The 50,046-nt window shown below is 44.0% G+C and carries 51 protein-coding genes, 1 tRNA gene and 1 riboswitch; of the genes, 22 read left to right on the top strand and 30 right to left on the bottom strand.

Annotation, left to right across the window (positions count from 1 at the left end; genetic code table 11):
* Positions 1–113: 113 nt before the first annotated feature.
* The 4 genes from crtI to O3A65_06875 all read left to right on the top strand — a co-directional run bounded on the left by crtI (position 114) and on the right by O3A65_06875 (position 4,872).
* The gene (gene crtI / locus O3A65_06890; protein ID MDA1332191.1) at positions 114–1,601 is read left to right on the top strand and encodes a phytoene desaturase family protein; all 1,488 of its coding nucleotides are present in this window, start codon (positions 114–116) and stop codon (positions 1,599–1,601) included.
* Complete coding sequence (locus O3A65_06885) at positions 1,598–3,685, top strand: squalene/phytoene synthase family protein (GenBank protein MDA1332190.1); 2,088 nt, start codon at positions 1,598–1,600, stop codon at positions 3,683–3,685. The genes crtI and O3A65_06885 overlap by 4 nt, the downstream gene beginning before the upstream one ends.
* 5 nt (positions 3,686–3,690) lie before the next feature.
* Positions 3,691–4,554: a Brp/Blh family beta-carotene 15,15'-dioxygenase gene (locus O3A65_06880; protein MDA1332189.1), complete on the top strand. Its 864-nt coding sequence runs from the start codon at positions 3,691–3,693 to the stop codon at positions 4,552–4,554.
* A gap of 81 nt (positions 4,555–4,635) precedes the next feature.
* Positions 4,636–4,872, top strand: a complete 237-nt coding sequence (locus O3A65_06875) for a hypothetical protein (protein ID MDA1332188.1) — start codon at positions 4,636–4,638, stop codon at positions 4,870–4,872.
* A 15-nt stretch (positions 4,873–4,887) separates the two neighbouring features.
* Here O3A65_06875 and O3A65_06870 read toward each other — a convergent pair whose 3' ends face one another.
* The 6 genes from O3A65_06870 to O3A65_06845 form a co-directional block, all read right to left on the bottom strand.
* Entirely contained in the window at positions 4,888–5,724 is an 837-nt protein-coding gene (locus O3A65_06870; GenBank protein MDA1332187.1) for a lysophospholipid acyltransferase family protein, read from the bottom strand.
* A gap of 108 nt (positions 5,725–5,832) precedes the next feature.
* Entirely contained in the window at positions 5,833–6,210 is a 378-nt protein-coding gene (locus O3A65_06865; protein ID MDA1332186.1) for a copper-binding protein, read from the bottom strand.
* 15 nt (positions 6,211–6,225) lie between these two features.
* On the bottom strand, positions 6,226–7,644 hold the full coding sequence (locus tag O3A65_06860; protein MDA1332185.1) for a copper oxidase: 1,419 nt from the start codon (positions 7,642–7,644) through the stop codon (positions 6,226–6,228).
* Positions 7,645–7,670: 26 nt separating this feature from the next.
* Positions 7,671–9,053: a TolC family protein gene (locus tag O3A65_06855; protein MDA1332184.1), complete on the bottom strand. Its 1,383-nt coding sequence runs from the start codon at positions 9,051–9,053 to the stop codon at positions 7,671–7,673.
* A gap of 13 nt (positions 9,054–9,066) precedes the next feature.
* Positions 9,067–9,384, bottom strand: coding sequence for a hypothetical protein (locus tag O3A65_06850; GenBank protein ID MDA1332183.1), 318 nt, complete (start codon positions 9,382–9,384; stop codon positions 9,067–9,069).
* Positions 9,385–9,450: 66 nt separating this feature from the next.
* Entirely contained in the window at positions 9,451–9,717 is a 267-nt protein-coding gene (locus O3A65_06845) for a metal-sensitive transcriptional regulator (protein MDA1332182.1), read from the bottom strand.
* 327 nt (positions 9,718–10,044) lie between these two features.
* On the opposite strand from O3A65_06845, the gene O3A65_06840 reads away from it, so the two are divergent.
* The 3 genes from O3A65_06840 (at position 10,045) to O3A65_06830 (ending at position 12,894) form a co-directional block, all read left to right on the top strand.
* The gene (locus O3A65_06840; protein ID MDA1332181.1) at positions 10,045–11,316 is read left to right on the top strand and encodes an aminotransferase class I/II-fold pyridoxal phosphate-dependent enzyme; all 1,272 of its coding nucleotides are present in this window, start codon (positions 10,045–10,047) and stop codon (positions 11,314–11,316) included.
* Between the two features lie 123 nt (positions 11,317–11,439).
* Positions 11,440–11,504, top strand: a riboswitch (SAM riboswitch).
* 2 nt (positions 11,505–11,506) lie between these two features.
* On the top strand, positions 11,507–11,767 hold the full coding sequence (locus O3A65_06835) for a hypothetical protein (GenBank protein MDA1332180.1): 261 nt from the start codon (positions 11,507–11,509) through the stop codon (positions 11,765–11,767).
* Complete coding sequence (locus O3A65_06830) at positions 11,764–12,894, top strand: fatty acid desaturase (GenBank protein MDA1332179.1); 1,131 nt, start codon at positions 11,764–11,766, stop codon at positions 12,892–12,894. Before O3A65_06835 ends, O3A65_06830 begins: the two co-directional genes overlap by 4 nt.
* A 469-nt stretch (positions 12,895–13,363) precedes the next feature.
* Here the strand turns inward: O3A65_06830 and O3A65_06825 are convergent, their stop codons facing one another.
* On the bottom strand, positions 13,364–14,089 hold the full coding sequence (locus O3A65_06825) for an aldolase (protein MDA1332178.1): 726 nt from the start codon (positions 14,087–14,089) through the stop codon (positions 13,364–13,366).
* A 209-nt stretch (positions 14,090–14,298) separates the two neighbouring features.
* On the opposite strand from O3A65_06825, the gene O3A65_06820 reads away from it, so the two are divergent.
* From O3A65_06820 to bfr (O3A65_06810), 3 genes are all read left to right on the top strand, one after another.
* Positions 14,299–16,161: a PhoX family phosphatase gene (locus O3A65_06820; protein ID MDA1332177.1), complete on the top strand. Its 1,863-nt coding sequence runs from the start codon at positions 14,299–14,301 to the stop codon at positions 16,159–16,161.
* Between the two features lie 287 nt (positions 16,162–16,448).
* On the top strand, positions 16,449–16,940 hold the full coding sequence (gene bfr / locus O3A65_06815; protein ID MDA1332176.1) for a bacterioferritin: 492 nt from the start codon (positions 16,449–16,451) through the stop codon (positions 16,938–16,940).
* On the top strand, positions 16,937–17,413 hold the full coding sequence (gene bfr, locus O3A65_06810; protein MDA1332175.1) for a bacterioferritin: 477 nt from the start codon (positions 16,937–16,939) through the stop codon (positions 17,411–17,413). Before bfr (O3A65_06815) ends, bfr (O3A65_06810) begins: the two co-directional genes overlap by 4 nt.
* Positions 17,414–17,449: 36 nt before the next feature.
* Here bfr (O3A65_06810) and O3A65_06805 read toward each other — a convergent pair whose 3' ends face one another.
* Together O3A65_06805 and O3A65_06800 are read right to left on the bottom strand one after the other, a co-directional pair.
* Positions 17,450–18,391: a PDR/VanB family oxidoreductase gene (locus O3A65_06805; protein ID MDA1332174.1), complete on the bottom strand. Its 942-nt coding sequence runs from the start codon at positions 18,389–18,391 to the stop codon at positions 17,450–17,452.
* 10 nt (positions 18,392–18,401) lie between these two features.
* On the bottom strand, positions 18,402–18,911 hold the full coding sequence (locus O3A65_06800) for an MOSC domain-containing protein (GenBank protein MDA1332173.1): 510 nt from the start codon (positions 18,909–18,911) through the stop codon (positions 18,402–18,404).
* Between the two features lie 133 nt (positions 18,912–19,044).
* Between O3A65_06800 and O3A65_06795 the strand changes: the two genes are divergently transcribed.
* From O3A65_06795 to O3A65_06760, 8 genes are all read left to right on the top strand, one after another.
* Complete coding sequence (locus O3A65_06795; protein MDA1332172.1) at positions 19,045–19,500, top strand: hypothetical protein; 456 nt, start codon at positions 19,045–19,047, stop codon at positions 19,498–19,500.
* Between the two features lie 227 nt (positions 19,501–19,727).
* Positions 19,728–20,255, top strand: a complete 528-nt coding sequence (locus O3A65_06790; protein ID MDA1332171.1) for a GNAT family N-acetyltransferase — start codon at positions 19,728–19,730, stop codon at positions 20,253–20,255.
* A 177-nt stretch (positions 20,256–20,432) separates the two neighbouring features.
* Positions 20,433–21,044, top strand: a complete 612-nt coding sequence (locus tag O3A65_06785; protein ID MDA1332170.1) for a heme-binding protein — start codon at positions 20,433–20,435, stop codon at positions 21,042–21,044.
* 88 nt (positions 21,045–21,132) lie between these two features.
* A complete protein-coding gene (locus O3A65_06780; protein ID MDA1332169.1) occupies positions 21,133–21,510 on the top strand; it encodes an NIPSNAP family containing protein in 378 nt (125 codons plus the stop codon).
* A gap of 475 nt (positions 21,511–21,985) precedes the next feature.
* Positions 21,986–22,318: a ribosome-associated translation inhibitor RaiA gene (raiA, locus tag O3A65_06775; protein MDA1332168.1), complete on the top strand. Its 333-nt coding sequence runs from the start codon at positions 21,986–21,988 to the stop codon at positions 22,316–22,318.
* 176 nt (positions 22,319–22,494) lie between these two features.
* Positions 22,495–23,499, top strand: coding sequence for an aldo/keto reductase (locus O3A65_06770; protein MDA1332167.1), 1,005 nt, complete (start codon positions 22,495–22,497; stop codon positions 23,497–23,499).
* A 20-nt stretch (positions 23,500–23,519) separates the two neighbouring features.
* A complete protein-coding gene (locus O3A65_06765) occupies positions 23,520–24,374 on the top strand; it encodes a sulfurtransferase (protein ID MDA1332166.1) in 855 nt (284 codons plus the stop codon).
* A 48-nt stretch (positions 24,375–24,422) separates the two neighbouring features.
* Positions 24,423–25,325, top strand: a complete 903-nt coding sequence (locus O3A65_06760) for an NAD(P)-dependent oxidoreductase (GenBank protein ID MDA1332165.1) — start codon at positions 24,423–24,425, stop codon at positions 25,323–25,325.
* Here O3A65_06760 and O3A65_06755 read toward each other — a convergent pair.
* From O3A65_06755 to O3A65_06715, 9 genes are all read right to left on the bottom strand, one after another.
* Positions 25,314–26,051 carry a lysophospholipid acyltransferase family protein gene (locus O3A65_06755; protein MDA1332164.1) on the bottom strand — a complete coding sequence of 246 codons (738 nt, stop codon included), beginning with the start codon at positions 26,049–26,051 and terminating at the stop codon, positions 25,314–25,316. The genes O3A65_06760 and O3A65_06755 overlap by 12 nt on opposite strands.
* Before the next feature lie 85 nt (positions 26,052–26,136).
* Positions 26,137–27,867 (bottom strand): thiosulfohydrolase SoxB, encoded by a 1,731-nt coding sequence (gene soxB, locus O3A65_06750; GenBank protein MDA1332163.1) that lies wholly within the window; start codon positions 27,865–27,867, stop codon positions 26,137–26,139.
* A 20-nt stretch (positions 27,868–27,887) separates the two neighbouring features.
* On the bottom strand, positions 27,888–28,508 hold the full coding sequence (gene soxX, locus O3A65_06745) for a sulfur oxidation c-type cytochrome SoxX (protein MDA1332162.1): 621 nt from the start codon (positions 28,506–28,508) through the stop codon (positions 27,888–27,890).
* Positions 28,509–28,517: 9 nt separating this feature from the next.
* Positions 28,518–29,324 (bottom strand): sulfur oxidation c-type cytochrome SoxA, encoded by an 807-nt coding sequence (gene soxA / locus O3A65_06740; GenBank protein ID MDA1332161.1) that lies wholly within the window; start codon positions 29,322–29,324, stop codon positions 28,518–28,520.
* Positions 29,325–29,557: 233 nt separating this feature from the next.
* Positions 29,558–29,722, bottom strand: a complete 165-nt coding sequence (locus tag O3A65_06735; GenBank protein MDA1332160.1) for a hypothetical protein — start codon at positions 29,720–29,722, stop codon at positions 29,558–29,560.
* A 145-nt stretch (positions 29,723–29,867) separates the two neighbouring features.
* On the bottom strand, positions 29,868–30,989 hold the full coding sequence (locus O3A65_06730; GenBank protein MDA1332159.1) for a CaiB/BaiF CoA-transferase family protein: 1,122 nt from the start codon (positions 30,987–30,989) through the stop codon (positions 29,868–29,870).
* Between the two features lie 96 nt (positions 30,990–31,085).
* A complete protein-coding gene (gene speE, locus O3A65_06725) occupies positions 31,086–32,039 on the bottom strand; it encodes a polyamine aminopropyltransferase (GenBank protein ID MDA1332158.1) in 954 nt (317 codons plus the stop codon).
* Between the two features lie 27 nt (positions 32,040–32,066).
* Positions 32,067–32,573, bottom strand: a complete 507-nt coding sequence (speD, locus tag O3A65_06720) for an adenosylmethionine decarboxylase (GenBank protein ID MDA1332157.1) — start codon at positions 32,571–32,573, stop codon at positions 32,067–32,069.
* A 353-nt stretch (positions 32,574–32,926) separates the two neighbouring features.
* Positions 32,927–33,706 (bottom strand): SDR family oxidoreductase, encoded by a 780-nt coding sequence (locus O3A65_06715; protein MDA1332156.1) that lies wholly within the window; start codon positions 33,704–33,706, stop codon positions 32,927–32,929.
* A gap of 129 nt (positions 33,707–33,835) precedes the next feature.
* Here O3A65_06715 and O3A65_06710 point away from each other — a divergent pair, with 129 nt between their 5' ends.
* Positions 33,836–34,582 carry a VacJ family lipoprotein gene (locus O3A65_06710; GenBank protein MDA1332155.1) on the top strand — a complete coding sequence of 249 codons (747 nt, stop codon included), beginning with the start codon at positions 33,836–33,838 and terminating at the stop codon, positions 34,580–34,582.
* A gap of 94 nt (positions 34,583–34,676) precedes the next feature.
* On the opposite strand, the gene O3A65_06705 is transcribed toward O3A65_06710, so the two are convergent.
* Complete coding sequence (locus tag O3A65_06705; protein ID MDA1332154.1) at positions 34,677–36,050, bottom strand: DEAD/DEAH box helicase; 1,374 nt, start codon at positions 36,048–36,050, stop codon at positions 34,677–34,679.
* A gap of 136 nt (positions 36,051–36,186) precedes the next feature.
* Between O3A65_06705 and O3A65_06700 the strand changes: the two genes are divergently transcribed.
* Positions 36,187–36,262 (top strand) — tRNA-Arg (locus tag O3A65_06700).
* A gap of 210 nt (positions 36,263–36,472) precedes the next feature.
* Here the strand turns inward: O3A65_06700 and bioD are convergent.
* Genes bioD through bioA form a run of 3 tightly spaced genes read right to left on the bottom strand, consistent with a single transcriptional unit; the run spans position 36,473 to position 39,675 of the window.
* The gene (bioD, locus tag O3A65_06695) at positions 36,473–37,150 is read right to left on the bottom strand and encodes a dethiobiotin synthase (GenBank protein MDA1332153.1); all 678 of its coding nucleotides are present in this window, start codon (positions 37,148–37,150) and stop codon (positions 36,473–36,475) included.
* A gap of 3 nt (positions 37,151–37,153) precedes the next feature.
* A complete protein-coding gene (locus O3A65_06690; protein ID MDA1332152.1) occupies positions 37,154–38,374 on the bottom strand; it encodes an 8-amino-7-oxononanoate synthase in 1,221 nt (406 codons plus the stop codon).
* On the bottom strand, positions 38,368–39,675 hold the full coding sequence (gene bioA, locus O3A65_06685; protein MDA1332151.1) for an adenosylmethionine--8-amino-7-oxononanoate transaminase: 1,308 nt from the start codon (positions 39,673–39,675) through the stop codon (positions 38,368–38,370). The genes O3A65_06690 and bioA overlap by 7 nt, the downstream gene beginning before the upstream one ends.
* Positions 39,676–39,915: 240 nt before the next feature.
* On the opposite strand from bioA, the gene O3A65_06680 reads away from it, so the two are divergent.
* A complete protein-coding gene (locus O3A65_06680; protein ID MDA1332150.1) occupies positions 39,916–40,860 on the top strand; it encodes a tetratricopeptide repeat protein in 945 nt (314 codons plus the stop codon).
* 16 nt (positions 40,861–40,876) lie between these two features.
* Here O3A65_06680 and O3A65_06675 read toward each other — a convergent pair whose 3' ends face one another.
* The 6 genes from O3A65_06675 to O3A65_06650 form a co-directional block, all read right to left on the bottom strand.
* The gene (locus O3A65_06675; GenBank protein ID MDA1332149.1) at positions 40,877–41,488 is read right to left on the bottom strand and encodes a carbonic anhydrase; all 612 of its coding nucleotides are present in this window, start codon (positions 41,486–41,488) and stop codon (positions 40,877–40,879) included.
* 122 nt (positions 41,489–41,610) lie between these two features.
* Complete coding sequence (locus O3A65_06670) at positions 41,611–43,515, bottom strand: ATP-binding cassette domain-containing protein (protein ID MDA1332148.1); 1,905 nt, start codon at positions 43,513–43,515, stop codon at positions 41,611–41,613.
* Between the two features lie 55 nt (positions 43,516–43,570).
* Positions 43,571–44,053, bottom strand: coding sequence for a copper chaperone PCu(A)C (locus O3A65_06665; GenBank protein ID MDA1332147.1), 483 nt, complete (start codon positions 44,051–44,053; stop codon positions 43,571–43,573).
* Positions 44,054–44,219: 166 nt separating this feature from the next.
* The gene (locus O3A65_06660; protein ID MDA1332146.1) at positions 44,220–44,483 is read right to left on the bottom strand and encodes a hypothetical protein; all 264 of its coding nucleotides are present in this window, start codon (positions 44,481–44,483) and stop codon (positions 44,220–44,222) included.
* A 176-nt stretch (positions 44,484–44,659) separates the two neighbouring features.
* Complete coding sequence (locus O3A65_06655; GenBank protein ID MDA1332145.1) at positions 44,660–45,871, bottom strand: DEAD/DEAH box helicase; 1,212 nt, start codon at positions 45,869–45,871, stop codon at positions 44,660–44,662.
* A gap of 123 nt (positions 45,872–45,994) precedes the next feature.
* On the bottom strand, positions 45,995–46,150 hold the full coding sequence (locus tag O3A65_06650; GenBank protein MDA1332144.1) for a hypothetical protein: 156 nt from the start codon (positions 46,148–46,150) through the stop codon (positions 45,995–45,997).
* A gap of 519 nt (positions 46,151–46,669) precedes the next feature.
* Between O3A65_06650 and O3A65_06645 the strand changes: the two genes are divergently transcribed.
* The gene (locus O3A65_06645; GenBank protein ID MDA1332143.1) at positions 46,670–48,022 is read left to right on the top strand and encodes a hypothetical protein; all 1,353 of its coding nucleotides are present in this window, start codon (positions 46,670–46,672) and stop codon (positions 48,020–48,022) included.
* A 475-nt stretch (positions 48,023–48,497) separates the two neighbouring features.
* On the opposite strand, the gene O3A65_06640 is transcribed toward O3A65_06645, so the two are convergent.
* Both O3A65_06640 and O3A65_06635 read right to left on the bottom strand, forming a co-directional pair.
* Positions 48,498–49,556, bottom strand: coding sequence for a cyclase family protein (locus O3A65_06640; GenBank protein MDA1332142.1), 1,059 nt, complete (start codon positions 49,554–49,556; stop codon positions 48,498–48,500).
* 78 nt (positions 49,557–49,634) lie between these two features.
* On the bottom strand, positions 49,635–50,046 hold a 412-nt coding region (locus tag O3A65_06635), incomplete at its 5' end, for a tetratricopeptide repeat protein (protein MDA1332141.1).

Raw genomic sequence — 50,046 nt, 5'->3', positions numbered from 1 at the left:
AGGATAACTAGCTTTAACACTTTTAGATTCCTAGCCTCAAGGTCGAGCCTCTTATTAAAAAAATATTTAATAAGCACCACTGAAGATAAAAGAGTTAATTTGGAAGATTTAAATTGAAACATGCCATCGTTATCGGCGCAGGATTTGGTGGAATTGCAAGCGCCTTAAGACTTCGCGCAAAGAATTATGAAGTTACCTTAATCGAGCGATGCGAACAACTGGGTGGCAGAGCCCAATTTTTCGAAAGAAATGGCTTCCGGCATGACGCAGGCCCAACTGTTATTACTGCCCCTTTCCTATTCGAAGAGCTATTTGCTCTTTTCAATGAAAAATTCGCTGATCACGTTACGCTTGTCCTCCTAAAACCTTGGTATCGATTTGTCTTTGCCGATGGTGATCATTTTGATTATGGTGGTACGCTTGAAGAAACTTTAAGCGAAATTAATCGGATTGAACCTACTGATTGTGATGGCTATCTAAAATTATTAGCACACTCTAAGCGAATTTTCAATGTGGGTTTTGTTGAGCTAGCTACGGAGCCCTTCGATCGTCTTTGGACCATGATCAAGCAGATCCCTAGACTCATCGACCTGCAGTGCTACAAGACGGTTTGGCAATTAGTTAGCCAATATTTAAAAAATGACAAACTCCGTCAGGCATTTTCTATACAACCACTCTTGGTGGGTGGCAACCCTTTTGATACCACCAGCATTTACGGCTTGATTCATTACCTAGAAAGAGAATATGGCGTTTTTTTTGCAATGGGTGGAACGCACGCCATTACCCAAGCATTAGAGCAACTGATGCGACGTAATGGTATTCATATTGTTTTAGGTCAGACTGTAAAGTCGCTCGTCATTGAGACGGATGCGGCAACCGGAGTTCTGCTTGAGAACGGAAATACGCTGATGGCTGACGTAGTAGTATCAGATACCGACCCCGTCCACTTATATACCAAAATGATTAAGCCCAGTAAGCTGCATTTTTTGGCTCGCTTAAAGATTAAAAAAGCCAAACTCTCAATGGGTCTTTTTGTACTGTATTTTGGTACCACGAAAACCTATCCAGATATTGCACATCATACGATTTGGTTAGGTGAGCGTTATCAAGAATTACTAAAGGACATTTTTGATCGAAAGATCCTAACAGAGGACTTTTCATTGTATTTGCATCGTCCTACTGCCACCGATCCTAGCTTTGCCCCTAAAGGATGTGACAGTTTTTATGTTTTATGTCCAGTACCTAATCTATTGGGTGGGCAAGATTGGTCAATTGAAGGCCCTAACTTACGAGATCGTATCGTTACTGCACTTGAGAAAACGATCATGCCTAATCTTTCTCAAACCATTACAGATGATTTTTATATGACACCTGAGGACTTTAAAGAAAATTACTTAAGCTCTCAAGGATCTGGATTTTCGATCTCCCCACTATTTACTCAGTCAGCGTGGTTCCGCTTTCATAACAAGGCTGAAGGTATTAAGAATCTCTTTTTAGTTGGTGCCGGGAGTCATCCCGGGGCTGGTCTACCCGGCGTCATCTCGTCGGCTAAATTGATCGATAAATTGATTCCGAGCGTCGGAGAGGTCAAACTTTTTTGAAATTAACCACTCCTCATTCAGTTGCTCATCAACTACTGCAAAATAAGGGTAAAAGCTTTTATTGGGCGAGTCATTTTTTAGGGAAAAAATATCGTCACAGAGCAATGCGACTCTATGGTTTTTGCAGATATCTTGATGACATGGTCGATGAAGAGGGTCAAGTAGATTCGGGCAAACAAAATATTATGGAGGCGCGTCAAGCGCTATTACAGGGATCTACAGATCAAGCCAGCTTGAGCAGTGGCATTGAATTAATCCAGCAATGTCATATCCCGCAAGAGGTTGTTTTTGATCTAATTGCAGGAATTGAGTCAGATACTGAACTCGTTAGGATAGTGAATGAGCCTGATTTGCTTCATTACTGTTATCAGGTAGCCGGCACGGTTGGACTGATGATGTGCTACGCCTTAGATGTTCAAGACCAGAATGCGAAGCCCTATGCGATTGATTTGGGGATAGCAATGCAACTCACTAATATCTGCAGAGATATCAAGGCGGATGCTTTGGTGAATCGTCAATATATTCCCAATAGCTTAATCGGGAACATTGAAGTAGCTCACCTAATTGCCCCCAATGAAGAACAAGCAACAGTTTTACGGCTTGCAGTTGCTAGTCTTTTAAAGTTGGCGGATCACTATTATCAAAGTGGAGAAAAGGGGCTGTTCTATTTACCACTGCGGGCGAGGATCTCCATTCTCATTGCAGCTCGTATTTATCACGATATTGGCAATCAGCTGGCATCAGAAGACTATGCCTATTGGGATCGACGCATGGTTGTTTCTACTCCAAGAAAAATTGTTATTACCTGCTTAACGATAGTGACGGCATGCTTTAACCCCCATTTTTGGTTTCGCCCAAAAAATCATGATGTAGCGCTACAGAAACCATTGCATCCTCACACGTATGTTGGGCTTTCTAAAATGAACCATATTGTCACCGATGTCATTGTGATTGGCGCAGGCTGCGCAGGATTAAGTCTTGGCTTCAATCTAGCCGAGATGGGTGAAGATGCTCCTAAAACCATTTTTCTTGAACAACGGACTGAGTACCATAATGATCGAACTTGGTGCTTCTGGGGACATCCAAAAACGCCGTTCATGGAGTTGGTTCAAAATCGCTGGTCAAAAGTGCAAGTTAAAGATTCTCAGCAGCGGAGTGCGCTCATTGAGTGTGAAGCCTCCCCTTATCAACTGTTAATTGCCAGTGACTTCTACCAACACACCCTAGAGACGATTGAGAAAAATAATAAGCTACAGCTACGTAAGGGCATCAAACTGACCAATGAACCATTCCAGTTGGATAATGGCTGGTTAGTTCAAACAGATGCTGGAAGTTTTATAAGCAAAATAATTATTGATACACGTCCTCTTCCGATGGATACGATGGGAGATATCACACTCTGGCAATCCTTCGTAGGCTATGAGATTGAATGTAACAATCCCTTATTTGATCCAAATACAGCCCACCTGATGGACTTTTGTGAGGCAAACAATGATTTTGTTGGCTTTACTTATGTTTTGCCCTTTTCAACAACAAAAGCATTAATTGAATTTACCAGCTTTGGAAGTCAAGCCTATTCCAAAGACGATCTTTTAGAAAGATTAAATAAAACAGTTTCGGAGTATGTAGGGGAAAGTCCATTTTCAATTATTAGGACAGAATCGGGTCTCATACCAATGGGATTGGGTGCTAGACATCCAAAGCACAGCAGTGCGATTCCGAAAAGTTATGCACAGGTTGGTGTAACAGCAGGTTCAGCTAGGCCGGCTACTGGTTATACATTTCAACGGATCCAAACTTGGGCGCAAGAGTGCGCAAAAGAACTTCGTAGAACAGGTCTACCAGTCGCGCAACCTACCGACCCCTTTCTAATATCAAAAATGGATAATATCTTTTTAAATGTGCTGCGAAATAATCCCGCGATGGGATCGTCGCTATTTATGGATATGTTTTCTAAGGTAAGCCATCCAAGACTGATTCGTTTTCTATCTGATCACGGCGGTATATTAGATTACCTTGCAGTAGTCACTGCTTTGCCACCGCTCCCTTTCTTAAAGGAAGTCTTTCGTTTTCCAAAGAGATGAAGTCGATGAATCAGATTAAAGCCCAAGGTATCTGCTTTAGCATACTGGCGCTAATAGTTGTCACTATAAGTATTTTTTGGCAACCCACTGACAACCTCACTTATTTAATGATCCCAGCAATCGTTATTCTTTTTCTAGGAGTACCTCATGGTGCCTTGGATCCTATTTTCGCCAAGAAATTACTATCTGTAAACACCTGGCAATCCTGGTCCTACTTTGTCTTACTGTATGGCCTGTTAGGTTTGGCGATGATCATTTTTTGGGTGCTCTCTCCCCTACTATTTATAGTATCATTTTTGTGCCTTTCAGTCTTCCATTTCTCAAGAGATTTAGAAAATACTGCTCCGAGAATAACTAAGCTTTTGTATGGTGGCACTGTCATTGTCTTACCAACACTTCTCCACTATGACGTGATGGTCAATTTATTTACATTAATCTTAAATCAGGACGATGGATTGCTTGTTGTGAATTTTTTACACCTCATTGCATTACCTTATTTAATTCTTTTAATTTTGAGCATTGCGTTTGAAAGCTATAGAAACACTTTTCAAGCAATTGAATTACTCGCTGTCAGTTTATTAGCGATTTTTGCTCAACCCTTAATCAGTTTTACCCTATTTTTCTGTGGGATGCATAGCATCAGACATATTTTACGAACCCAATCTTATTCGAAACTCAGTTGGAAGAAGATTTTGTTCACATCATTGTTACCAATGCTAGGGGTTGTTTTAATCTTTCTGCTGAGTTGGATCTATTTACCAGATTCACTCAATTACACACGTATCTTGCAACTGACATTTGTGGGTCTAGCCTGCCTGACAGTGCCTCATATGCTATTGGTAGACAGAGTGATACATCCTAATCATTAGAAAAAATAATCGCCACCACATAGTAATAGAACTCAAAAAAATCAAACCGGCGACGATACCGTAGGTCAACTAACCCGTTACATGGGATGGATTGAAAAACAAAAAAAAGATTCAGATGTGCGTGGAATTATTGTTGCCGGCCAATTCGATAAAAAATTATCTTACGCCATGGCAATGGTTCCAAATATCGAGGTTTTCTTATATGAGGTTAATTTCACACTTAAAGAACATAATGAGGGAAGAAGCACTAGGCGGTGCAGCTCGTTATGCCGGGCGGGCAGATCTACCGATTTAATTTTTTTGATTAAAAAAATTTAGATTGGTAATTCAGTATCATACTCGGCTTTCCTGGCGTGGTTGTTTGAAGCGGCCGTAACCCCAGAGGTATTGCGCAGGACACTGGCGGATCAAACGCTCCATGGCCTGGTTAAGTTGCAGCACAGCCTGCGCTACGTGGGGATCAAGTGCATGCCCCAAAGGCTCCAAATGAATGCAGTAGCCTTGACCTCGAGACAAACGCTCGCCCCATACAAGCACCACCTCCGCCTGGGTTTGTATAGCGAGTCGTACGCCTAAGGTCATGGTGTAGGCGTCGCGCGCCCACATTTGCGACCAGATGCCCATGCCCTCGGGCGGAACCTGATCGGGTAACAATCCCACAGCTTGGCCGCAACGCAGTGCTTTGAGCAACTGGCGCACACCGTGCATGTTGGTGGGCACAGCCCGCAGGTATGGCCGCGCGCGCGCATAGCTTAAGAATGCCCGTAACCAGGCTTGACGCGCTGGTCGGTAGAGCACAGTGATTGGGCCATGATCTTGGCCAAAATGCGCACCTAAGGCGGGCGCAGTGATTTCATAACAACCCAGATGCGGCGTGAAGAACAAGACGCCCTTGCCTTTTGCGAAGGCGGCTGTTGTGTGTTGCAAGCCATCCCAAGTGACGGGCATAGATGCGCCAAACCAAACCCGAAAAGACTCCAGGATTTGACAACCCGCAGCACCCACCGCGCCGCGTACCTGAGTCCAGCGATAACCAGCTTGAGCCGATTGGGTTTTGAAATGACGACGGTAGGTGGGCGAGAAACCCCACACCAGCCAGCCCAGAACGGCTCCCACACGCTGCATCCAGGGCAGCGGCAGAAAAGCCAAAAAACGAAAAAGTCGGGTCATCTATATCGCGAAAAACCGCATCAACTAAGTCAACCTTCGCAGGTACCAAATGCAAAAGCTAGTGGACAAAAATAGGGCCCTATCAATAAATCAGTAAGTAGCCAAATCTTAATGATGATCCTCAATCATATCTTTAATTATGTACTCGCCACCAATATTCTCTACATGAAAAAGAACATGATCCCCTTCCTTTAGGTTTTGCATCAATGAGGAATCTTCCACAGTAAACACCATTGTCATCGGTGGCATATCTATATTCGGAATTTCTCCATGCCGTAATGTTATCTTGCTAACCTCTTTACTTAGACTCAAGACAACTCCATGCGCCATAGAACAGGAACTATCATCAGCACATGATGAAGAGTTTTGTTGATGGTTCACTTCATCATGTTCCATATGGGCGCCTTCATGGTGACCTGCGTTCGTGGCGCTTAGAAAAGATGATAAAAATATTGCTAGTAAAAATTTAATATTTGTTTTATACATTTGCTTGTTACCTTATTAAGAATGATTATGCTTCCGAGGCTTTCTTACTTTAACTTCAAGAGAATCCCGACCGTCTTTAATCACTGACATCAAAGACTGTCCGGGTTCGCTTCGGCGAACCGCATCCTCCTCCAATTTATTAATGGAAACAGCTTGGGTATCCTTGGGCTGCTGGTACCAACCAGGATCAGAATAATCGTTAGGAAGCTGATCTTCCCTAACTTTTAAAACGCTGAACATACCTCCCATCTCTAAAGAACCATATGGTCCCGGTCCAGTCATCATTGGAATTGTATTATCAGGAAGTGGCATCTCCATTTCACTCATGTCCCCCATGCCGCGCTCACCCATCACCATATAGTCGGGAATTAAATCACTAATTTTCTCGGCTACACCTCGGTGATCGATACCAATCATTGTCGGGACCTCGTGTCCCATGGCGTTCATCGTATGATGGCTTTTGTGACAATGGAGGGCCCAATCGCCTGGCTCATTTGCAACAAACTCTATCTGTCGCATCTGACCAACAGCGATATCCGTTGTCACCTCAGGCCATCGAGAACCCTTTGGGGTTGCGCCACCGTCAGTTCCCGTAACCTCAAATTCATGCCCATGCAAATGTATCGGATGATTGGTCATCGTTAAATTTCCAATCCTTATACGTACTCGGTCGTTTAATCGAACATTCAATGAATCTATCCCCGGAAATACTCTGCTATTCCACGTCCATATATTGAAATCCGTCATTGTCATAACTCTTGGGGTATAACTCCCAGGCTCAATATCGTACGCATTTAGCAAAAAACAAAAATCACGATCGACTGAAGTAATTAATGGGTTAGTCTGTTTCGGGTGGGTTACCCAGGATCCCATCATTCCCATTGCCATCTGCGTCATCTCATCCGAATGCGGATGATACATAAAGGTACCTGGTCGCTTTGCCATAAACTCGTATACGAAAGTTTTTCCAGGTTCAATAGCCTTTTGAGTTAAACCACTAACACCATCCATCCCGTTTGGAAGTCTCTGTCCGTGCCAATGCACACTGGTTCGCTCTGGTAAGCGATTCGTAACGAACAGCCTAACTCGATCTCCCTCCACTACCTCAATTGTCGGTCCAGGACTCTGTCCGTTGTAACCCCAAAGATGTGCCTTAAACCCCGGGGCTAATTCCCTGACGACTGGCTCTGCCACGAGATGAAACTCTTTTATCCCCTCGTTTAGCCGCCAAGGCAAAGTCCAACCGTTTAGTGTAACTACGGGATTATATTTACCCTCATGCTGATCTGATGAAGAGTTTGTTTCCGCGTCATCCTTACTTGTAATTTCTGGTAACCCAGCCAGAGCGTGCTTGGAAACGGGACTAAAAGCAACCGCACTCGCTAGTAAGATCCCGCTAGCCGATGTTAAAAGTCTGCGCCTGCTGTTGTCCATTCTCAATGTCCTCTTTTATGCTTGGTTTAGACGTTTTTTATTTTGAAACTTCTTGCAGTCATTAGGTTTCCAATCATGGCGGAATCCAAAACTACATGTGAAATCCAAAATTGTTTTTTACTATCTATTGCACCAATGACCGCAGATATTTGCTCTCTGGAGTCCACTAGAAGTTCAAAAACTCCAATAATCATTCCGTTGTATCGCAGCAAGTTTTCCTCAGAAATTATTTTCCGAAGTGGAACAATTTCGTCCCGATAATGCCGTGCAATTTCATACGATACCAAGTATGTTTGGTATGAATTCTTTAGTTCATTAGCCGCGTGTTGAATCACATACTCGTATCGATAGCTTGCGGATCGAATACGCTGAGTCATCATTTCACGTTTTTGCCCACCCCAATCGAATAGGGGCAAAGCGATCTCCAACTCAAAGCCATCTGAAGAGCCTCGATCACCATCAAATTCAGTCTTATCTACTAATGACATTTCGACATCTGTAAAACTATCAATCGTTTGCAGGCCGTACGCTTCACCCAGAACCAACAATTCATTCTTCGCTACTCTGACATCGATACGATCATGATTAATTGCCTGTTCAAGAGCATCAACCGATATAGTTGTATTTGGTAGGTCGGGCAAACGCTCAGGGAGCTTAAAATTTTTCCGCTGCTCACTGTCTAAACTCAACATTGAACCAAGGTTTTCTTTTAACGTAACAGCCTCATGTTTAGCAAGAGCAAACTTGGTCGCCATATTCGAATAGTGCGCGTGCTCACGAGCGCGCTCTAATTTATTAAAATTGCCCGTAAGCTCCATGCGTCCAGCTAACTCGGCACTGGCCTGAGCACTATCCAATGCTTTTTTCGCATACTCAAGTGCCTCCTTAGCTGCGACGGCCTCCACCCAAGCTATTTTTACTTGCGCAAGATAGTCGAGAACGGAGGAGACCATGCGGATACGAACTAGGTCCACTTGCAAATCAGCAATCGCCGTTCTTTTAGGAAGGGTCAGTAATTCGAACAGTCCCAGCGTTAATACTCTCGTAAGCTCTAATTCACCGGGAGATGAGATTCTCTCAAACGAAAATCTAGGATTAGAGATACGCCCGTTATGTTTGGCACCAGCGATGTCCGACAGCATTGCTGTTACTATCATCTTTAATTCGACACTGTTCAAAAGCGCTATCTTTTGTACCTCAGTCAATCCAATCGGAGCCTCAAGAGTCGCATTCACTAATGTTTCGTTACGATCTTGTATGATTGGATCGATGGAGAACGAAGCGCCAACCACAGAATAACTAACTAGACTGTCGTCAAGGTATTTTAAGTTCTCAGAGACTCCCGTTGTCGAACAGCTACTACAAAACATTAAAAACGCAACGCTCAGTGTTATAAATTTAAACTCCATAATTATTTTCGCTTCACTTACTCCGACCTTCTGAGGTCTGATATCGGTAAATATCGCGCGCGTACGCCTTCCATCCTCCGATGGTAAGGACCAGCTCATTGACCGAGAGCCAGGAGCTTAGTTGTTGAGATTCGTAGGCTCGATAGTTACCAAAAAATTGCACCTGGTCGTCGTCGCTCGTTAATACGAGATCAACCGCTTCGGATATCAATTGAGCGCTTGCTTCGCTATTCGTATGGATTGGCTGCGCATTAACACTAGAAGGAGCGACAACCAAAGAGATGGTAAAGCTAAGTATTACGCCAGAAAATATTAGTGTTGAATTTAACATTTATAACCTTAGAGACCTTGGCACTCCAACAACGTATTTTTTCAAATATAGATGGCCCATCGTTTATCAATCGTAACGCTTTAGTAGAGCTGTGATCTCTTCTATTTTTGAGGTTTGTTCGTCTTCGCCGCGATGCGCGGCTTCACGAAGACATGACCTCATATGCGTTTCTAGGACCGTCATCTCTATGGACTTCAACGCACTTCGAGCTGCGCGAATTTGAGTCATGATGTCTACACAGTATTGCTCCTCGACAATCATGCGCTTCACGCCTTCAATCTGGCCTAATACTCGATTTACATTTCCCAAACTTTTCTTATGTGAAGGATGCATAGACTTATCCTAAATAATACATAGATATATACCCTACCTGGGTATATGCACCACGTCAAGCAACATAACTAGGACATGTTGCGTATAGCGACCTTCGTAAGTAGTGGTCCAGCGCCTTTACTGTCTACTTTAGAGAGTAAAACAACATTTCATCAATAATTTCATGCTGTCCTTAGGCATAAAGATGATTCTATTTGTCCAAAAAAGCATATAGTTAGCTAATTTTTTACTTTTTTAGTTATATACTAAGATCAAAAAAATAGTAGTTTAGTCAATAGGTTACTAATAAAGTCGATTTTTCTTACCTTTCTCTAATAAGGAAACCTAATGAAACTAGAGACCTTGGCCGTTCATGCGGGCTACAAACCTGACCCCATAACCAAAGCGGTTGTGCCACCCATTTATCAAACGGTTGCTTACGAATTTGACAATGCTCAGCACGGTGCCGATTTATTCGATTTAAAAGTCGTAGGTAATATCTACACCCGCATAATGAACCCTACTCAGTCGGTTCTCGAAGAGCGGGTTGCCGCCCTTGAAGGGGGCATTGCAGCTCTGGCGGTCGCCTCAGGTCAGTCTGCTGTCACGTATGCCATCCAAACCATCGCTGAAGCAGGCGACAACATTGTCTCATCGAGCGCCTTGTATGGGGGAACCTACAACCTATTCGCTCATACGTTTCCGCAATTTGGAATTACAACTCGTTTTGCAGACTATCGTGATCCAGCAAGTTTCGAGTCACTCATAGACGACAAAACTAAAGCTATTTTTGTAGAATCCGTAGGGAATCCACAAGGTAACATTACCGACATTGAAGCCATAGCAACCATCGCACACAAGCATGGCGTTCCGTTGATTGTCGATAACACTGTCCCAAGTCCATACCTTTGGCGCCCGATAGAATATGGAGCAGACATCGTCATACAGTCACTCACCAAGTACCTGGGTGGTCATGGTAATAGTTTAGGAGGCGCCATCATAGATTCAGGTAAGTTTCCATGGGCTCAACATAAAGCTCGGTTCAAACGATTAAATGAACCCGACGTGAGTTACCACGGCGTGGTCTACACCGAAGCATTGGGAGCTGCAGCGTTCATCGGGCGGGCGCGAGTTGTGCCGCTGCGCAATACCGGCGCGGCTATCTCTCCTTTCAATGCATTTCTGATCTTACAAGGTATCCAGACACTTGCGCTACGTATGGATAGAATTTGCGATAACACGCTGGCTGTCGCACAACATCTTCAGATAAATAACAAAGTAGAGTGGGTCAATTATGCAGGATTGAGCGACCATCCTGACCACGCATTAGCCAAAAAGTATATGAATGGAAAAGCATCGGGACTGCTTACATTTGGACTGAAAGGCGGTCGCGAAGCTGGCGCCAAATTCCTCGATGCACTGAATTTGTTCACGCGCCTTGTGAATATCGGAGACGTTCGCTCTCTAGCTACGCATCCGGCATCAACTACCCACCGTCAGCTGTCACCAGAAGAGTTAGTCAAATCAGGAGTCACCGAGGAGACTGTACGCTTATGCGTTGGCATTGAACACATTGACGACTTGAAAGAAGATTTGAATCAGGCCTTGGGCGCAGCGTAACTGGATTACCCCCACACCCATTGTCAGCCTGAAACTCTATCAAGGCAATGCGCATTATAAATCCTGCTAAAGTGAAAAGCCTTTTGGCCACCGCTTTAGCCGGTGGTTTTTTTATCTTTTTAAAATTAAACCAGGCATTTAACTAAATTGTGCGCCTGACATATGTCGAAGCACTAAAAAAGGAGGAAAGATGAAACAATCTACTTTTCTAGCACTACTGCCAGTATCTTTGTGGACTTCCCTAATAGCTTTTGCCTTGTATTCATTTGATGCACATTTGCATTACCGTGAATTAACATGGGCTATTCTTATCGGATTAGTTTTAATAATCACACACATGGTCAATATGACTATATATTTTAAGGTTAGAGGCAACAAACCTTACTCGTGGGATAAATATAAAAAACGTCATGATTCTTTGGAAGAATTTTCGAGAAGGAAAAAAATATGAAAAAACTATTTGTAAATACGCGTTATCTAATTGTTCCAGCAATGTCTGTTGTTACAATCTTTGGTTTGTTAAGTGGAGGAAACTATGTCTGGACTGGTGTGATTCTTTTTGGATTATGTGCAGTAATAGATACTGCTACTAAAAATATACATCTAAGAGCAGACTTTGATGAAAATGGAAATTCCTATGGAATTAAATTTTTTCAATACGGTGTAATGTATTTGATGTTGATTGTGTTTATAGCTTTACAATTAGCATTAGCGTGGAAAATATATCAATATGTAAATGCTACTCCGTTTAATATTGTTAGTGCTTATGGATTAACTATTCAAAATGGAATAACGACTACTAACTTAATTGGTGCATTAATTTCTGCTGGTTTATGGGCGGGAATTGGTATCATTTACGGACATGAACTTTCTCATAATAAAAAAGAAGGTTTTTTTATATCAAGACTAATTATGTCTTTGAGTGGCGCCTCGCATTTTACATACGCGCACGTATACCAGCATCATTTAGATCTAGCTCATGAAGATGATCCTGCAACAGCACCGCGTGGAAGAAATGTTTATATGCACACTTGGTTATCACATGCTGGGCAAAGTAAATTTTCTTTTGAACTTGAGAAATCAAGGCTTAAACGACAAGGAAAATCCTTCCTAAGTTTAGACAATAAATGGATCTTAGGCTATCTTTATAGCCTACCTTCTGTAATTCTATTTGTGTGGGCTGGAGGTTTGTTTGTTGGTCTTCTTGCGCTCTTTACTCTTTGGCTTATAGCTAATTTTGAACTAGAGGCCTTAAATTATATGGGGCACTACGGTTTGATTAGAGAGAAAGGAAAGCCTGTTGAATATAGACACTCTTGGGATAATGACTCAGTATTTACCGATTGGTTTTTTATCGCTATTGGTCGTCAAGCTGATCACCATGTTAGAGGTGAAACTTACTTTTGGGAATTAGATGATGTTAAAGGACCTAACTATGGCATAGGTTATTTCTCATTATTTTTAATAACTTTAATTCCACCTCTCTTCAGAAGTTATATAAAAAAGCATCTTGATAATTGGGATTCAAAATATGCAACTGAAGACGAAAGAAATATTGCTAAGCAATATGGTTACTAAATATAAATCATGGGGCTCTTTTGCGGGCCCCAAGGTTAACAATCTTGATGTTTAATATATTTAAAAAAAAAATCTAAAATTTAATGTAAGGCTTGAGCCGAGCAATAAAGAAATAGTTTTAAAAGCAGGTGAGAACTTGCTTACCGTAGCTTTAGCTCAAGGGATAAAATGGCCACATAAATGTAGAGTGGGAAGTTGCGGAACGTGTAAATGCAAAATTTTAGAGGGAGAAGTAAAACCAGAAATAGATTTTGTCAATGTGCTTAGCCTAGAACAAATCGAGTCTGGTTATGTGTTAGCCTGCAAAAGCTCAGTTAAAACAGATTTGAAAATTTTAATTGATTTAAAATAAATATTGATAAGAAAGTTTCATTAATAATACACCTAGAGTTTTAATCCTTATGAGATGTAGGGATGGCCCTACATCTTTTCCCGTTCTCAATTCGCTAGATTGAGTCTCATATAATAGTTATAGGACTCTTTTTAGCGCCTTGAAGAAGAGTTCGGATTGCAACCGTTCCCCCAAGGTTGCATCGCAAACGTTTTGCGCCAAATCTGGATCAACACCAATCAAAGGCTGCCCTGTTGAACGCGCCAAAACCTCAAGTTCACATGCTCGCTCAAGGTAATACAAGTCATCATAGGCATAGTCCATACGACCACCACAGACTACCACGCCATGGTTCCCTAAAAATACAACATCAGCACCCTTCATAGCACGGGCGATTCTCTCTCCTTCCGACACATCAAGGGCTAGACCATTGTACAGATCGTCAGCCACAACACGACCATGAAATCTCATTGCGGTTTGGGACAAAGTTGTGTCTAATACCCGATTTTTCGTTAAAGACAACGCTGTTGCATGTGGCATGTGTGTATGTAACACACAGGCTTTTTTGCAGATCCGATGAATAGCAGAGTGAATAAACATAGCGGTAGCCTCTACGGGATGCTTGCCAGCTAATAAGTCACCCTCTGTATTAATCAAAACAATATCATCAGGAAAAACCTCTTGCCACAGAAGTCCCCTAGGGTTTAGTAGAAATCGACCTGACTGATCAGGCAGTTCTAGACTGAAATGATTACACACACCCTCGGCTAAGCCATGTTTAGAAGCGGCACGCAAAGCCGCCGCTAGATCCTCCCTCAATTGCGTAATTGCAGGCGAATGATATGCTTCGTTATGATCAGTCATCTCCACTGAAAATCTCCCTTCTACCCGTGTCAGAATTGTTAGTGTATTTTTACTTCTGGTAACGATACTACGCCACTGATTTGATATAAAGCTTACCGGTGAACTAAGAATAACTACCTACAGTCTATCAACAAATTACCTAGTGCAATACAGCATTATTCATATTATGTTTAGATCTATGCTTAAATAATGCAGCAGACAATGGCCCCATGACTAAACCAATCACCACGTTGGACAATTGCGCTAAGTTTACTGCCCGCAACCAAACTCGAGAAACTGCGTTCGATGAGATCCTTTCAAGGCGGGGCTTTCTCAAGAGCACCGTAAATTTTGGAGCCTCTGCTTTCGTTTTAGCTGCTGGCCTACCCACTGGATCGGCGCTGGCCTCCACTCGTTCGGGTCTAACCTTTAAGCCTGTCAAGGCAAACAGCGACGACAGTATTACAATCCCTGAGGGCTTTAATGCGCAAGTTGTTGTCCGGTGGGCTGACCCACTTTATTCAGATACTCCTGAATTCGATCATGTAACCCTTGGGTCAGCCGCGACTCAGGCGCTAGCAGTTGGAGACAATAACGACGGAATGGACACCTTTACGGTTGATGGACGAACCGTACTCGTTTTAAACAATGAATTTACAAATATCCAAATAATGTTTGGTAATCGTTTGGGTCAATCACCCGAAACAGATGACGACGTGAACAAGGGAAAAGCCGCGCACGGTTTAACAGTTATCGAGTTAAAAGAAACCAGTGAAGGTTGGCACATTGTAAAAGATAGCCCGCTCAATCGACGCATTACCCCGAATACAGAATGTTTAGCAGTCGGTCCTGCTGCGGGTAGTGACCTACTTAAAACCGCTAGAGATCCATCCGGCAGGAGAATTCTAGGTACTTTTAACAATTGCGGTAACGGAAAAACCCCTTGGGGTACCTATTTATCCTGTGAGGAAAACGTTAACGGGTATTTTTCATCAAGTTTAGGAGAAAATTTCTCTCAAAGCATTCAAGAAGAACGTTATGGCATTGCCCAACAAGGGGAGGATTGGGGGTACAAGTGGGCTCAAACAGATGCTCGATTCGATGTGTCTACCGAACCGCACGAACCAAATAGGCACGGATGGGTCGTCGAAATCGATCCATCTGGACAACACGCGCCGAAAAAACTTACGGCCCTGGGTCGATTTAAGCATGAGAATGCTGAATTAATTATTGCGCCAAATGGCCACGTCGTGGTGTACCTCGGCGACGATGAGCGAGGCGAGTTTCTCTACAAATTTGTAAGTCGAGATCGATATCACCCTAACAGAGACAACACTGAGTTACTGCATGAAGGCGAACTATTTGCAGCCAAATTTCATGATGACGGAACGGGCGAATGGATATCCCTAAAACAAGCCGGTATGCAAGATGATGAGTCGCTGATCTTTGCAAGGCTAGCAGCTTCCAAAGTGGGGGCGACCACGATGGACCGTCCGGAGTGGGTCGCTGTCAACCCTTTTAAAACTGAAGCCTATGTATCACTGACAAATAACAAGTATCGCGGTGAGAAAACGTCCCAACCGCTTAATATGGCTAACCCTCGAAAAAAAAATCCTTATGGCCATATTCTGAGGTGGGCACCGCACAACGAAGATCATGCAGCGCGCACATTCACGTGGGATATTTTTGTATTAGCAGGAAACCCCACCGAACATGCAAACCTTTTAGGTGGGTCATCAAACGTCAATGCTGATAACATGTTCAATAGTCCCGATGGACTCCGATTCGATTCAAAAGGCAACCTTTGGATACAAACCGATGGGGACGACTCCAACAAAAAAGACTTTGCAGGCATGGGTAACAACCAGATGCTCATGGGAAACCCAGAGACTGGAGAAATTCATCGGTTTTTAGTAGGTCCAAGAGAATGTGAAATCTCCGGTCTCACTTGGAGCTCAGACCATAAAACCATGTTTGTTGGCATACAACATCCCGGACAAAAAGGCGGCAGTCATTGGCCTGAGGGCGGCAATGCGATACCTCGATCGGCGATCATAGCCATTAAGCGAGACGATGGCGGCATAATGGGTTAGTTGACCTCAGTCAAAACACCTCACAACCAACTATTTAGAAGTTTTGTAATGCTTTTCTGGCTATTAAACTTGATTCCTAGCGTGTCAAATTGTAATAGTAATGAGAATGATTTTCGTTTTAACATTTCAAAAATGGGCATGGCATAATCCGCACGTCACAAATATCCGATACCCCGCAGATCGAACGCGCTGAAGCAGAGAATAGTAAAACAAGTTTCTAGAAAAATCATGATGAGCATTTCATCCACACTAATTATCCAATACATTTTCAATCAAAGGAAATCTCTATGAAAGGTAACGTTGAAGTCTTAACCGTACTAAATCAACTGCTCGCAGGGGAGCTGATGGCGGCAGATCAATATCTACTGCACGGCGAGATGTACGCAGATATGGGGCTTCGAAAACTAGCGGAACACTCGTTACACGAATCAGAACACGAACGTCAACACGCTCGAGACATCGTACAACGCATTCTCTTTCTAGAAGGCACCGCAGACGTTGCCACTCGTCATGACATGACAACGGGTACAAACGTGCCGGAAATGTTGAAAAATGATCTTGCGATTGAGTACCAAGTGGTTGGCACTTTAAAAGCAGCAGTTGTTCTATGTGAGCAAAAACAGGATTTCGTCACGCGTGACTTACTTGTGCAGCAAATTGAGGATACAGAAATGGATCACGCTTACTTCCTTGAAAAACAGTTAAGACTCATCAAACTGATTGGTCTTGAAAACTATCTCCAAAGCCAAATGAATGGGCAAGAGGGAGGTGCCGTATGAAAGGCTCAGAAAAAATCATTCAAAATCTTAATACCGTGCTTAAAAATGAGCTCACGGCGATAAATCAATATTTCTTGCATGCAAAAATGTTTAAGAATTGGGGGTTAGAGCGACTGAACGAATCAGAATACAAAAATTCTATTCGTGTAATGAAGGAAGCCGACAAAATCATCGAACGAATACTCTTCCTAGAGGGGCTACCTAACTTACAGGCTCTTGGTTCACTATCTATTGGCGAAAATGTAACGGAATGCCTTAAGTCTGACCTACAGTTCGAATCCACAATACAACGACCCACTCTTATCATAGGCATCAGTGCGGCAGAAGCTCACCAAGACTTTGTGACGCGGGATTTATTGGAATCTCTGTTGTCTAGCGCAGAATCGTCCATTGATGGATACGAGACACAATTATCTTTAATCAGCGATATGGGCATTGCTAATTACACCCAAGCTCAAATCGAAGAGGATTAATTCTCGCTAAAAGTACTTGCTGCCTTTTTCCACAACTTACAAATCAAGTGTTACGGAGACGCGTGCCCTTGAGACACAAGGCATCATACGATTTCGGCGAGCAGCAGGACTCAGCACAGAATCTCGATGAATCACTTCGCCCGATATATAGCCACATTCACAGGTGCCACAAACACCTTGCCGACAGGACGAGGGGATAATGTGGCCAGCCATTCTTAAAATATCAAGTACCGAATGATTTTCAGGAACCCGCAAGGTTTTCCCAGTGCTTGATATGATGACGTCAAACGGCTCAGGCTTATGATCCTGATTCGCACCAACTTTAAAAACTTCGAAATGTATTTGTTCTTGATTCCATTCTGAGGTCAACTCTTTCACTTCAGCCATCAAACGTTCAGGGCCACAGCAATAAATATGAAGATCACGTGACAAGCCACCAATCAAGGCCATCAAATCCAACCTTTGGCTTTTAGGGCCAAAGGAAATATATGTACTCAACAAAGGTCCACAAAACTGTTTCAGCTCCCGTTCTATGTTGGATTGATGCCGCCGAGAGCAAAAATGTAATCCGTGTAACAAATTTTTCTGAGCTAACGCGCGTCCCATCGAAATAAGCGGTGTTACACCTACCCCTCCAGCAATCAAGACACTCCGCCGATCAACCAGGGCAAAGTTATTACGTGGGGCCGAGACGTGCGCTTCAAATCCCTCAATAAAATGCTCATGAATCCAGGACGATCCACCGCGCCCGTCTTTTTCTCGCTTTACGGTAATCGCATACCGTGACAGGTCTTGGGGATTACTCGTCAACGAATACTGTCGAATCTTACCGTTACCGAGACGAAGGTCGACATGAGCACCAGGAGACCATGCTGGCAACTGAGGTTTCAGTGGATGTCCTAACCAAATACGAACCAAGTCGTCATCAAGATGATCACGTCGCTCGACGGTCAGTTTCATGATGATACGTGCACTCATCAACGCGGTACTAACGATGAGGTTTATTTGTGACTTCGTTTAAGGGAACGATCTCGTCTCCAGGACGAATAATGCCCCCCCTCTCGATCCAACAATTAAGACCCGACCGGTTATAAAGAGGTAAAAAAACCGGGCGCTCCAATAGCTGCTCAAGATATCGACAGGGAAAATTCAGTCGCCCACCAGACAGAATACACTCGCCGATCCTAAATTGGTAACCGACAAGATGGTTTAGCGGTACACCCTCTACAGTCAAATTTCTGCGATGCTCAAACGGCTCAATTTTGATGGAAGAACCCTGTAAGGGTGGATCATCTCGAACCAATCCATCCAACGCTTCTCGCTCGATCAAGGTAACCTCACGACAGTCAGGCTCCGGCGAATAAGTGCCTCTCCCAAGGTAGTAACGGTCTCCGACAATGCCCCTACCGGCGACAAGATGAGCCTCCGCCAACTCCACCATCTCATAGCTCGCTTCTGGCGCAATATGAATACTCAACAATTTACCTGTCCAACCCATGATTTCTCCAAGAAAGAAAAGCTTGATATTACTGTACTTATGCTGTTGGAGATTATACGATCGCGACACATCCAGCGCTTTACTACAAAAACGGTGGCGAAGCACTCCCATTAACCATCTCAAGTTCTCAAATATGAAGAAAATTCTTGCCTGCTTTACTCTTTGCATTGCCTCCACTACAGCCTACGCGCATCCTCAAGATGGCATGTCGCCAGAAGACTTGATGCTTTATTACGTTAAAGTATTTAATGAAGAAAATATGCCTGCCTTGGAAGAGATCTATCACTTTCCACACGCGAAAATTATCAACGGAAAACTTACTCTCTTTGACAACAAAGACATACCCGTGATTGATTATGTAGGCTTAAAAAAAACAGGGTGGAAATTTTCAAAAATTAATTACATCAAAGTCCTTTCTGAGAGTGAAAACTCTGCATTAGTTGAAATGAACTTTTCACGTTATGACAAAGACGAAAAAGAATTCCTGCGTTCGACTGGTTTTTATGTTCTCACCAAAAACATGGGTTATTGGCAGATACTGAGCTTAAACAGCATTGGTAATATTGCTGGGACTGGCATTAACAGATAGTACAACCGTCCGGGGGTGGGTCCGCCAATTAACCAAGTGTCTTGTTAAACGACACCACGGTTAAGCCTCAGCACGGTGAACATACAAGTCATGCAGAGTCGCAAACCGTGCTGACCCTAGTAATTCTATGCACCTGATCATGTAGTTTTGGTTGAGCCGATTTGTTTGCCTGTGGGATAGTAATATATTAAGTTCAAAATTAGATTTTCATTTGTTTAAGCCTCAATATGTCAGCAAAATTTTTAGATCTCCAGCCCATATTAAAAGGTGACTCAATTTATCTACGCCCTCTTCGAATCGATGATGCTGAAAGCCTGTATGAAGTCGCAAGTGACCCCTTAATTTGGGAACAGCACCCTAGCCCATTGCGTTATAAACGAGAGGTTTTTGATAAAGAAATTTTTGATACAGGACTCGCATCCAAATCTACTCTGGTAGTAGTCGATTCAAAAACGAAAACGATTATTGGATCTTCACGATATTACGATGTTGATATAAATAGTCTTGAGGTTGCGATAGGTTTTACCTTTTTAGAACGATCGCATTGGGGTGGAATTGTCAACGCGGAGATGAAAGACCTAATGCTCAGTCATGCATTTAATTGGGCAAAGCGTATTTGGTTTCATGTTGGCATTAACAACATACGATCTCAAAAGGCCATGGAAAAAAGCGGTGCGAATTTGTCACATAGAGCCCCAAGACCTTTGAATGGAATTCCAGTCATTCATTGTTATTACTTCATTGATGCTAGGTGATGTTGCTTTGCCTGCGAATATGTTGAACTATATGGCCTTCAGCAACTTTAAGCAAACTAGCACTTGTAAATTCTCCGGTTAAAGGCATGACCATTATGGTAACTTGGCTATTACTCATCCTCTTTGGGCTCAAAATCGCCTCACGTTAAAATGAACCGTAAATGGAGAAATATCACTATGGGGCTACTACTCACGATTGTTATTGCTGCTGTATTGGTTGGCCCCGTCATGAGTAATGTTGAGCACCCAAACTACCTCGTGATACAAAAGCATGCTTCCATCGAATTGAGAAGATATGATCCACGAATCGTTGCCCAAGTTATCGTCACCGGATCAAGGGAGGAATCCATAAGGACAGGATTTCGACAGCTTGCGGATTACATCTTCGGTAGTAATACCGTTACTCAGTCAACAGAAAAAGAGACATCGGAGTCAACGTCGATCACTCAAAAAATCGCGATGACTGCGCCGGTGGAACAGGTTGTTAAAGAGAATCAATGGGTCATTAGCTTTAATATGCCTACTGAATACTCACTTGAGACTCTACCGAAACCAAACAACCCTGAAGTAACTATCACGATCAAACCCGTACAAAGCGTTATTGCAATTAAGTTTTCAGGATCAAATTCAAAAAAAAATATACAGATTCATGAAGAAAAACTTAAAACCTATGCACACCAAAATGATCTAGCAATAAAGGGAAACCCCATCTACGCCTTTTATAACCCGCCTTGGACGCTTCCCATTCTGAGACGAAATGAGGTAATGTTTGAAATAGATAGTGATTAAAAAAATCAGAATGAAAAGCACACACAAAGATGTTAACCAAAACATTCAAGAACTCTGGTAAAAAAATAAAATTAGTTAAGAAGAATAAATGAAACCGTTTTTTGAGCTACGTATTTATCAAATCAATCCTGGAAAAACAGATGAATGGGTTCAATTTATCGAAGACACGATCTTCCCCTTTCAGGCTGGCAAAGGCATGTTGATTACGGGCAGTTTTGTTATGGACAGTACTGATGAATTTTCTATGGTCAATAACGAACGCTTGATGACATCGACACCTAAAGGAAGCACGTATGTCTGGATTAGACGTTTCGAAAGTACCGCACAAAAAAAAGAACTTTATAAAGCAGTCTACGAGAGCGAAGAATGGACCAGCCATATCGCACCGATAGTATTCAAGCTCATTGATAGAAACTCAATCATCGTACACAACCTAAGATCTACTCCGCTATCCCTAATGAGATGAGGAGAGCCAATCAGTTCAAAACATCTGCGCAAATGATAAAACACCGACAGGCCTCAGTTTTGCTCTTGATTCGGCCCTGTCTAGTCTAAACTGCAAACTTACATCAGCCAACGACTTACCACTCCGTGAAAGTCATCCTAGAAGAAGTTCCGTGGGGACATTTGTCTGCTTTGGACATTAGCAGCAAAAAAATCGCATAGAAAAATGATGCCGATCAGCCTTCTTCTCAACCCAACGGTAATTTCCAGCAGAAAACCAGAGCTTATGTCCTTAATGTTGAATTAGGTATTGACACCTTTTCCCTAATGGAGTTTACTGAACTTGAGTCTTATATAAAGACCTGCTGTACAAAAAAGCTAGGTATTGTTGCCCAGTAAGGGGCTAATCGTTTCATTCGGTGACGATAGTAAAGAGCTTTGTTTTAGGGCCTTGATTTACCGTCTTCGGTGGAACCCTTCACCAAGGAGGCCTTTCAATGAACTTAAGCATTTCAGCTCACCTCATTTCTGTTACCCCAGGCATAGAGTCTCACATTCGAAATAAAATGAGCCGGGTCGAACGACACTTTGATCATCCGATGGACATCGACATTATGCTGACCGTCTCAAAGCACGAGCATAAAGCCGGGGCAAAGTTACATTTCCACGGCAAAGATCTATTTTGCGAATCTATTGAACTGGATCTATATAAGGCGATCGATGACTTAGCGGCCAAAACCGATAGAAAAATCCTAAAAATTAAAGATAGAATGACCCAACATTCAACCAAATCCATTAGAAAACTACAAATGACGGTAGAGCCCATTTAGAAGACCTTCCGTCATACCAATAGCCATGAGGTGCCTAGAATTTATAACTTCTGGCACCTCTTGAGCTGCAAGAAAATACCCCAGAACAAATCGTTCAAATACAGACCTATATAATTAATGAAACGTTACCTTAAAATAGGTGCGTTCAATCATCAATTTTTTATTTAGGAGCGCCAATGAAAATTCGTCAACTCGGCATGCATGGGCCACACGTCTCCGCCATTGGTGTGGGCGCCATGTCATTTTCTGACTTTTATGGATTGGCGAAAGATGAAGACTCACATGAAATTTTGAGTACGGCACTTGATCTTGACATCAATCATATCGATACATCTAACGTTTATGGCAATGGCAGATCGGAAACAGTGATTGGTTCCTTTCTTAAAAAGCAAGGAAAGTTAAAAAATCGACTATTCACTATTGCCTCTAAAGTCGGTATTTGTCGTAATAAAGAGAATGGACAACGTTATTTTGATAACAGTGAAGTGCACATTCGCGATCAGCTCGAAAAGTCCCTTGGCAGACTAGGTGTTGAAACGTTAGATTTATATTACATACACCGCCGAGATGAGACGATACCCATTGAAGAGGTAGCGGGAACCATGAGTCAACTCATAAAGGAGGGAAAAATTAAGTCATATGGATTCTCAGAGATCGCTCCATCGTCTTTAAAGCTTGCCCATTCAGTAAGTCATGTTGCGGCCGTGCAATCAGAGTATTCGCTCTCAACACGAAACCCGGAATTAGGCTTAACACAAACGACCAAAGCGCTGGGAACAGCACTGGTTGCCTTTTCACCAGTAGGACGCTCACTACTCACAGACAGTCCACATACAGCTGAACGTATCTCCGGGATGGATTTTCTAAAAGAAAACCCTCGATTCATTGCGCCCAATTTAAGCAGGAATATCAAGGCAACCAATGCCTTTAGAAAGCTTGCGGGCGAATTCGCCATAAGCGCATCAGGTCTCGCAATTGCGTGGTTACTGCATCAAGGCGAACATATTATTCCGATACCAGGAACGCGATCCGTAGCTCACCTCAAAGAACTAGCAGAAGGAGCGCAACGCAATCTGACTATAAATGAGCTCAAGTTGATTGAAGAGGCTCTCCCCGTAGGATGGGCGCATGGCAGTCGCTATTCAGTGGGTCAAACTGTTGCAGTTGAACAATACTGCTAATACCTATTGGTAACTTTGATATGTCATCCATTTACCCTGGACCAATAGTCTCTGCACAATGGCTTACTGAACATCTAAATGATACAAACCTGTGCATTGTAGACGCAACAGTGCACCTACCGGATACCGGCCGAAATGCAGAGGCTGAATATTTAGAACAGCATATTCCTAACTCAATTTTTTTTGATCTTAGCGATGTCGCTGACCCGGATAACCCCCTCCCTAGAAAGGTCCCCAGTAAGGATATATTTTGCGCTAAGGTTGGAAATCTAGGCATCGACAACAACACGCACGTTGTCGCGTATGACACCCCTGGGCTTTATAGCGCTGCGCGTGTTTGGTGGCTCTTCCGACTCTACGGGTACGATAATGTCTCGATCCTGGACGGTGGGCTGACACATTGGAGACAGCGTGGAGGGGACATTACAACACAATTGTCCCCGCGCGAACCACGTAATTTTGAATCTGAGATAACACGAAATCTTTTGGCGCTTAAAGCTGACGTTTTAAAAGCCTCCTCATCAGGGGATGAGATACTTGATGCACGGACGCCAGGTCGATTTTCAGGGCAGGAGCCGGATCGTTACCCAGGTGCTCGGCCAGGACATATTCCCAAGAGTCATAATCTGTATTGGGCTCACCTTCTTCATCCAGAAACACGTAAACTGTTGCCTAGGGAAGAACTAATACAAAGGTTCAATAAATCAGGAATAAATATTGAAACTCCCCTCATACTGACTTGCGGATCCGGAGTAACCGCCTGCATCTTGGCACTCGCTCTTAATCAACTTGAAAGACACGATTGGAGAATATACGACGGATCATGGGATGAATGGGGTCGTGATCATGACTTGCCTGTCGAATCAAATGCTTAACATGACACAACCCCTTCAAAAACTTACTGAACATTGAGACGACACAATATGGCTTACTCACAAACCACCACACTTGGTTTCATTGGACTTGGCTCGATGGGATCACCCATGGCTGGTAATATCATCAAAAGTGGATTACAAATACATATTTTTGATATCGATGCATCTCGGTGCGCAGCCCTCAGCGGCGACAATGTACACACCTGCTCATCATCGATTGACGTCGCAAACCAAGCCGATATTGTCTTCACCTGTTTGCCTTCCCTAGATGCAGCACGTTCTGTAGTTCTAGATCCTACCAAGGGCGTCTTAAAAGGGTCTCGAATAAAGAGCATTGTGAGCCTGGGGACCACAGGTAGTGCCTATGCGAAAGACGCCGCATTTCAATTACAAGCACACAATATTGCATTTTTAGATTCCCCTATTTCAGGAGGGCCAGCTGGCGCTAAAGATGCAACACTCGCCGTAATGTGCTCAGGAGATAGAGTTACTTACGAATTTTTATGCGCAGACGTTTTTCCACATATGAGCGCGAAGCAATTCTACGTCGGTGATAAGCCCGGAATGGCGCAAGTAATGAAATTGGTTAACAACATAAATCTATTTATACACTTGGCAGGAACACTTGAATCACTAACGCTCGGGGAAAAAGCAGGACTTAATCCCACGCAGATGATCGATGTCATAAATGCCTCGTCCGGATTAAGCCGATCAAGTCAGGTGTTTATTCCTAACAACATATTGAGTGGCAGATTTAACTTTGGAGCCAGCAATTCCATCCTGAAGAAAGATCTAGAGTTGTGGGCCGCAGAAGTGAAAATGTATGAGTCATCTGATCAGGTTGGCAAGGCAACCCAATCGGTTTTCGACCAAGCGATACATGAACATGGCGCAGACGCAGATATCACGACGATCTACAAGACCCTAAAACGCATAGCATCACTTAAATAAATCAGTCAAAATCATGGCTCTCGATAAATCTGAGATACTTTGTCGACTTAAACCTTTAACGTCTATAGTCGGTAAAAAACTCACCTCTACAATGAGTAAAGGTTCAATCACTATTTGATCTAAAGAGCGTAGTAACGTCATACTTCCAACGTATGCAGGACAATCAGTTCGCGCATGGGCTTTGTCGAGATAACGTATCGCAACCGGTGTGATCTTCGCTCCGGCATTAAGTGCAGACTGAAAAATGGAGCTGTGGAATGTACCCACCTGATCACCAAGCGTCGTCGTCCCTTCCGGAAAAACACAGACAGAATGTCCGTCTCTGAGCGAAAAATCAATCTCTTGATTGACGTGCATTAGAGCACTACGACTCGCTCTCGCAATGAATATCGTCCCAACGAAACGGGCCAGTAATCCAATCACTGGCCACCGACGAATCTCTGACTTTGACAAGAAACAAGTCGGTAAGCAAGCTGATATCACTGCAATATCCAACCACGAAATGTGATTGGCTACCAAAAAGTTTCCTTCCAAATCTTTATCGATACCTTTAATTTCAAGTTTAAGATTAAGAATAGTCAACAAACATCGAAACCAATATTTGGCGATAATTCTTTTGATCCGGATATTATAAGAAGCAAATAGTAAGGACGATATCAGTAGCCCTGCAACCAAAAACACAACCAGGACTGGATACTTAACGATCCTGCGTAAATGCTGCTGCATAATCCGCATTAGAGACATGTCACCGATATTTATTCACAAGAAGTGTTTATCCATATCTTCAAAATGAGAATTAAATACTGCAACATCAGACATTGCAACGATCGGTCACCCCGATGTTATCATCCACTCCTCTAATATGCGGCGTACTTAGCGCTCTAATAGACACAGTTTTTTGATTTTTTAGCCAACGCGCAACCAAGTCCCAAATGGGCTCACCCGTCGCGCCCTCTGTGACAGGGGCCCATCCTGCTACCTTATACACCTTGTGTGGGTCCATGAGCATTTCTCCCATCCGTATCTCAGAAATGCGCGATCCGATGAGCGCATGTGGGTCAATCGTATAACTTATACCGCCGACGCGAACCATATCACCACCCTGTTGGTAGTACGGATCTGGATTAAAAATATTGTCCGCCACATCCTCGAGAATTATTTTAATCGACTCACCCTTCATTTCAGTCAAAGTACTGAAGGAATAAGTGGTCGCAGTTTGTGCTAAAAGAGCTTCCATATTGATCGTACTGCCTGGCAAAAGCGACGTTCCCCAACGAAAACCTGGAGAGAATGCGATATCCGCATTAAGCTCATCCATGAGCGCGTCTAAAATCAACTGATCGAAACTCCCATTAAAATTTCCCCTCCGATACAACAATCCCTCAGTCATTGCGAGCGGCTCCAAGAGTTTTTGTTCAAATGGATGTCTCACGCGATGAATCAATGCGTCCATATCTGGATCCGGATCAATGAATTCAGAAAAAACTGGTAAAAGTCGGTATCTGAAGTCAGAGATGCCCGATATAGTCACAGCGAAATCCAGCACACCGAGAAATTTCCCATTGCTACCACCATTTGTAACAATCGTTTTTCCAGACTTATTGGTAACGATTACTGGAACTGGCATGCCGTCATGGGTATGCCCACCCAGTATTGCATCAATCCCAGTCACTCGCGAAGCTAACTTTAGATCAACATCCATTCCATTATGAGAAAGTAGAACAACAACTTTAATCCCTTTTTTTCGTATTCGATTTACAAGCTGCTGCAACTCATACTCTCGTATACCAAAACTCCAATCAGGAATCAGATGGCTAGGATTCGCAATCGGCGTATAGGGAAATGCTTGACCGATAACAGCAATAGGTATGCCATTCATTTCCTTAATACTAAAGGACTCAAATACGGGTTCATCGAAATCAAATGTCTTGACGTTTTGAGCGAGAAAATCAATTCGCCCTGAAAAATCATTGGCAACAATATGCCGTACCCGCTGTGCACCAAGCGTCATTTCCCAGTGAGCAGTCATCACATCGACCCCAAGCAATAAACAAGCATCTACCATATCTTGCCCCTGAGACCACAACGCGGTACCAGATCCTTGCCACGTATCACCGCCATCGAGTAACAAAGCCCCTGGACGCTCTGACCGTAATTTATCAACCAGTGTTTTAATGTAAGAAAACCCACCAACACGACCAAAAATTCGAGCAGCTTCCTCAAAATTAAGGCACGAAAATGCATGCGCCATAGGGCTGTCTACCGGAACATTGACTGCCTTTAACAAGGCGTCACCAACTATGTGTGGCAATTTTCCAGAAGCCGAGCCCGTACCAAGATTCATACTGGGTTCTCGGAAATAAACGGGGTTTAATTGCGCATGACAATCCGTCATGTGCAGGAGATGAACATTACCAAATTTTGGAACATCGTAGAGCCCATTTAGATGAGGGTTAGCAAGCACCAGCCGATTAGAGATAGGAAGGCCGGCCGCAGCTGCAGCTCCCAGCGCCAGCAAAAAATCTCTACGAGATAGCGTCACGGAAGGTACCTAATGTGCCCTTACTCATTTACAGGGGATTGCGGATCCAACAATAACCCCATGATGTTCCTCATCTGCTCCACTGTAAGTATACCTTTGTAGCCATAACGGGGCATATTCGAACACATCAAAAATGCCTGAGAGTTGAATATCTTCGCCCACGTATAGCGCAGGACTTCATCGGAATAGCCTCTCAATTTACCGAACTGGTACAGCGATGGACCTAGAGTCCCGTATGACAACTCGTCCTTACGAATTTGGTGACACGCGTAACAGTTACCACCATTTTCTCCATCATTCGCATCATCGAATCGTAAACCTTTACCACTTTGCGCTATCCTTTCGCCTTCTTTCCAGTCACCAATATAAATACCGTCAGCCGGATACTGAATCTGCCGTTGAGCCTCAGCCATCAACTGACTGGCCTCATCACTATTAATATTTACATTTGAAGCACTACAGAATTTCTGGGTGGCGTCTAAATTCAAGAATCGCTCTAACTGTACAGGCCCTTTACTTCGCAAGCCTTCCTTTAGTAGGTCGTTTACCTGAGACTGCATCTCCTCTGACGCGCGAGCCACCGTTAATCCGAGCATCAACAATGCCACAATAAAGTCCAAAATAAGCCTGATATTTTTCATAACTACATCCTAACGCTTCATTGCGGGCGCATCATAAATACCACCATCTGCGCTTTTAGCTAAAAACATAATCAGAGCTGTAATCAGGTCATTCCCATAAATAGCCTCTGGGAAGCGTTGCTGCCAAAAACAATCATAAAGTCGGTGTTGCATAGTTCGCACCTCTCCAGCCGACACTCGATAAGCAGGCCAAGACCCGTATGATTTTCTCGCCTGCTCCTGGTTTCTAAAGTTTGGAAGCTCCTGCAACCTTATCCTTCGATTATCACCGCTGTGGCAAGTAATACATCCAAAGTCATGCGAACCAGCTCGAAAATAAAAAAGCTGCTCACCCAGATCAAACATTTTTTTCTCCGCAGCATGCTCGAGCGAAATATTTATGCGCATACCTTTTGACTCAGAGGCAATAAAGGCAACCAACATCTCAACTTCTGATGTCTCTTGACCAATCTTTGTAAATGGATATGAAGTGACATCAGCGCGCGAGAATCCTTGAATCACCATCCGACAGTGAATCAAACGTTGCTCTAAGTCCATAACCTTTTTTACGTCTGAAAAATAACGGGGTAATTCGACGTAAGCTCCAATTGTCACGCCTGGCCCTTTACCAAGATCACAAGTCTCCAAAGTCATCGCTTTGGGACCCGATGGACTGAACCATAACTCCTCACCCGAAGAGACCCACAATTCGGCAGGATTACTGTCGGAAAGTAAATCTCGGTACTCTTGGATCCCAGAGGCTGTTTCAGACTCTGCAAATAGCTGACCACCATAAAGAGTACCGATAAAGACAGCAATTGCAATTCGCCTAATCAAGATTAATCCTATAAAAATAATTCGATCAATACTAAATTCTAAATGGATTTACTAAAAATGGAGTTACTCAGAGTGGTGCGTCATAGCACGCCTTTTTGCGATGCTAAAATACTAGCATTGTTATTACAATTCTCAAATTTAGATTACAAATCACAACATATCAATTCAATCAAAAACAAAAAAGCCGGCAGTGCCGGCTGTTTTTAAAAACACAACATACTGCTATTCAATGATCATTTCTCACTTGTTTCCTTAGACTCCTCATGCTTCTTATCGGCTTGGGGCTTAACTTTTGCACCTGAGTGATGGCTTGGACCAGTTGTCCCAGTAACACCCGCATAACTTAAGGCGCAAGTTACAAAAAATACAATTGAGAGAACATATGCTAAGGCTTTCATCGAATGCAATTCTATAATTTATTATCAGATTGAAATAGGGTATAAGGTAAGCCTTTTAGAGTCAACCCAAATAAGGCTTAAAATTTAGACCAAAAATCCTACGCGACTCAATACGTCAATCCCAACACCTATTGCTAACACGCGCTCACCCCAAAAGTTCCTCATTATGCTCACCAAGTGCAGGCGCTCGATCGCCACCATCACTTTGTTTTTTGAGGTCATTGATAATGGGGATTGGAACGGCAGGAATTGTGTCACCGTTTTTGCTGATCAATTGTTTAGCAAATACACCACGTGCCCTAAATTGCCCATCCTCCAAAGCCTCCTCCACGGTTTTAACGATGGTGCAGCAACAATTAGCTTCTCTGAAAATGGGCTCCCAATAAGATGCTGACTTCGTTTTAATGATGGATGCAATCTGACGAATTGTTTCTTCTTTATTAATAGAATCATCACGATACTCTGCCGCCAGTCCTATTGTCTCTGCAAAAGCCTTCCAAAACTTATCCTCCAGCGGCCCCGCCGCAACAAAACGTTGATCACTGGTAGGGTAGAGCTGATATCGCGGTGAGCCGCCAGTGAGCCGGTCTTGTCCATTTTTCGGGTTTATGCCGGATGCACTTGTTTTTCCTAGCGCCCAAAACAAAAATGGAAGCACACCGTCTGTCATAGCAATATCGATGTAACAACCCTTTCCCGACAAATCACGCTCACGAAGAGCTAGCAGAATATTCATCACTGCTGGATACGATCCCCCTGCAATATCAGCGATTAATGCAGGTGGCAAAACAGGGTGCTCCGCGGAACCCAAACTCAGTGACAGAAGTCCTGCATCCCCGACATAATTAATATCGTGCCCAGCTAGATTTTTCTTCGGACCATTTTGTCCGAAACCAGAAATTGAACAATAGATAATCTTAGAATTAATTTTTTTGATGGCCTCGTAATCAAGTCCTAAACGTGACATCACACCTGGGCGAAATTGTTCAACTACGATATCAGCTTGTGTAATCAATGGGGTTAATTTGGCCCTCTCCTTTTCTTGCTTCAGGTCGACTGTAATGCTTTTTTTACCACGATTTAACAATGAAAAATTGATACTGCTATCGCCCCACTTCGGTGGATCATATCTCGTATCCTCGCCGCCGCCGGGCCGTTCAATTTTAATCACGTCCGCACCAGCCTCAGCGAGAAACAAGGTCGCCATGGGTCCAGGAAGCAGCGTTGAAAAATCTAAAACTTTTAAACCTCTAAGAGGTCCGGGCATACTCACTCTCTTTCGAGTTCAGTTAATGCAAACAATGAAGATACAGATTTCACAAAAATTGGTCATCACCCCAATCTTTATCCCTAATTAATGACGTCAGTCGAGACGACTCACCTTTAAGGGAATGTGATTTTCAGGATCTAACCCTGGCTCATCCATAGGGTCTTGCTCAGTAATTGGCCTGAGACTGAGGTCGAGAATATCTCGAACGTAATTAGGCAACCCGAACACACCTTGATGCGTATCACCATTGTAATATTGAAGATGACTAATCTTACGTGTCTTAATACGCTCATCTACGTTCTCAGAATTGAATGCAAACGGATCAGTTTTGTCTGAAGCTGTCGCCATACCCCAAATAGCGCCATATAACGGCACATAGACCAGGTAGGGACGCACAATCTTAAATACGGTTTTCAACGAACTGTAGACTCTATGAAAGACATTCGGTCGCGTCACAGGTGAACCCAAATGCATCGACAAAACCCCTTCTGGCCCTAAAAGACGACGACAATGCTTGAGGAAATCAACGCGGTACAAGGCTTCAGCAGGACCAAATGGATCCGTCAGGTCAAGCATCATAAGATCAAACGGATCTTGACATTCTTCCACATACCTCTTGCCATCAGTAATTACAACTGTTAACCGAGGATCATCGAATGCGCCTCGATGCACTTCAGGAAGATGCTCTTTGCAAAAATCAACCACGACGGCATCAATTTCTACCATCACGACCTCTTGCATGGAGGGATACTTTAGATATTCCTCCGCGGCACCACCGTCGCCACCACCAATGATTAATGCACGCTTAGGTGCATAGTGTGAGATTCCAGCCGGATGAACCATATTTTCATGATAAAAGAACTCATCCTTGTCCGATGTCATGAAATAGCCATCGATACGCAAAGTGCGTCCAAAATCCGTCTCTAAAACCTCAATATCCTGAAAAGCAGATTTCGCATGGGCAAGTCGCTGTTTTGACCTGACCCAAAACCCTATTCCATGATTGAGACTTTCCAGAAAATACTGTTCCTTACTTTTATCCACCATCCAACTAGCTCAACCTACCCGGTTATACTAAAGTCTTTCGACCGCTTGAGATTTCTCAAAGTTAGGCTTAAATGTATCTATCAATGATTGATAAAGCTGTCTTGCCCTAGGTCGGTTATCTTGAGAATAACTACATACATATACATCGACAGTGACATAATTTTTCTCTGGCCAGGTATGCAACGACATGTGTGACTCAGCAAGTACAACCATGCCGGTCACGCCGCCCTCTCCATTGAACTGGTGAAAAAATTCCCCAACAGTAGATAATCCAGCGTCTTTTACCAATTTAAGACAATGAACTCTGAGTAAGTCGGCGTCCACCATAAATTTTTCGCTACATGTCACGTCGTACAAATCTCCCATGACATGTAGTCCTGGAGTTTCTTTAACGCTATGTAGTGACGCACTCGAAGTCGACTCTTCAACTGAAGAGCCACCTACCAGATGAAGACCTAAATCGTCTCCGTTTTTATGAAGCGTTTCTGTCTCCGTTGCGACCGGACGAACCTTCTTCAATTTGAGATTACGCATATCACATTCTCCCTCCGTAATGCGAGGCTATGCCCCACCGTTGCGTCGAGGACGCGCACCCAAACCGCGATTCCCGCCCGAAGTTCACATGGCTGCAATTCCCACTGAGTTCTTCGAACGACCCAGCGATCAGCCACCAAATTAAGCTACCGACTGATCGAGATACTTCAGGCCGCACTATACGGTTTCGACAGAGGATTTCAAGTGTTTTTTTATGAAAAATAACGACAATAAATCGACAGAGGATCGTTGACAGCAGTATTTACAAAATACTGGGTGTGATTAAGCACGGCTAATACTAAGGCCAAAAGAATACCCCTTTGATTTAGTTGCTTTTTTTTTAATTCTATCGACTATAACGTCCCGTTATAAACCCCGCCATCAATGAGGAAGTTATGACCCGTGATATAAGAGGCCTGCACACTACAAATGTACGCACACAATTGCCCGAACTCTTTTGGCTGCCCAAAGCGTCCGGCAGGAATTGCGTTGAGCCTAGCTTGAGCCACGTCCTCAAAGGAAGTATTGCTTTGTTTTGCCATTGCAGCTATGCGGCCATTCATCGTCTCAGTCGCAAACGCCCCAGGAAGAATGTTGTTAATGGTCACATTGTGCATGGGTGTTTGCCGAGAAAGACCGGCAATAAAACCGGTTAAACCTGCCCTTGCACCATTCGATAAACCCAAGATGGGGATGGGTGCTTTAACAGCCGCTGAAGTGATATTCACGATCCGTCCAAACTTTCGATCGATCATTCCATCCAGTAGCGATTTGATGAGTTCAATTGGCGTCAACATATTCGCGTGAAGCGCCTTTTCCCAATCAGCAAGAGAAAAGCTCCTAAAATCTCCAGCTGGAGGACCGCCCGCGTTAGTGACCAAGATATCAAACTGAGGGTAAGCATTAATAGCCGCCTCACGACCCTCTTGCGTCGTAATATCGGTAGCCACTATTTTAACCTCCACCGCAGTTGTCGAGCGTATATGTTCGGCCGTTTCTGCTAGAGCCTCCGCCCCGCGCGCAACAATAACAATATTCACCCCTTCCTCCGCCAGTGACTCCGCACAGGCGCGTCCTAGCCCCTTACTTCCCGCACACACTAACCCCCATTTACCTTTCAGTCCGAAATCCACAAACTCTCCATTTCTGTTTTACAACCCAAATATTTGATTGAGCCATTAATTATTATATTATGAGCACCTAGATTATAACCCCCCTAGATTGGGGTATAAATTACACAGATTTGTACTGCTGCATATTTTATGAAAATTTTAGCCATCAATATATTGCTTACTATTTCAGTCTTCACCTCTGGCTGCGCAACCGGCCCACACAGCCATGATCCTCTAGAGCCGATGAACCGAAAAATTTATGGTTTTAATGAATCATTAGATCAAGCGATTATAAAGCCGGCCGCCCAAGCTTACGCGTCTTTTGTTCCCTCTTTAGTTCGCACAGGGGTTCATAACTTTTTCACCAATCTAGGCGTCCTCAACACGACGGTTAATAATGTATTACAGCTGAAAATACATAATGTGCCGGTTGACATTGCTCGGTTTACCACCAACTTGATCCTTGGGGTCGGCGGTCTCTTTGATGCAGCTACAAGAATAGGTATCCCATACCATAACGAAGATTTTGGGCAGACACTTGGATATTGGGGCGTTGGTAGCGGCCCCTATCTTGTACTGCCGTTATTGGGGGCGAGTACGTTGCGAGACGGTTTAGGAAAACCAGTGGATTATTTTCTGGATCCAGGCTCACACATTGACAACGAATCCATTCGTATGAAAGTTAGAGGAATGAATATCATTGATATACGGGCGCATTTATTACCGATCGATAACGCGTTAAATGAGTCTGCTATCGATAAATACAGTTTTATTAGGGACACATGGCTACAGAGACGTGAGTACCAAATTAGAGAAGGATCAAACAAGAAGATTAGAGCGAGTAACAAGAGAGTGAAATCACTCAGAGAATTAGAATTAGAAGAAAGCGTTTATTAACGCTAATCGCACACGATTTGCATCAGGAAGATTCCCCATTATTAAAATATAGATGGTTAGTAAAATCGCCAGAACCAGAATTACAATACTAAAACTATTCTCCAGTGTGCTTTATAGAAGGTGGCATGAAAAGCGCTGCGATAGGTTTCTTGTTAGCATCTTTCTCTAACCGAGCCTCCTTATTGCCAACCACTGGGGCCGATGTTCCACTCACGCTATCACTCGGTTGATATGGCTGAGAGAAAAAACTATCCCCTTTCGATGTTTTTACATCTCTTTTTAATACTCTCGAAGGCGCTGAAGCGGGCGTTGGAACAACCGCTCGATCAAATCCAGACTTAATCGGCGCGATGAGTTCTAGTTTTTTATTGATTAGTTTTTCAATGGCGCGTAGCGATTCCTTGTCTTCAGGTGTGCAAAACGATATTGCCTCTCCTTTTTGACCCGCACGGCCCGTTCGTCCAATACGATGCACATAATCCTCAGCATTGTAGGGCAAATCATAATTGACGACATAAGGTAATTGTTCAATATCCAGGCCTCGAGCGGCCACGTCCGTTGCCACCAATACCTTAGTTCTATTTGCCTTAAAGTTCTCTAGAGCCGCCGTTCGTTCCATTTGAGATCGATCGCTGTGTATGGCCTCTGAATCAACACCCTTATTTTGCAATTGCCGGGTTAAGCGGTTAGCACCAATTTTTGTATTACAAAAGACTAATGCCTGCGTGATCTTTCCTTCATGCAGTAATCGCACAAGTAGCCTTGATTTATCTTGTTCAGACACTTCCAACACAGTATGTTGAATCGTATCGGTGACCGTATTTCTGGCAGCCACCTCAATCTTCACGGGATCTCTAAGCCAGGCTCCAACAACTCGTCGGATATCCTCAGAATAGGTCGCAGAAAACAACAAGGTTTGCCTTGTAGCAGGAATCAAATCCACAATCCGCTTAATATCAGGCAAGAACCCCATGTCAAGCATTCTGTCTGCCTCATCCAACACCAAAAATTCTATGGAAGAAAACCTCACCGCATTGGTACCGACATGGTCGAGCAACCGACCGGGTGTCGCCACAAGCACCTCCACACCTGATCGCAACATAGCGACTTGGGGAGGCATTGGCACGCCACCATAAACACAACCCACTTTAAGTGGAAGGTATTTTCCGTAACGTCGAACGCTCTCATCAATCTGTGCAGCCAACTCTCGTGTAGGCGTCAAGATAAGCGCTCGAACGGGATGTTTAGCCGGAGAGGTGCTGGAATTTGCGTGAGGAAGTAGTCGATGTAACATCGGCAGCGTAAAACTAGCCGTTTTACCGGTTCCCGTTTGCGCCGCAGCCATAACATCCCTACCAATGAGTACATTTGGGATAGCCTGTTCTTGTATCGGAGTGGGTTGCGTATATCCTTCATCAAACACCGCCTTTAAAATTACATCATCAAGACCTAGATCAGTAAATTTCATTCAAAGCATTCGATTAGGTTGCATTATTACATCAGGGAAGTAACTCAATTTAGACATCTAATTCTAAAGAGTCATTAAAGGTACAGAGCGGTATTGTAACTCTTTCAGCTAGCTGGGCTAGAATATCGTGTTCAGCGCCCCGGTAGCTCAGTGGATAGAGCAACCCCCTCCTAAGGGGTAGGTCGGACGTTCGATTCGTCTCTGGGGCGCCAATAATGATCTGAGTTATATAGTTAATTACTAAAGTATTGAGGTAGATTGTAGTATTGATATCATCATACCACACTGGTGATTCGCAGAAGTTGACTCAGACGATTTGCAGGTGCATCGCATCAAGAAAATCAGTCACACTTATAGTCCATGATTCTGGGGCACCACCACTTGTATACAAAATCAATATATTCTCGTTAGTAGAGTGTCACTCACTCCAGAAGTAGCCTGTCCAATTGGAATACATTAGGCGCTATATCCAGTCGAGTATCCGAAAGGAAAGGGACCTTACCAAGGCACGGTCCACCTAGTTGTTCCTGCAACGTCTTATAATTTTCGTCTGGGAAAGAAAAATTTGGGTCCGCGAAGTTAGCCACCCAACCAGCAAAAGCTAGTCCTCGACGATCAATCGCCTCACGCGTCAACATCGCATGATTCACACATCCAAGTCTCATTCCAACAACTAAAATGATCGGGAAGTGTAAGTCAACCGCTAAATCGGCAGTCGTCCAATTCGAGCTTAACGGTATATTGAACCCCCCAACCCCTTCAACAAAAGCATACTGAGCGTAACTAATCGACGTACGGAGATGCTTCAAAACAATATTTTTATCGATCACTTGTTGCTCAAGGCCTGCTGCGATCTCGGGTGCACAAGGCGTTCTAAACTGATAACTACAAACCTGATCAATACTGATCGCAGGATCACAAACCTGACTCAAACGTAAAACATCCTCGTTGACCCAAACGCCGTTCACGCAATCCTGACCTGCAGCTATCGGCTTAAGACCCACACAGGTATGACCGGCTTTAACTACAGCGGACACCAAACCAACTGTTATCGTAGTTTTTCCTATCTCGGTATCAGTGCCAGTCACAAAATACTGCACGGCTTAGATCCTTTTATTAAAAAGTGCATGAAAGGCATCAATCAAACGATCAATATCATCAATTGTATGGTCTGCCGAAAGCGTCAATCTAATACGCGACGTTCCAATTGGAACTGTGGGTGGTCTTATGCCAGACACCCGAAACCCTAATTCACTCAAACCAGCCGACAGATCCATAGCTCGCCGCGACTCTCCCACAATGACAGCTTGAATTGGAGAGACAGACTCTGAAATAGTCAACCCAGCATTTGAATGCTCAACCACTAGCTGAGACAAGCCACATCGGAGATGTTGTTCGAGTACCCGCAAATGACCTCTCCGTTGTTTCCCCTCACCACCATGCATTAAATCAAGAGACTTAACCAATGCATACGAAATAGCAGGCAGTGGCGCCGTCGTATAAATGTAAGTTCTAGCCGTCTGAAAAATGTACTCAATAATCGTCTGGTGAGCGACAATGAAAGCACCCGATAGCCCAGCAGACTTGCCTAGTGTTCCAATAAGGATCACACGACCGTTGATTGATTGCTCGACCTCAAGACTGCCTAAGCCTTCATCCCCAATAACACCGTAACCATGAGCGTCATCCAACACGATCCATGCGTCGTACTTATAGGCTAATTTTTGCAATACATCCACATTCGCCTGGTCACCATCCATGCTGAAAACGCCATCAGTGACAATCAACCGAATATCCGCAGTACTTTTCTCTAACAGTTCAGTAAGCGCATCGTAATCACGATGTTTATAAATATTAATCTTGCCCTTACAAAGCCTAATCCCATCAATTAAAGACGCATGGTTGAGTTCATCAGAAAAAATTTCAGAGGACACATCTCCCAAAACAGTCATCACAGCTAGATTAGCCATATAGCCTGTTGAAAAGGTGAGGCAACGATTGTCGGGTATTAAACGCGAAAACAATTGACTGAGCGTCACTTCGAGCTCCTCATGGGGAGCCATATGGCCACTGATTAAGTGAGACGCCCCTGAACCACCGCCCCAGCGGTCAACCCCCTCCTTCAACGCACACAAAATATCTGGATGACTCGCAAAACCGAGATAATCATTAGAACAAAATAATGTTTGCTTACTTAGATTCGATTGACTGGAATTAAGGAGCATCTGCTGCGTTCCAGTTTTTGACTGCGCAATCCATTTGTGCCGCAACAAATCCGAGTGCTCCAGCACATTCATTTTGTCTTGTAATTTTCTAATTAACATCCGTTCAACACTTTATCGATGCACTGCTCTATAGCATTCGCAAGAAATTCAGCTAATTCCTGATTGAGCACATAAGGCGGCATCAAATACACCGTATTCCCGATAGGTCTGGTCAAAAGTTTATGGGCACGACCTTGCATATGAAAACGTTCCGCAAAATTATCACCTGGATTATTGACCTCGAAGGCGAGTATCATGCCGCACTGCCTTACTGGTGAAACACGAGAGTCGCTATTGAAGCGATCAAAGGCCCGAGTTAGATATTGCGCTTGCAGACCGATGGTATCAGTCAATCCTTCATCGAAATGGTCCAGAACAGTATTAGCCGCAGCACAGGCTAATGGGTTCCCGGTATATGAGTGAGAATGCAGAAATCCTTTTGTGAAGTCATCACTCAGGAAACACTTAAAAATCTCCTCTGAACTGAGCACAACCGATAGGGGCAAATTACCACCAGTGATCCCTTTCGAAAGCAAAACAATGTCAGGCCAATCTGTTTCGCTCACCTGCTCCCAAGCGAAAAAAGTACCCGTCCTGCCGCATCCAACAGCAATTTCATCCGCAATTAGGTAGACATTGTGCTGACGAGTCATCTGTCTGGCCTTACGTAAATACTCTGGCGAATGCATGGACATACCCCCACCACACTGAACAAGCGGCTCAATCACCAAAGCTGCGATCTCATTGCCCCGTTCATTCAGCAAATCGGATAGCGCCTTGAGCGCCGCATCTTCATTACTAGCCCGACTATCAGGCGCTTCAACAATGAACGTTTCAGTCAATAACGCACGATAGGCATTTTGAAATAATGGCACGTCAGTAACCGATAATGCGCCAATGGTTTCGCCATGATAACTATTACGCAAACAAGCGAATCGAGTCTTAGATACCTGTCCCTGTATCGCCTTTGCATGAAAACATTGCTTCAACGCTATCTCGACTGCACTCGACCCATCAGACGCAAAAAAAACGTGACCTAGTTGATGGCCGGTCCTTGCCGCCAATCGCTCGGCAAGCCTAACCCCTGGCTCATGCGTGCAGCCTCCCAGCATGACGTGTGAGAGCTGATTGGCCTGCTCAATGATTGCATCGGTGATGCGCCGATTGGTATGACCCAAAATATTGACCCACCACGAGCTGATGGAGTCGAAGTATCGACGACCAGATTCATCGACAAGCCACCCCTCATGACCAGAGCGAATCGCTAGCGGCGGACACCATTGCAGTCTTTTCATTTGACTACAGGGATGCCAAATGGCGTTCAAACTTCTTTCAGATAAATGAGGAGAAAAATTACTCAAAGGGGCTAATCGTTAAGGTTACATTCTTCGTAATTGGGTCATTATAGTATCTCGTATAAAGCAACATCACTAATTTCTTTTAGATCAAAATCAAATGTAATTGCTCTCCCAAATTTAACTTAGCCATGATGCGACAGTACCCCTTATCTTAAACACGAACATTACAAAGCAGTTTCCTAAGCTCACTCGGTTATAGTATGGCTGTAGCCCGTTAATATAACCTGTTGAATCGTTATAATCGTGAAAACCTGTCGACATTTTTCAATCACAAGCACACTTGTTTTGTGTCTATGGATCGGGCATCCCGCCTATACTCATGCTCAAGAGCAAGAGCCGGAATCCACAAAGGGCAGAGAAACAACCGCAACGATAACTGATTTAGAGATTCTAGAGGAACAGGCTCAATCAGGAAACATACAGTCACAATTACGACTTGGAGCAATGTATCGTGATGGGGCGACCGTTCGTAAAAATACTCAAAGGGCTTTTTACTGGTTCTTACAAGCCGCTAAGAGTGGTCACGTACTCGCCCAGTTACGGGTAGCGAAAATGTTCCAAGAAGGCGTTGGCGTAGAAAAAAATAATCGATCAGCCTTTGAATGGTTCAGCCGCAGTGCTCAATCTGGGCATGTTGATGCCTTAACTGAGATGGGGAAAATGCTTCAACAAGGCATCGGGACACCCACCAATGTGGCGCAAGCCTTTGAGGTTTTTTTAGACGCAGCGCAACAGGGGCAAACAGAAGCACAAAATTATGTTGCCGACATGCTGTGGAAGGGTATCGGTACGCCTCAAAACCAAATCCAAGCACTGAGGTGGTATGAGACTTCGGCGAGTCGAGGCAATATTGACGCCAAAAATACGCTCGGTATTTTGTACCTTCAAGGTGAAGGTGTGGTCAAAAATACTGTGCGCGGCCTCGAACTCATTATTGGAGCGGCAAGCGAGGGGCATCCCGCAGCCTTTCACAACCTTGGGCTTATCTACGAAATAGGGTTGGGCGTGCCAGCCAACAACATCTACGCCTATCTCTGGTTCACTGTTGCAGCCGAAAATGGGCATCGGGATGCTGTTAGATTTAGAGAAGGTGTCGCGCTAAGTATGGGCGCCAGCGCCATTACAAAGGCGCAAGAACTCGCAACTATATGCAGAACAAAAGACTATAAAAAATGTATCTCATTTTAATTAAGAATAAGCCTAATTAAGAAGGAACACCATCAAAAAAATCCACAAAACCTGTCTCTAAAGAATATTCTGCGCCCACAATAAGTAGACGCTCATCCGCGATCAAACTCTCAAGAGCCGGTGACCCATGCCCGAGTTGGCTAACTGAAGCGCGAACATTTGCTCGAACTGCTCGCCCTATTAATTGATCGTAACTCCACTCGCCTGACTCATATGCGCTCTCAATACCAGGACGAATTCGATCCACAATGAAGTTAAGGTTCGAAGATATTCCCTTCTTTCCCTTATCGAACTCGAGTGCCGCCTCAATAGCACCACAGTGAGAATGTCCCAAAACGACAACCAAAGGTGTTCCAAACTGTTCCACCGCAAATTCAACACTACCGATTTGTGAGGGAGCGACAATATTTCCGGCTACGCGAACAATAAACAAATCACCAAGCCCTTGGTCGAACACAATCTCAACCGGGACTCGAGAATCGGAACAACCTAATATGATTGCAAACGGATTCTGGCCTTTTACCAAAGCGACCCGATCCATCGCAGTATGAGAAAGATTTCCAACCTGGCCATCGATAAATCTTTGGTTCCCCTCAATGAGGCGATTAAGAGCTTTTAAACTATTCATAAATCCAAATAAAATTAAAACAATGAAACCTTACCACGAACTTGTTACAACCTACTGCTGGCATAAATTCTACAATCAACGCATCGAGACTCAATCGCTAAACCACCAAAAAACGTTATTAATTAACTAGCGCTCACCTCTTTAAGGCCTTCAAGCTTAGAAGAAACAGTAAGCCATTCTTCCTCTACACGTATCATGTCCTTGGACACAACCGCCTGCTCATGCAAATAACCAAGTAACTCGTCTTTTGCGCCCTCCTCATAAAGATACGGTTGAGCGAGGGTTTCTTCGATACAATCAATTTCCACTTGTAGACGATTCAATTGAGTCTCAAGTGACTTGAGTTTATGAACGAGTGGTTTTTTTAGTGCCGCTTGACGGCTACGTTCATCAGCTTCGTCACGACGTCGCTGCTTGCGCGACGCTATAAATTTTGACGAGCCAGAATCTGAACTAGGCGTTTTTGCCAATATTTGGTTGGAATAGTCATCTAAGTCACTTTCAAACTCACTCAGAACCCCACCGTGAATCAAGTACAACTGATCACTCACGGCAGTGAGCAGCGAACGATCATGAGATACGAGCACCATAGACCCTTCAAAACTTTGCAGCGCTCTGGTTAAGGCATAACGCATCTCCATGTCCAAGTGATTGGTCGGCTCATCCAATAACAAAACATTAGGTTTTTGCCAAATAATAAGCGCTAGGGCCAATCGAGATCTTTCCCCACCCGAGAACAGCCCCACCTCTCGGAACACATCATCCCCAATAAAGCCAAAACCACCCAGGTAATTTCTAAGCACTTGCTCTTTGGTATATCCATCAATACGAACAAGATGCTGAAGTGGATGCTCATCCTCCCTGAGCTGATCCAGTGAGTTTTGCTCGAAATACCCAATCGCCAAATCTTTACTCTTTGAGACTTCTCCTTTCATCGCTTTAATCTGACCTGCCAAAAAACGAATAAGTGTCGACTTACCTGCCCCATTACGTCCAAGCAATCCAATTCGCGCTCCAGATCTCAGCTCAAAACGAATATTTTCCAAAATAGCTTTTTCGTCATATCCGATTGAAACATCGGTGACAACCAACGCCGGATCCGGCTTAGAGACTGGCTCCCTGAATTCGAACCGAAAAGCAGTGTGGGCATGCGCTGGTGCGATCAACTCCAACTTTGCCAATTGTTTCATTCGGCTTTGCGCTTGACGAGCTTTTGACGCTTTGGCACGAAAACGCTCAACAAAACGTTTCATATGATCAATCTCGCGTTGTTGCTTGAAATACAATGCTTTTTCCTGCGCAAGATGTGATGCGCGTTGCACCTCGAAGGCGGAGTAGTTTCCTTTATATGTCTTAAGTGTCCCACTATTGATAAAGCAGATAGTCTGGACGACATTATCCAAAAAAGAACGGTCGTGGGAAATTAATAATAGGGTACCCGGAAAATGTTTAAGCCACGATTCAAGCCAAATTACAGCATCGAGATCCAAGTGATTTGTCGGTTCGTCCAAAAGCAAGAGATCGGAGCGGCACATCAACGCTCGAGCTAAATTAAGACGCATACGCCAACCGCCCGAAAAGTAATCAACCGGGTTAATCACGTCCTCAACCTTAAACCCTAAACCGTCTAATAACTGATTCGCCCGTGCCTCTGCACTGTAACCATCAATCGTGCTGAGATGTTCGTGCAAAATACCGATCTGCTCAGCGTCTTCTCTCTCTTCAGCAACCTTGAGCTTACGTTGCACGTCACGAAGTTCAACATCACCGTCGATAACATAATCAATCGCACGACGGGTTCCTCTTGGCAACTCTTGGGCAACATGCGAAATTACGAGGCCTGGCTGGATCCCGAGCGTGCCAGCATCGGCCTGCATCTCGCCTAGCAATAACGCAAATAAACTGCTTTTCCCCGAACCGTTACTGCCCGTTATGCCAATTTTATTACGCGCATAAAATGTAAAGCGAGCATTCTGAAAAAGAATTTTCTCACCGCGCCTAAGGGCGATACCGTCAGCGGTGATCATAAGTAACGCCGCAACATGAACGCTTTTTTAATCTTAGGATCTATGCGGTGACTCATTAGTGACTATGTTGTTGGTCATGAGATTTTGAGTCTGCACCTTTTTTCACAATAACAGGTACATCTACTCGCCCACTCTTCTCAAACTCTAACGTCAGAATATACGCCTCACCCGCCTTAATCGGTTTATTGAGATGAAAAAGCATGATATGTAATCCACCTGACTTCAATTGCACTTTTTGGTCAGGCGCAATCGAAATGCCCGACTTCAACCGCCGCATCTTCATAACACCGTTCTTATGGAACATTTCATGAATCTCACTCAGCTTTGCAATAGCAGTAGATACACCAATCAAACGATCAGCAAGTTTTCCATGATTGTGAATGAAGAGATATGCCCCAGTGGCATCAACACCCGGCAACGGCTCTTTGACCCAGGCATTCATGATATGCATCTCACTAGGATGTTCCTTTGGCTCGTGGTGCCCAGAGAAAACTACAGACGCGTATAAACACAAGAACAACCCTAAGTATCTAAACATAACCAACCTCCATACAAAAATTAATACTGGCTGCGCACATCATTTCTAAAATCAACTTTAGAAACACATACCCTACAAGCCAACCTATGCCAATAATAAAATATTGGCTATCAGAAAAAAAATCGCCGAATTTCTCGGGTACTTAGGCATCCAAGCCAGAGAAGGGTTAATTATTAATCGCAACACAGTTAAATACAGAGTCGGATCGTAACTCAATGGCTAGGAAGTCAGTTGAGCCATCACGATTAACGCGTGTTACATCAAGCGCGGCCTTCAGTTCCAACTCATTGACTTTAACTTCCCCGCAAGCACTCGAACCATTGATCGTTAGCGCACTACTAGATAACTCGGTTTGATGTGCGAAGCCCAAGCCCGAACTGAAGACTAGTAGTAATGAAAATACAGCCCGCCTGAAATTCATCAGCTCCATCGCAAATCTCTTCTCTTCAAATCAAATACGCTTCAGCACACAAGTACTGAAATCAAACATAGCTATGATAAATAATTTGTAAGATCTCGGCATCGTAAAAAAACTCTCGAGAATTTTTGCGCTAGAGATACCTCATTGAGAATATCCCTAGCGTTCTTCTAATCATCCAAGAAATATCAAGCAGCTCTTTTTGCTGGTGCCCATTTCTTCTTCTTATCGCGACGAAAGGCCACAACATCAGCTTTTGGCCCTGCATTTGGTCGCCGTTTTCTAATGGACTTTCTTGGCTCGCTATCCTTCTTTGCTCCAGGATTTAAAAAACGCTCAATCGCATTCCACTTGCCTCGATCTGCTGGCGTAATAAAACTCAGAGCTGATCCGGTTGCACCCGCACGAGCCGTTCGCCCAATACGGTGAACATAATCCTCAGCACACTGCGGCAAGTCATAATTAATCACGTGTTCGATATGCAGGATATCTAAACCTCGAGCTGCGACATCAGTTGCGACGAGAATCCGATACTTCTTACCTCTGAAGCCAGCAATCACACGATCTCGCTTACTCTGTTTTAAATCGCCATGAATGGCATCTACACTGTGGCCTGCTTTTGATAATCGAGTAGCCATTTTTTCCGTACCGTGTTTCGTCTTAACGAACACAATGATGGATCCGTCACGCTCATTGAGGCTATCGATCAAAGAAGTATATTTCTCTCCATCACTGACTCGAACGGTATCTTGTTTGATATTTGGCGCTGTTGCTGAAGCATCACTCACTGAGATACGAACGGGGTCTTTTAAATATTTTTCAGCAATACGAGCGATGTTGGGTGGGACGGTTGCAGAGAATAACAATGTCTGGCGTTGTGGTGGCAAGAAAGTCATCACTTTTTCGATTTGCACCGTGAATCCGGCATCGAGCATTCGATCCGTTTCATCGAGAACCAGAAAATCTGTGTTCTTGAGTTTAAGTATTCCGCGATCTAAGTGATCATTAATTCTTCCTGGTGTACCCACGAAAATTCGTGGCTTATCTCGAATTTGTCGAATTTGTTTTGACATGGAATCGCCACCGATCAGTAGCGCTGTTTTTATATTTGTTGATTTCCCCAGCATCAAACGAAGCTGACTCAACACCTGAGTGGCAAGTTCTCGCGTGGGAGTCATCACTAGCGCTGATCCATGCGGATTAGCCAAAAGTCTCGCGATCAGTGGAATCCCGAATGCCGCTGTTTTACCGGTCCCAGTCTGCGCCGAACCAAGAATATCTTTCCCCTGAATGGCTTGTGGAATCGCCTCAACCTGAATCGGTGTTGGTTTACTAAACTGCATCGCTTTTAATGTTTGTAAAATCTGGTCTGGTAGACCCATTTCTTGAAAATTGTTCACATTGCTGTCCTCATTGCAGACGCATGTGGCTAAGCGTTAGCACGCCGCCAGTTCACGATCTGACTGTGATTAATAGAGTAAATGCTGTTAAGCGTTTAATGATTATTGGAGATCCAATACGGCTTATATCGTGGCGCTTTTGCTCACAATCCAGTCGTTGCAAATTGTTAGATCCGCGAATGTCATTGCCATGACTGGGACATCGGTGGCGTCTTTAACGGACGCGGTTAAACCAAGCTCCTCGACGGCATGACACCGCCGATCAGTAATAACTGCCATATCTCTTCCTCTTTCCCACCTACTTCAAATAGAGAGTCACTTTCCGATGACAACCACACCATGTGGATCGCCGGTTTACTCTCATTCAAACACTTGGGATCTAGCAGTTATGCATGATCTTGGAGAAACCCACTAATTTGCGTGGGACCGCGAACAATTCTTAACGTTCATGGTTTTTGGTCAAGAGCAACAGAAACTCGGTGGCGCACCTTAACACCATGCCAAATTGACCGCAAGCACTAAAGCGAATGGAACAGTTAATCGAGTCATCACACAATAATCCCAGGCAGAATTAAAGGGTTTTGTATCCTCGTGTTCTGCCGAAAGCTAGCTAGATACTGGAATTTAATGTCCTGAAAAACATTTCACCTCTTGTTGCATAAATGACACGCACCAATTTAAAAGAGCCATAAAAACAAATTAAAGACATTCGCCATTGATTCAGTATCATCAGATATGTTATGTTATAACATCATGGATATATAATGATATGAATAACAGAATTAGGAGACCTACTTAATGACTAAAACTACCTTTCGTTGCCTCATCGCAGCAATGGGCATCATCGCTTTTGGCTCGACACACGCGCAAGAGGATGTCAGTGACCTGCGCCAGGCATTGGACGAGTTAAAAGGGGAATATGAACGAAGAATTTCTGATTTAGAAAAGAAATTAGAAACGGCTGTGCAATCCAAAGGCCAAACGAGCCAAACAGAAAGTACAGATGAGGTCAAATCAGCAGGTGGACGAGCCATTAAAGGAAATGCCTTTAACCCATCGATTGGTATCGTCCTTAATGGGCAATATAAGGATTTTTCCAAAGAAACAGAACCTGAAATAGCAGGCTTCGCTGTTGGAGAAGAAGCTCATCGGGGCAGCGGGGGCATGGCCTTAGATCACACCGAATTAAACTTCTCAGCAAGTGTGGATGACAAGTTTTATGGCAGTCTCACCTATGCCCTTGCTGAGCATGATGGAGAAATGGAGACTGAACTTGAAGAAGCCTATATCGAAACGCTGCCTGGCGCCGGTGCACCCTTCAACACTAAATTCGGTAAAGCGCTATGGGCATTAGGCTATCTTAATGAGCAGCACGGCCACGTCGATGACTTCGTGGATCGCCCTCTCCCCTACAAAATCTATTTAAATGGCTCCTTCAATGACGAAGGTATCCAGATCAGTAAAATTTTACCAACTGAACTCTATAATGAGATCGGTTTGGGTCTATTTAGGGGCAGTGACTTTCCGTTTGGCGCTCCCTACGGAACAGGTATTGGCGCAACCTCAATATACTATCGAGTCGGTGGTGACATCGGTGCAAACGGAACCTGGCGATTCGGCGCGTATGCAGTTGACGGTGAAACCGGGGGACGACAGATTGGTGACGACCCGGATTTCGTCACATTTGTTGGCGAAACAGACCTTGAAGTATACGACCTTCGTTACACCTACGCGCCGACAGGAAACGAAGCCAGTCAAGAAATAACCTTCACCGCGGAGCATTTCACTCGTGCAGAAAGTGGAACCTATACAGGTGCCGGCGCGGCAGTGTTCGCTGAAACTCAATATGACGCTACAACCAGTGGTTTCTACGTCGCAGCGATCTACAAATGGAGGCCTGAAGCGCGTGTTGGCTTTCGGTACAGCTCAATGAACAATAAAGATCTAGATGGCACTTTGGACAATACAGCTGTCGACGGAGCGGGCTTTAATCCGTCGCAAAGGAATATTATGTTTGATTGGACGAATAGCGAATTCAGCCGCATTCGCCTACAACTTGGTCAAGAAAAGGTACTTGCTAATAACACAGATGAACAGATTATTCTGCAGTACATTATGAGTTTTGGTGCTCACGGCGCACACAAATACTGATATTAATGCTGAGGTATGTAAAAAAACCGTGGTTCACCACGGTTTTTTCGTTTGGCCGAGGTCTTCTGCAACGACCCGCACATAGATAAACCGAGGGGTCGCAAGACCCTCCTCTAGCACTCCCAAGATGGTCCCAAAGTACCGACTGGTTATTCCACTCCACCAGAACCGATAGCCCTACAATCGGCACCGGAGCTTAAATCCACAGGAATTTTGCAAAGCCATACTAACCCGACAAGAAGAGATGGCTGCTGGAACAGTAAGATGACTAAGTCACAGTCCGGTATATGATGGACTTTGATGCGCATCGCACAGGCAAATACTGAGATTGATGCTAAACCCAATAAAAAAACCGCAGTTGACCGCGGTTTTTTTACGTGTTGACCACATTCTCTGTAGTCACCCGCCCAAAGCAAAGAAAATAGAAAGGGGAGCTACTGCTCCCCTTCCCTGATGCTCGTGATCAATTCGGAAATTACCAAGTAGCTACTGGATTCCCGATAGAACCTGTAGCGCCAACAATCGGCACAGGCGAATAAGTCCACATGAATTGGTATACGCCTTCTTTCACTAATCCTTCCAAGTTAAGATTCTCCTGAATGGCAACTCCATGTCGGGCTAATAAAAACTGGTGTATACAGAAAACGCATGCCGCATCAGGATTAGGTACCACCTCAACTGCCCAAGTATCCGCACCGACGACACCGACTTGGCACACCTCAGTCAGCCATCGAGCGACTTCAGCTCCAATTCCTGGCTCACCAGAGTTATAAAGGGCATTATCTTTTCCCCAGTGCCTGGACCACCCAGTTCGGAAAGCAATAGCATCGCCAGATGCACACTTGTAGTCACTCATTCCTTGACGCTTCAACGCAGCTTTCACATCAGCCATGGTGATCTCTTGACCCTTGTCCATACCTTCAACGCCTCTTGAGGCGGCGATATCAATCAATATTCCGCGGGCGATAATAGGATTAAGGTGCTCTGCACCTAGTTTAACCAAGCCATAAGAACCTTGCATCTCCTCCACGGTGACACCGTTATAAAAACGCATTTCAGTTTTGTCGCCAGCCTTACCAACCTGAACACCAATGTGGCCTAGTCCGTCATACTGGGTACCCACTTGGCCGATTTCTGCGGTAAGCATTTCATCGTACCAAATCACCCTGTTAGGGCCGAATGGACCCCCAGTAGGTGATCCCGGTATCCTAAGCGCAAACGTACGCGATCCAAAAAGCGGCATTTTGTCGGAATACTGTTGACCGATCTTCATCGCCTTACCCTTTTTCACCTGGGAAACAGCTCTTAAAATAACCTCCGGTTTTTTATACCAGTTTGTTGAACCCGACTGATCATCAGCACCCCACAGCGGATTTGGCCACCATTTTGCACCCAAAGGAGTCTCCATATTTGTGCCATTCACCCACGGCTTACCGACACACGCTTTCCAATCCTCTGCCGTACATGCATACGCACTCGTCGAAATGAACGCCAGCACTAACCCAACAACTGAAACTAGATCTTTAAATTTCATTTCCCGCTCCCTTCCAAAGTTTCATTGATTAACAACTTCTAAAAAAAACATAGCTTATATGAACAAACCAACTAAAAATTACTTCTTATCCTCATCATTTTTTGGCTTATGGTGATTACGGATATATTCTTCTACTTTCAGCATCTTACCTTTGAGAAGTGCTAAACTGATTCTAGCTTCTCGAAGATCCTGTTGTGCCGCCTGTTGATAGAGCTTTTGAGCGCGATTCAAGTTGAGCGGAACACCCTCACCAAATTCATACATCAATCCAAGTTCGAACTGAGCTTTCGCATGCCCCGCATCCGCAGCCTCTCTAAACCATAGAGCCCCTTCGCGATCATTCTTTTCCACGTCACCCCACTCATACCTATATGACATCGCGAGCTCATACTGCGCTTTAATATCGCCACTAAACGCTTTTGCCTCGACGCCCTCTAGATTTTTAACAGCCCTTTCTTGCGCCTCAAGCTTTTCCATATACCCCATATAG

Source organism: Pseudomonadota bacterium (assembly GCA_027624715.1).
In the GTDB taxonomy this organism is placed as follows: Bacteria; Pseudomonadota; Gammaproteobacteria; order Burkholderiales; family Eutrophovitaceae; genus Eutrophovita.
The sequence above is the reverse complement of the archived record's forward strand: the minus strand, read 5'-3'. Positions and strand labels throughout refer to the sequence as shown.

Bases quoted from the DNA above. Each gene is read 5' to 3' on its own strand.
- O3A65_06795 (MDA1332172.1), top strand. From the start codon at position 19,045: ATGAAGAAAATTCTTGCCTGCTTTACTCTTTGCATTGCCTCCACTACA.
- soxX (MDA1332162.1), bottom strand. From the start codon at position 28,508: ATGAAAAATATCAGGCTTATTTTGGACTTTATTGTGGCATTGTTGATG.
- O3A65_06865 (MDA1332186.1), bottom strand. From the start codon at position 6,210: ATGTATAAAACAAATATTAAATTTTTACTAGCAATATTTTTATCATCT.
- O3A65_06825 (MDA1332178.1), bottom strand. From the start codon at position 14,089: ATGACTGATCATAACGAAGCATATCATTCGCCTGCAATTACGCAATTG.
- O3A65_06710 (MDA1332155.1), top strand. From the start codon at position 33,836: ATGAAAATTTTAGCCATCAATATATTGCTTACTATTTCAGTCTTCACC.
- O3A65_06690 (MDA1332152.1), bottom strand. From the start codon at position 38,374: ATGTTAATTAGAAAATTACAAGACAAAATGAATGTGCTGGAGCACTCG.
- O3A65_06845 (MDA1332182.1), bottom strand. From the start codon at position 9,717: ATGCATCCTTCACATAAGAAAAGTTTGGGAAATGTAAATCGAGTATTA.
- O3A65_06880 (MDA1332189.1), top strand. From the start codon at position 3,691: ATGAATCAGATTAAAGCCCAAGGTATCTGCTTTAGCATACTGGCGCTA.
- O3A65_06860 (MDA1332185.1), bottom strand. From the start codon at position 7,644: ATGGACAACAGCAGGCGCAGACTTTTAACATCGGCTAGCGGGATCTTA.
- O3A65_06805 (MDA1332174.1), bottom strand. From the start codon at position 18,391: ATGAGTGCACGTATCATCATGAAACTGACCGTCGAGCGACGTGATCAT.
- O3A65_06660 (MDA1332146.1), bottom strand. From the start codon at position 44,483: ATGGAGCTGATGAATTTCAGGCGGGCTGTATTTTCATTACTACTAGTC.
- speD (MDA1332157.1), bottom strand. From the start codon at position 32,573: ATGCGTAATCTCAAATTGAAGAAGGTTCGTCCGGTCGCAACGGAGACA.
- O3A65_06820 (MDA1332177.1), top strand. From the start codon at position 14,299: ATGACTAAACCAATCACCACGTTGGACAATTGCGCTAAGTTTACTGCC.
- O3A65_06760 (MDA1332165.1), top strand. From the start codon at position 24,423: ATGGCTTACTCACAAACCACCACACTTGGTTTCATTGGACTTGGCTCG.
- O3A65_06755 (MDA1332164.1), bottom strand. From the start codon at position 26,051: ATGCAGCAGCATTTACGCAGGATCGTTAAGTATCCAGTCCTGGTTGTG.
- O3A65_06670 (MDA1332148.1), bottom strand. From the start codon at position 43,515: ATGATCACCGCTGACGGTATCGCCCTTAGGCGCGGTGAGAAAATTCTT.
- O3A65_06785 (MDA1332170.1), top strand. From the start codon at position 20,433: ATGGGGCTACTACTCACGATTGTTATTGCTGCTGTATTGGTTGGCCCC.
- bfr (MDA1332176.1), top strand. From the start codon at position 16,449: ATGAAAGGTAACGTTGAAGTCTTAACCGTACTAAATCAACTGCTCGCA.
- O3A65_06870 (MDA1332187.1), bottom strand. From the start codon at position 5,724: ATGACCCGACTTTTTCGTTTTTTGGCTTTTCTGCCGCTGCCCTGGATG.
- O3A65_06770 (MDA1332167.1), top strand. From the start codon at position 22,495: ATGAAAATTCGTCAACTCGGCATGCATGGGCCACACGTCTCCGCCATT.
- speE (MDA1332158.1), bottom strand. From the start codon at position 32,039: ATGGTGGATAAAAGTAAGGAACAGTATTTTCTGGAAAGTCTCAATCAT.
- O3A65_06850 (MDA1332183.1), bottom strand. From the start codon at position 9,384: ATGTTAAATTCAACACTAATATTTTCTGGCGTAATACTTAGCTTTACC.
- O3A65_06855 (MDA1332184.1), bottom strand. From the start codon at position 9,053: ATGGAGTTTAAATTTATAACACTGAGCGTTGCGTTTTTAATGTTTTGT.
- O3A65_06650 (MDA1332144.1), bottom strand. From the start codon at position 46,150: ATGGCAGTTATTACTGATCGGCGGTGTCATGCCGTCGAGGAGCTTGGT.
- bfr (MDA1332175.1), top strand. From the start codon at position 16,937: ATGAAAGGCTCAGAAAAAATCATTCAAAATCTTAATACCGTGCTTAAA.
- raiA (MDA1332168.1), top strand. From the start codon at position 21,986: ATGAACTTAAGCATTTCAGCTCACCTCATTTCTGTTACCCCAGGCATA.
- O3A65_06765 (MDA1332166.1), top strand. From the start codon at position 23,520: ATGTCATCCATTTACCCTGGACCAATAGTCTCTGCACAATGGCTTACT.
- O3A65_06800 (MDA1332173.1), bottom strand. From the start codon at position 18,911: ATGGGTTGGACAGGTAAATTGTTGAGTATTCATATTGCGCCAGAAGCG.
- O3A65_06730 (MDA1332159.1), bottom strand. From the start codon at position 30,989: ATGCCCGGACCTCTTAGAGGTTTAAAAGTTTTAGATTTTTCAACGCTG.
- O3A65_06840 (MDA1332181.1), top strand. From the start codon at position 10,045: ATGAAACTAGAGACCTTGGCCGTTCATGCGGGCTACAAACCTGACCCC.
- O3A65_06675 (MDA1332149.1), bottom strand. From the start codon at position 41,488: ATGAATAGTTTAAAAGCTCTTAATCGCCTCATTGAGGGGAACCAAAGA.
- O3A65_06830 (MDA1332179.1), top strand. From the start codon at position 11,764: ATGAAAAAACTATTTGTAAATACGCGTTATCTAATTGTTCCAGCAATG.
- O3A65_06780 (MDA1332169.1), top strand. From the start codon at position 21,133: ATGAAACCGTTTTTTGAGCTACGTATTTATCAAATCAATCCTGGAAAA.
- O3A65_06790 (MDA1332171.1), top strand. From the start codon at position 19,728: ATGTCAGCAAAATTTTTAGATCTCCAGCCCATATTAAAAGGTGACTCA.
- O3A65_06735 (MDA1332160.1), bottom strand. From the start codon at position 29,722: ATGAAAGCCTTAGCATATGTTCTCTCAATTGTATTTTTTGTAACTTGC.
- O3A65_06665 (MDA1332147.1), bottom strand. From the start codon at position 44,053: ATGTTTAGATACTTAGGGTTGTTCTTGTGTTTATACGCGTCTGTAGTT.
- O3A65_06835 (MDA1332180.1), top strand. From the start codon at position 11,507: ATGAAACAATCTACTTTTCTAGCACTACTGCCAGTATCTTTGTGGACT.
- O3A65_06705 (MDA1332154.1), bottom strand. From the start codon at position 36,050: ATGAAATTTACTGATCTAGGTCTTGATGATGTAATTTTAAAGGCGGTG.
- O3A65_06645 (MDA1332143.1), top strand. From the start codon at position 46,670: ATGACTAAAACTACCTTTCGTTGCCTCATCGCAGCAATGGGCATCATC.
- O3A65_06640 (MDA1332142.1), bottom strand. From the start codon at position 49,556: ATGAAATTTAAAGATCTAGTTTCAGTTGTTGGGTTAGTGCTGGCGTTC.
- O3A65_06875 (MDA1332188.1), top strand. From the start codon at position 4,636: ATGGGATGGATTGAAAAACAAAAAAAAGATTCAGATGTGCGTGGAATT.